Annotated in this window: 61 protein-coding genes, 13 tRNA genes and 1 other annotated feature (1 of these 75 only partly in view); of the genes, 62 read left to right on the top strand and 12 right to left on the bottom strand. The window is 30.9% G+C overall.

Annotation, left to right across the window (positions count from 1 at the left end; genetic code table 11):
- On the top strand, positions 1-2,381 hold the 3' portion of the coding sequence (locus tag Q0K54_RS05075; protein WP_294578764.1) for a pectinesterase family protein. 397 nt of this gene lie to the left of the window's left edge; the window shows 2,381 of its 2,778 coding nt (coding positions 398-2,778); the start codon falls outside the window, past its left edge; the stop codon is at positions 2,379-2,381.
- 1,008 nt (positions 2,382-3,389) lie between these two features.
- Here the strand turns inward: Q0K54_RS05075 and Q0K54_RS05070 are convergent.
- Together Q0K54_RS05070 and Q0K54_RS05065 are read right to left on the bottom strand one after the other, a co-directional pair.
- The gene (locus Q0K54_RS05070; RefSeq protein WP_294578763.1) at positions 3,390-3,593 is read right to left on the bottom strand and encodes an HAD hydrolase family protein; all 204 of its coding nucleotides are present in this window, start codon (positions 3,591-3,593) and stop codon (positions 3,390-3,392) included.
- On the bottom strand, positions 3,590-4,192 hold the full coding sequence (locus Q0K54_RS05065) for an HAD hydrolase family protein (protein ID WP_294578762.1): 603 nt from the start codon (positions 4,190-4,192) through the stop codon (positions 3,590-3,592). The genes Q0K54_RS05070 and Q0K54_RS05065 overlap by 4 nt, the downstream gene beginning before the upstream one ends.
- Positions 4,193-4,345: 153 nt before the next feature.
- On the opposite strand from Q0K54_RS05065, the gene recG reads away from it, so the two are divergent.
- From recG to Q0K54_RS05030, 7 genes are all read left to right on the top strand, one after another.
- Positions 4,346-6,364: an ATP-dependent DNA helicase RecG gene (recG, locus tag Q0K54_RS05060; protein WP_294578761.1), complete on the top strand. Its 2,019-nt coding sequence runs from the start codon at positions 4,346-4,348 to the stop codon at positions 6,362-6,364.
- A 95-nt stretch (positions 6,365-6,459) separates the two neighbouring features.
- A complete protein-coding gene (plsX, locus tag Q0K54_RS05055) occupies positions 6,460-7,434 on the top strand; it encodes a phosphate acyltransferase PlsX (RefSeq protein ID WP_294578760.1) in 975 nt (324 codons plus the stop codon).
- A gap of 1 nt (position 7,435) precedes the next feature.
- On the top strand, positions 7,436-8,116 hold the full coding sequence (gene rnc, locus Q0K54_RS05050; protein ID WP_294578759.1) for a ribonuclease III: 681 nt from the start codon (positions 7,436-7,438) through the stop codon (positions 8,114-8,116).
- Positions 8,117-8,188: 72 nt separating this feature from the next.
- A complete protein-coding gene (locus Q0K54_RS05045; RefSeq protein ID WP_294578758.1) occupies positions 8,189-8,479 on the top strand; it encodes a LysM domain-containing protein in 291 nt (96 codons plus the stop codon).
- A 63-nt stretch (positions 8,480-8,542) separates the two neighbouring features.
- Positions 8,543-10,027 (top strand): nicotinate phosphoribosyltransferase, encoded by a 1,485-nt coding sequence (locus Q0K54_RS05040; RefSeq protein ID WP_294578757.1) that lies wholly within the window; start codon positions 8,543-8,545, stop codon positions 10,025-10,027.
- Positions 10,020-10,400: a hypothetical protein gene (locus Q0K54_RS05035; protein WP_294578756.1), complete on the top strand. Its 381-nt coding sequence runs from the start codon at positions 10,020-10,022 to the stop codon at positions 10,398-10,400. Before Q0K54_RS05040 ends, Q0K54_RS05035 begins: the two co-directional genes overlap by 8 nt.
- A gap of 10 nt (positions 10,401-10,410) precedes the next feature.
- On the top strand, positions 10,411-11,241 hold the full coding sequence (locus Q0K54_RS05030) for a prephenate dehydrogenase (RefSeq protein ID WP_294578755.1): 831 nt from the start codon (positions 10,411-10,413) through the stop codon (positions 11,239-11,241).
- A 27-nt stretch (positions 11,242-11,268) separates the two neighbouring features.
- Here the strand turns inward: Q0K54_RS05030 and Q0K54_RS05025 are convergent, their stop codons facing one another.
- On the bottom strand, positions 11,269-11,790 hold the full coding sequence (locus Q0K54_RS05025; RefSeq protein ID WP_294578754.1) for a putative immunity protein: 522 nt from the start codon (positions 11,788-11,790) through the stop codon (positions 11,269-11,271).
- A 196-nt stretch (positions 11,791-11,986) separates the two neighbouring features.
- Here Q0K54_RS05025 and Q0K54_RS05020 point away from each other — a divergent pair, with 196 nt between their 5' ends.
- From Q0K54_RS05020 to Q0K54_RS04940, 17 genes are all read left to right on the top strand, one after another.
- The gene (locus tag Q0K54_RS05020) at positions 11,987-12,520 is read left to right on the top strand and encodes a helix-turn-helix domain-containing protein (RefSeq protein ID WP_294578753.1); all 534 of its coding nucleotides are present in this window, start codon (positions 11,987-11,989) and stop codon (positions 12,518-12,520) included.
- An 11-nt stretch (positions 12,521-12,531) separates the two neighbouring features.
- Positions 12,532-13,575 (top strand): spermidine/putrescine ABC transporter ATP-binding protein, encoded by a 1,044-nt coding sequence (gene potA, locus Q0K54_RS05015; RefSeq protein WP_294578752.1) that lies wholly within the window; start codon positions 12,532-12,534, stop codon positions 13,573-13,575.
- On the top strand, positions 13,575-14,432 hold the full coding sequence (locus Q0K54_RS05010) for an ABC transporter permease (RefSeq protein WP_294578751.1): 858 nt from the start codon (positions 13,575-13,577) through the stop codon (positions 14,430-14,432). Before potA ends, Q0K54_RS05010 begins: the two co-directional genes overlap by 1 nt.
- A complete protein-coding gene (locus Q0K54_RS05005; RefSeq protein WP_294578750.1) occupies positions 14,410-16,248 on the top strand; it encodes an extracellular solute-binding protein in 1,839 nt (612 codons plus the stop codon). Before Q0K54_RS05010 ends, Q0K54_RS05005 begins: the two co-directional genes overlap by 23 nt.
- Positions 16,249-16,464: 216 nt before the next feature.
- Positions 16,465-16,539, top strand: a tRNA-Cys gene (locus Q0K54_RS05000).
- Positions 16,540-16,548: 9 nt separating this feature from the next.
- Positions 16,549-16,638: transfer RNA gene (locus Q0K54_RS04995), tRNA-Leu, on the top strand.
- Positions 16,639-16,653: 15 nt separating this feature from the next.
- Positions 16,654-16,730: transfer RNA gene (locus tag Q0K54_RS04990), tRNA-Arg, on the top strand.
- Positions 16,731-16,734: 4 nt separating this feature from the next.
- A tRNA-Pro gene (locus Q0K54_RS04985) sits at positions 16,735-16,811 on the top strand.
- Positions 16,812-16,819: 8 nt separating this feature from the next.
- Positions 16,820-16,895 (top strand) — tRNA-Ala (locus tag Q0K54_RS04980).
- 39 nt (positions 16,896-16,934) lie between these two features.
- Positions 16,935-17,011, top strand: a tRNA-Met gene (locus Q0K54_RS04975).
- 34 nt (positions 17,012-17,045) lie between these two features.
- A tRNA-Ile gene (locus Q0K54_RS04970) sits at positions 17,046-17,122 on the top strand.
- A 10-nt stretch (positions 17,123-17,132) separates the two neighbouring features.
- Positions 17,133-17,225: transfer RNA gene (locus Q0K54_RS04965), tRNA-Ser, on the top strand.
- 18 nt (positions 17,226-17,243) lie between these two features.
- Positions 17,244-17,320: transfer RNA gene (locus Q0K54_RS04960), tRNA-Met, on the top strand.
- A gap of 4 nt (positions 17,321-17,324) precedes the next feature.
- Positions 17,325-17,401, top strand: a tRNA-Asp gene (locus Q0K54_RS04955).
- Between the two features lie 3 nt (positions 17,402-17,404).
- Positions 17,405-17,480 (top strand) — tRNA-Phe (locus Q0K54_RS04950).
- 141 nt (positions 17,481-17,621) lie between these two features.
- The gene (locus Q0K54_RS04945; RefSeq protein ID WP_294578749.1) at positions 17,622-18,221 is read left to right on the top strand and encodes a helix-turn-helix transcriptional regulator; all 600 of its coding nucleotides are present in this window, start codon (positions 17,622-17,624) and stop codon (positions 18,219-18,221) included.
- A gap of 215 nt (positions 18,222-18,436) precedes the next feature.
- Positions 18,437-18,826, top strand: coding sequence for a hypothetical protein (locus Q0K54_RS04940; protein ID WP_294578748.1), 390 nt, complete (start codon positions 18,437-18,439; stop codon positions 18,824-18,826).
- Positions 18,827-18,848: 22 nt separating this feature from the next.
- On the opposite strand, the gene gdhA is transcribed toward Q0K54_RS04940, so the two are convergent.
- Entirely contained in the window at positions 18,849-20,216 is a 1,368-nt protein-coding gene (gdhA, locus tag Q0K54_RS04935; RefSeq protein ID WP_294578747.1) for an NADP-specific glutamate dehydrogenase, read from the bottom strand.
- A 436-nt stretch (positions 20,217-20,652) separates the two neighbouring features.
- On the opposite strand from gdhA, the gene Q0K54_RS04930 reads away from it, so the two are divergent.
- The 10 genes from Q0K54_RS04930 (at position 20,653) to Q0K54_RS04885 (ending at position 28,539) form a co-directional block, all read left to right on the top strand.
- Positions 20,653-21,630, top strand: coding sequence for an ATP phosphoribosyltransferase regulatory subunit (locus Q0K54_RS04930; RefSeq protein ID WP_294578746.1), 978 nt, complete (start codon positions 20,653-20,655; stop codon positions 21,628-21,630).
- The gene (gene hisG / locus Q0K54_RS04925) at positions 21,623-22,258 is read left to right on the top strand and encodes an ATP phosphoribosyltransferase (protein ID WP_294578745.1); all 636 of its coding nucleotides are present in this window, start codon (positions 21,623-21,625) and stop codon (positions 22,256-22,258) included. The genes Q0K54_RS04930 and hisG overlap by 8 nt, the downstream gene beginning before the upstream one ends.
- Entirely contained in the window at positions 22,252-23,562 is a 1,311-nt protein-coding gene (gene hisD, locus Q0K54_RS04920; RefSeq protein ID WP_294578744.1) for a histidinol dehydrogenase, read from the top strand. The genes hisG and hisD overlap by 7 nt, the downstream gene beginning before the upstream one ends.
- Positions 23,552-24,139: an imidazoleglycerol-phosphate dehydratase HisB gene (gene hisB / locus Q0K54_RS04915; protein ID WP_294578743.1), complete on the top strand. Its 588-nt coding sequence runs from the start codon at positions 23,552-23,554 to the stop codon at positions 24,137-24,139. Before hisD ends, hisB begins: the two co-directional genes overlap by 11 nt.
- Positions 24,140-24,151: 12 nt before the next feature.
- A complete protein-coding gene (gene hisH / locus Q0K54_RS04910) occupies positions 24,152-24,760 on the top strand; it encodes an imidazole glycerol phosphate synthase subunit HisH (RefSeq protein WP_294578742.1) in 609 nt (202 codons plus the stop codon).
- Positions 24,754-25,479 carry a 1-(5-phosphoribosyl)-5-[(5-phosphoribosylamino)methylideneamino]imidazole-4-carboxamide isomerase gene (gene hisA, locus Q0K54_RS04905; RefSeq protein ID WP_294578741.1) on the top strand — a complete coding sequence of 242 codons (726 nt, stop codon included), beginning with the start codon at positions 24,754-24,756 and terminating at the stop codon, positions 25,477-25,479. Before hisH ends, hisA begins: the two co-directional genes overlap by 7 nt.
- Positions 25,461-26,225 (top strand): imidazole glycerol phosphate synthase subunit HisF, encoded by a 765-nt coding sequence (gene hisF, locus Q0K54_RS04900; protein WP_294578740.1) that lies wholly within the window; start codon positions 25,461-25,463, stop codon positions 26,223-26,225. The genes hisA and hisF overlap by 19 nt, the downstream gene beginning before the upstream one ends.
- Positions 26,225-26,863 (top strand): bifunctional phosphoribosyl-AMP cyclohydrolase/phosphoribosyl-ATP diphosphatase HisIE, encoded by a 639-nt coding sequence (gene hisIE, locus Q0K54_RS04895; RefSeq protein ID WP_294578739.1) that lies wholly within the window; start codon positions 26,225-26,227, stop codon positions 26,861-26,863. The genes hisF and hisIE overlap by 1 nt, the downstream gene beginning before the upstream one ends.
- 160 nt (positions 26,864-27,023) lie before the next feature.
- Positions 27,024-27,371, top strand: coding sequence for a hypothetical protein (locus tag Q0K54_RS04890; RefSeq protein ID WP_294578738.1), 348 nt, complete (start codon positions 27,024-27,026; stop codon positions 27,369-27,371).
- Between the two features lies 1 nt (position 27,372).
- Positions 27,373-28,539: a cation diffusion facilitator family transporter gene (locus Q0K54_RS04885; RefSeq protein WP_294578737.1), complete on the top strand. Its 1,167-nt coding sequence runs from the start codon at positions 27,373-27,375 to the stop codon at positions 28,537-28,539.
- A 22-nt stretch (positions 28,540-28,561) separates the two neighbouring features.
- Here the strand turns inward: Q0K54_RS04885 and Q0K54_RS04880 are convergent, their stop codons facing one another.
- From Q0K54_RS04880 to Q0K54_RS04865, 4 genes are all read right to left on the bottom strand, one after another.
- Complete coding sequence (locus tag Q0K54_RS04880; RefSeq protein WP_294578736.1) at positions 28,562-29,734, bottom strand: ABC transporter permease; 1,173 nt, start codon at positions 29,732-29,734, stop codon at positions 28,562-28,564.
- Positions 29,727-30,458, bottom strand: a complete 732-nt coding sequence (locus tag Q0K54_RS04875; RefSeq protein ID WP_294578735.1) for an ATP-binding cassette domain-containing protein — start codon at positions 30,456-30,458, stop codon at positions 29,727-29,729. Before Q0K54_RS04875 ends, Q0K54_RS04880 begins: the two co-directional genes overlap by 8 nt.
- Positions 30,459-30,564: 106 nt before the next feature.
- Complete coding sequence (locus tag Q0K54_RS04870; protein ID WP_294578734.1) at positions 30,565-30,771, bottom strand: helix-turn-helix transcriptional regulator; 207 nt, start codon at positions 30,769-30,771, stop codon at positions 30,565-30,567.
- An 87-nt stretch (positions 30,772-30,858) separates the two neighbouring features.
- Entirely contained in the window at positions 30,859-31,140 is a 282-nt protein-coding gene (locus Q0K54_RS04865; protein WP_294578733.1) for a nucleotide pyrophosphohydrolase, read from the bottom strand.
- 96 nt (positions 31,141-31,236) lie between these two features.
- Positions 31,237-31,466: a binding site (T-box leader), on the top strand.
- 36 nt (positions 31,467-31,502) lie between these two features.
- Here Q0K54_RS04865 and Q0K54_RS04860 point away from each other — a divergent pair.
- The 7 genes from Q0K54_RS04860 to Q0K54_RS04830 all read left to right on the top strand — a co-directional run bounded on the left by Q0K54_RS04860 (position 31,503) and on the right by Q0K54_RS04830 (position 37,665).
- The gene (locus Q0K54_RS04860; protein WP_294578732.1) at positions 31,503-32,507 is read left to right on the top strand and encodes a methionine ABC transporter ATP-binding protein; all 1,005 of its coding nucleotides are present in this window, start codon (positions 31,503-31,505) and stop codon (positions 32,505-32,507) included.
- Positions 32,507-33,172 carry a methionine ABC transporter permease gene (locus tag Q0K54_RS04855; RefSeq protein WP_294578731.1) on the top strand — a complete coding sequence of 222 codons (666 nt, stop codon included), beginning with the start codon at positions 32,507-32,509 and terminating at the stop codon, positions 33,170-33,172. The genes Q0K54_RS04860 and Q0K54_RS04855 overlap by 1 nt, the downstream gene beginning before the upstream one ends.
- 21 nt (positions 33,173-33,193) lie before the next feature.
- Entirely contained in the window at positions 33,194-34,012 is an 819-nt protein-coding gene (locus tag Q0K54_RS04850; protein WP_294578730.1) for a MetQ/NlpA family ABC transporter substrate-binding protein, read from the top strand.
- Between the two features lie 181 nt (positions 34,013-34,193).
- Positions 34,194-34,970, top strand: coding sequence for an HAD-IIB family hydrolase (locus tag Q0K54_RS04845; protein WP_294578729.1), 777 nt, complete (start codon positions 34,194-34,196; stop codon positions 34,968-34,970).
- A gap of 51 nt (positions 34,971-35,021) precedes the next feature.
- Positions 35,022-35,930 (top strand): YafY family protein, encoded by a 909-nt coding sequence (locus Q0K54_RS04840; RefSeq protein ID WP_294578728.1) that lies wholly within the window; start codon positions 35,022-35,024, stop codon positions 35,928-35,930.
- Between the two features lie 52 nt (positions 35,931-35,982).
- Positions 35,983-36,618 carry a GyrI-like domain-containing protein gene (locus tag Q0K54_RS04835; RefSeq protein ID WP_294578727.1) on the top strand — a complete coding sequence of 212 codons (636 nt, stop codon included), beginning with the start codon at positions 35,983-35,985 and terminating at the stop codon, positions 36,616-36,618.
- A gap of 63 nt (positions 36,619-36,681) precedes the next feature.
- Positions 36,682-37,665, top strand: a complete 984-nt coding sequence (locus tag Q0K54_RS04830; RefSeq protein ID WP_294578726.1) for a D-isomer specific 2-hydroxyacid dehydrogenase family protein — start codon at positions 36,682-36,684, stop codon at positions 37,663-37,665.
- A gap of 242 nt (positions 37,666-37,907) precedes the next feature.
- Here the strand turns inward: Q0K54_RS04830 and Q0K54_RS04825 are convergent.
- Positions 37,908-37,983, bottom strand: a tRNA-Gln gene (locus Q0K54_RS04825).
- A gap of 61 nt (positions 37,984-38,044) precedes the next feature.
- On the opposite strand from Q0K54_RS04825, the gene gltX reads away from it, so the two are divergent.
- The 3 genes from gltX (at position 38,045) to Q0K54_RS04810 (ending at position 40,263) form a co-directional block, all read left to right on the top strand.
- A complete protein-coding gene (gene gltX, locus Q0K54_RS04820) occupies positions 38,045-39,451 on the top strand; it encodes a glutamate--tRNA ligase (protein ID WP_294578725.1) in 1,407 nt (468 codons plus the stop codon).
- Positions 39,452-39,629: 178 nt separating this feature from the next.
- Complete coding sequence (locus tag Q0K54_RS04815; RefSeq protein ID WP_294578724.1) at positions 39,630-39,860, top strand: hypothetical protein; 231 nt, start codon at positions 39,630-39,632, stop codon at positions 39,858-39,860.
- Between the two features lie 49 nt (positions 39,861-39,909).
- Entirely contained in the window at positions 39,910-40,263 is a 354-nt protein-coding gene (locus Q0K54_RS04810; protein ID WP_294578723.1) for a hypothetical protein, read from the top strand.
- Between the two features lie 34 nt (positions 40,264-40,297).
- On the opposite strand, the gene Q0K54_RS04805 is transcribed toward Q0K54_RS04810, so the two are convergent.
- Positions 40,298-41,416 (bottom strand): metallophosphoesterase, encoded by a 1,119-nt coding sequence (locus Q0K54_RS04805; RefSeq protein WP_294578722.1) that lies wholly within the window; start codon positions 41,414-41,416, stop codon positions 40,298-40,300.
- A gap of 138 nt (positions 41,417-41,554) precedes the next feature.
- Between Q0K54_RS04805 and Q0K54_RS04800 the strand changes: the two genes are divergently transcribed.
- The 15 genes from Q0K54_RS04800 to Q0K54_RS04730 all read left to right on the top strand — a co-directional run bounded on the left by Q0K54_RS04800 (position 41,555) and on the right by Q0K54_RS04730 (position 53,721).
- Entirely contained in the window at positions 41,555-42,055 is a 501-nt protein-coding gene (locus tag Q0K54_RS04800) for a nitroreductase family protein (RefSeq protein ID WP_294578721.1), read from the top strand.
- Positions 42,056-42,094: 39 nt separating this feature from the next.
- Entirely contained in the window at positions 42,095-42,970 is an 876-nt protein-coding gene (locus Q0K54_RS04795; protein ID WP_294578720.1) for a MurR/RpiR family transcriptional regulator, read from the top strand.
- A gap of 74 nt (positions 42,971-43,044) precedes the next feature.
- Positions 43,045-43,120: transfer RNA gene (locus Q0K54_RS04790), tRNA-Glu, on the top strand.
- Between the two features lie 108 nt (positions 43,121-43,228).
- Positions 43,229-43,735 carry a GNAT family N-acetyltransferase gene (locus tag Q0K54_RS04785; protein WP_294578719.1) on the top strand — a complete coding sequence of 169 codons (507 nt, stop codon included), beginning with the start codon at positions 43,229-43,231 and terminating at the stop codon, positions 43,733-43,735.
- 198 nt (positions 43,736-43,933) lie between these two features.
- Complete coding sequence (locus Q0K54_RS04780) at positions 43,934-44,734, top strand: MBL fold metallo-hydrolase (RefSeq protein WP_294578718.1); 801 nt, start codon at positions 43,934-43,936, stop codon at positions 44,732-44,734.
- A gap of 351 nt (positions 44,735-45,085) precedes the next feature.
- Positions 45,086-45,499, top strand: a complete 414-nt coding sequence (locus Q0K54_RS04775; protein WP_374011450.1) for a helix-turn-helix domain-containing protein — start codon at positions 45,086-45,088, stop codon at positions 45,497-45,499.
- A gap of 45 nt (positions 45,500-45,544) precedes the next feature.
- The gene (locus tag Q0K54_RS04770) at positions 45,545-46,432 is read left to right on the top strand and encodes a MurR/RpiR family transcriptional regulator (protein WP_294578717.1); all 888 of its coding nucleotides are present in this window, start codon (positions 45,545-45,547) and stop codon (positions 46,430-46,432) included.
- Between the two features lie 124 nt (positions 46,433-46,556).
- Positions 46,557-47,969, top strand: a complete 1,413-nt coding sequence (locus tag Q0K54_RS04765; RefSeq protein WP_294578716.1) for a family 1 glycosylhydrolase — start codon at positions 46,557-46,559, stop codon at positions 47,967-47,969.
- Positions 47,962-49,044: a (Fe-S)-binding protein gene (locus Q0K54_RS04760; RefSeq protein ID WP_294578715.1), complete on the top strand. Its 1,083-nt coding sequence runs from the start codon at positions 47,962-47,964 to the stop codon at positions 49,042-49,044. The genes Q0K54_RS04765 and Q0K54_RS04760 overlap by 8 nt, the downstream gene beginning before the upstream one ends.
- Positions 49,045-49,215: 171 nt before the next feature.
- Positions 49,216-49,797, top strand: a complete 582-nt coding sequence (locus tag Q0K54_RS04755; RefSeq protein WP_294578714.1) for a TVP38/TMEM64 family protein — start codon at positions 49,216-49,218, stop codon at positions 49,795-49,797.
- Positions 49,798-49,982: 185 nt separating this feature from the next.
- Positions 49,983-50,861, top strand: coding sequence for a LysR family transcriptional regulator (locus Q0K54_RS04750; RefSeq protein WP_294578713.1), 879 nt, complete (start codon positions 49,983-49,985; stop codon positions 50,859-50,861).
- 258 nt (positions 50,862-51,119) lie between these two features.
- A complete protein-coding gene (locus Q0K54_RS04745; RefSeq protein ID WP_294578712.1) occupies positions 51,120-51,443 on the top strand; it encodes a MerR family transcriptional regulator in 324 nt (107 codons plus the stop codon).
- 11 nt (positions 51,444-51,454) lie between these two features.
- Positions 51,455-52,192 (top strand): carboxymuconolactone decarboxylase family protein, encoded by a 738-nt coding sequence (locus tag Q0K54_RS04740; protein ID WP_294578711.1) that lies wholly within the window; start codon positions 51,455-51,457, stop codon positions 52,190-52,192.
- A 12-nt stretch (positions 52,193-52,204) separates the two neighbouring features.
- Positions 52,205-52,603 (top strand): cupin domain-containing protein, encoded by a 399-nt coding sequence (locus Q0K54_RS04735; RefSeq protein WP_294578710.1) that lies wholly within the window; start codon positions 52,205-52,207, stop codon positions 52,601-52,603.
- A 293-nt stretch (positions 52,604-52,896) separates the two neighbouring features.
- Positions 52,897-53,721 carry a histidinol-phosphatase HisJ family protein gene (locus tag Q0K54_RS04730; protein ID WP_294578709.1) on the top strand — a complete coding sequence of 275 codons (825 nt, stop codon included), beginning with the start codon at positions 52,897-52,899 and terminating at the stop codon, positions 53,719-53,721.
- Positions 53,722-53,741: 20 nt separating this feature from the next.
- Here the strand turns inward: Q0K54_RS04730 and Q0K54_RS04725 are convergent, their stop codons facing one another.
- Entirely contained in the window at positions 53,742-54,578 is an 837-nt protein-coding gene (locus tag Q0K54_RS04725; RefSeq protein WP_294578708.1) for a MurR/RpiR family transcriptional regulator, read from the bottom strand.
- Between the two features lie 171 nt (positions 54,579-54,749).
- Here Q0K54_RS04725 and Q0K54_RS04720 point away from each other — a divergent pair, with 171 nt between their 5' ends.
- Together Q0K54_RS04720 and Q0K54_RS04715 are read left to right on the top strand one after the other, a co-directional pair.
- On the top strand, positions 54,750-55,502 hold the full coding sequence (locus Q0K54_RS04720) for a MurR/RpiR family transcriptional regulator (protein ID WP_294578707.1): 753 nt from the start codon (positions 54,750-54,752) through the stop codon (positions 55,500-55,502).
- A gap of 532 nt (positions 55,503-56,034) precedes the next feature.
- Positions 56,035-56,460, top strand: a complete 426-nt coding sequence (locus Q0K54_RS04715; RefSeq protein ID WP_294578706.1) for a hypothetical protein — start codon at positions 56,035-56,037, stop codon at positions 56,458-56,460.
- On the opposite strand, the gene Q0K54_RS04710 is transcribed toward Q0K54_RS04715, so the two are convergent.
- The gene (locus tag Q0K54_RS04710; protein ID WP_294578705.1) at positions 56,457-56,924 is read right to left on the bottom strand and encodes a GNAT family N-acetyltransferase; all 468 of its coding nucleotides are present in this window, start codon (positions 56,922-56,924) and stop codon (positions 56,457-56,459) included. The genes Q0K54_RS04715 and Q0K54_RS04710 overlap by 4 nt on opposite strands.
- Between the last annotated feature and the right edge of the window lie 382 nt (positions 56,925-57,306).

The following is a 57,306-nucleotide window of genomic DNA, read 5'->3' as shown; positions in this document are numbered from 1 at the left end:
TTGAAAGTAACGCCTATTTAGAATCGATTGAAATAGTTTACAATGAACAACCTGTTGTATTCCCTGGGGATCCAGCACCAGTTGATTTGGAGGATAAAACATATACTTTAAATCAAACGACAGAATTGCTTGATGAAAATGGCATCTTAGTAACTGATCCTAATGGACTGCAACAAAGCATAGGTACGTTTGATGACATTAAAGTCGATGCTACAAATGGTAAATTTGCTCCTCGAACTAGTGATATTCAGGTAAATGCAGGAACAATTTTGTATGTTCCAGTTACTGTTGATGAGGCAGGAGTTTCATTAGTGATTTCAGGAACTGTTGATGGTAGTACTCCATTAAGTATTACTGTAGATGGTCAGGAAACTTTAGCTAATTCATCGATTGATCTTGCAGTTGATGGATTAAGATATGTTACGATTGAAATCAACCAAAATGGATATTTAAATGCATTAAATATCGATTATGCCAGTGATACTGGTTTAGAAACACCTGAAGTGAATGTTCAGGATAAAACATGGTATTTTACTGATGACAATGCAGTAGCCAGACCTAATTTACAGGGAAATACTGGAGATTATGATGGTATTCATGTTGACGCTACTTTAGGTAAATTTGGTCCCCGTGAAGGTGATACTCAAATCAACGGTGGAACTACTTTATATATTCCAGTAGCTGCTGATAGCAGTTCAATCAATATTACAGTTAATGCCAATAACAATGGTGATTTAGATATCACTTTTGATGGAAATCCAATTTCTGTTAACTTTGAAACATCTTTTACTAATGATGAGACAAGATATATCCCTTTAACTTTTGAAGGAGATGGAAGTTGCTATCTTTACAACATTGTTATTGATTACACTAGCTATGATGATTCAATCAGTCATACAGTTGTTGTAGGATCAAGTGTAGATGCTGATTATGCAACTATTAATGAAGCTTTGACAAATGAAACATCTTCTTCTCAAACACCATTAATTATTGCTTTAGAAAATGGGGTTTATGAAGAAAAAGTAACGATTGATATGCCAAATGTAACTTTGACATCTTTAAGTGGTGATCCAAGTAAGGTTATTATTAAAGATCGATATTATTCATCTAACACTTTTGATGCTGAGGGTAATTTCATTCCTCAAGATGGATATGATGTTGGAACTAATGATTGCGCCACGGTTTTGGTTACTGCTAACGGAAGAAATTTTACAGCTACAAATATTACGATTGAAAATAGTTACAATATTGAATTTGTAACTGAAGTAGGTGGACAAACCCCGGCAGTCGCTTTATATACTGGTGCTGATCGAGTAGCTTTAAGCAATTGTCGTATTATCGGTCGCCAAGATACATTGTATGTTAATGGATCAGGAAATCGAGTATATTTTGATGATTGTTATATTGAAGGTACAGTAGATTTTGTTTTTGGTAAAGCTGATGCGTTCTTTAATGATTGTACATTACATATGGCAAGTTATCCAGGACGTGATAGTGGTTATTATACAGCACCAAACACTGAAGATGGAGAGGGATTAGTATTCTATAACTGTACTTTGACAGCTGATGAAAGTTTAAAAGAAATCAGCTTAGGTCGTCCTTGGCAAAACGAAATTGATAACAAAACAGAAATTATTAATGGAAGTTCGGTTGTTGTAGATTATGACAGCACTAAAAAACATCCTAATTATGAAAATATTTCTTCGAAATCTACATATATAAATTGTACAATGAATGATAAAATCATTGACGAAAGATGGTCATTGTGGCGTCGAAGAGATGTAAATGGAAATATGATTGATGTTACTTATCATGATTCAGTATTCTTTAAAGAAATTAACAGTAAGGATGCTAGTGGACAATTATTAAATCCTAGTGATTATCCTGATATTCCATATATTCGAACTGGATTTGAACCAATGGTAGTCGTTGATGATGTTCAAAGTGAATTAAATACATATTTAAACAATATGCGAATTGGTGCTAACTTATGGCTTCCAGATTTTACAGTTGAATTACCAGGAGAAGTAACTGATCCAGATAACCCAGGAGGAGAAGTAACTGATCCAGATAATCCAGGAGGAGAAGTAACTGATCCAGACAATCCAGGAGGAGAAGTGACTGATCCAGATAATCCAGGAGAGGAGACTACTCCTAATCAACCAGATGATCCTACTGGAGAAGTGACTCCTAGTGGTAGTGATGATACTGCTAATAAAGAAAATAGTAGTACCCAAGTAAGCGAAACTAACAAAGCTGATGTTTCAGTAGCTACTGGGGATAATAATGATCTTGCATTATACACTATGGCTCTGTTTATAACTGGTGCTAGTATCGTTATTACTTATGAAAGTAAAAAAAGATTATCTAGTAAAAAATAAAAATAATACTAATATGTGATTAAGACAAATTGATATGATGGCCTTCTAGCAGATAGTCCTTTAAAGTACTATTTGCCAGGAGGCTTTTTATTTAAAAAAAGTGAAAATTAGCATATTCGCTATCTAAATGACATCTTGATCTTGTAATACGAAAAAAATATCATGATGGGATTTCAGTATTATCTTGAACATGATCATAGATGGTAAAAGCGCATATGAGTTTTTATTCTTGAATGAGTGAATTGTCATGAAGTATTAGTATGAAGCGTTTTTGAGGTGAAACAGCAGTTATTAATATTATTTTAATATAATTTAAAACATCTTTTAATAAATTATCGATATATTGTTTTTGTCAAAGATGACATAGGAAAATGAAGTCACAAATTTTTCCTTTCAATAATTTATCCTATTTTAAACCAATTTTATTAAGTGACTTCATTTTTTTATTTAGAGCTCGATGAGCTCTTTTTTTAATTAAAGATCGATATTGATTATAGAGAGGATTGTTTTTGTTAGTGTTACGCCGAATTTCATAAGCAATCATTTTTAACTCTGGGTTTTGATTGGCAAACTAATTGAATAAGCGTTGGTAGTACTTACTAATTTACCATGCATTGAATGATGGTCGACAAAGGCAATAAAAGATAGTTCTATAATTGATCTTTAGAATAATTAGCATTAGCATTAAAATTAATCTTACAGAACATCTTTTTAAATTGGTGAGTAATAAATGGTGCGTTAATGCATATTCTTCTATTTGACCAACCATTTCAGAAGGAATGATAAAATAAATTAGATCGATATCTTGATGATAAGTTTTTTTTATCATCAGTAGATATTTAAAAACCTTCAGTTTCACTTTAATCATCTATTCAATCATAATTATAAAAAATGATTTTGATTAAAATAAGTCAGGTATTTAATTATCGTACTAATTTCTACAAATACTGATTCATGGTAAGAAAATGAAACTAAAAAAAGTCTGATTTAAAGGAAGCTAATGTCCTTTTAAATCAGTTTAAAATGTTGTAAAGCTTTAAAAATCCCATCATTTAAGACATCATCAGTAACATAATCTGCTGCTTCTTTAGCTAATTGACGACCACTGTTAACACAAATACTAGTACCAGCAATATTAAACATGGGAATATCCACTTCAGCATCACCAAAAGCATAAATATTTCTTTTATCGATTTTTAGATAATCGATCAACTGGCAAATTGCTTGTCGATTCCTGGTAAACCACAATCACCAAATAAAGCTTCTTCTCCTTGGCCACCCCAAGTTAAACATTGATAATTAGAAAATTTTTGTTTAAAATCAAGATAGTCTTGATAGGAATTTAAAACATAATTAACTTTAGTAATATGCTCCTGGTACATACTGTCAGGAAAAGTCATCATTGGATACAGTTCACGAATATTAGGGTTTTCGATTCCATATTTTTTATAAGCTGGGATCGCTCTAGTTTCAAAATCATGGGATCCATATAATCCATCATTACCTTCGAGAAAGTAACAAAGATTGTGTTGCTCTAAATAATCAGTAATCTCTTTGATTTGTGACAATGATAAGCTTTTATCTTGTAATACTTTGCCATCAATTTCTATATAAGCCCCATTACCACAAATCATGCCACTAACATCAATATTGCCAACGGTAGCCCGGTTTTTGGTCCTTCCAGTAACAACAAAAACATAATGGCCATTAGCTTTTGCCTGTTTTAAAGCTTTAACACAGCTATCAGGAACAATTCCATCATAACTTATTAAAGTTCCATCAACATCAAATAATAATAATTTTGGCTCCATAGTTTTCTCCTTATATGATATTATTTACTACCAGTATAGCATGGTATTAATAAAAAGATGATGATTTTCTTATGTGGTATCGTAAATATTAAATGGAAATTATTATCCTAGATATTTTAGTAGAAATAATATACAATTATTTGTGGTGATAATATGTCTAAAGAAATACTGTTGAAACAAATTAAAATAGCAGAAAATCGGGTTCGTTTATTAAATGAAATGGAAATATATTCAGTTAGAGATTTGGTTTTACATTATCCTTATCGTTATGAAATTATTGAAGAGACACCATTAGTTGATAATGAAAAAGTTATTATTGAAGGTGTTTTAATTGATGAACCTAAATTATTTTATAAAGGACGTTTTTCACGACTGACATTTATGGTATTATATCATGATGAAAACTATCGGGTAACGATTTTTAATCGTCATTTTTTAAAAAAAAACATGTATCAGGGAATGAAATTGACGATCATTGGTAAATACACTAAGAAAAATAAAAGTATTACCGCTAGTGATGTTAAGCTAAAACCACTTAATGGAGTAACTGGAATTAGCCCGGTTTATTCTTTGAAAGAGGGAATTACCCAAAAATCATTTCAAGGTTACGTAAAAAAGGCCTTAAAGTTTTATCAAGGGCATATCCAAGATGAAGTACCGATTAGTTTAATGATCAAACATCACTTGATTCATAAGGAATTAGCCTTGAACTTGGTTCATTTTCCTAGTTGTAAACAAGATGTTAAGGAAGCATTGCGGTATTTAAAATATGAAGAATTTTTGAGATTTCAATTAACGATGCAATATATCAAATTGTCTCGAAATAAAAATATTGGTATCAAAAAGATTTTTGATCAGCAAAAATTAAATGAATTTGTTCAGAATTTACCGTTTAAATTAACTGCAGATCAAATTAAAGCTAGTCATGATATTTTACATGATTTACAAAAAGAAACCGTGATGTATCGCTTTGTCCAAGGCGATGTTGGTAGTGGTAAAACGGTAGTTGGTGCCATTGGTTTATATGCCAATTATTTAAGTGGATATCAGGGTGCTTTGATGGCACCGACAGAAATTCTGGCTACCCAGCATTTTCAATCACTGACAAAACTATTTGACAAAACCAATATTAAAATGGCATTATTAACAGGCCATTTGTCGGCAGGTAAAAAGCAGGAAATCTATCAGGAATTAGAATCAGGTAAAATTGATATTGTCATTGGTACTCATGCGTTGTTTCAAGAAAAAGTTAATTACAATAAATTAGGATTAGTTATTACTGATGAACAGCATCGTTTTGGAGTGAAACAGCGAAAAGCTCTAAAGGATAAAGGTAAACAAGTTGACTTTATGATCATGTCGGCAACTCCGATTCCTCGAACTCTGGCAATCAGTTTATATGGTGATATGGATGTATCGACGATCAAAACGATGCCAGCCGGGCGTAAACCGGTAATTACCAGACTGGTGAAATCATTAAGTATGAAACCAATCTTAAAAGATTTGTTGGATTATTTAGCTAGTGGTGGTCAATGTTATGTAGTTTGCCCTTTAGTTAGTGAAAGTGAAGCTATATCCAGCCGTGATGCCACGAGCATTTATCAGGGCATGAAAAAATATTTTAAAGATAAATATCAAATTGGTTTATTACATGGTCAAATGGACGATGAAACTAAAGATCAGGTAATGATGCAATTTAAAAATAACGAAATTCAAATTTTAGTTTCGACAACCGTTATTGAAGTTGGGGTCGATGTCAGCAATGCTAATTGGATGGTTATTTATAATGCGGAACGATTTGGATTGAGTCAGATTCATCAGTTACGGGGTCGCATTGGTCGTGGTAATCAGCAAGGATACTGTTTTCTGTTAAGCAATTCAACTGCTGATGAGGCAATTGAACGATTAGAATTTTTAACTAAATGTAATGATGGCTTTGAAGTTTCTTTATATGATTTAAAGATGCGAGGCCCTGGCGATGTTTTAGGGAGCCAGCAAAGTGGTTTGCCAGTTTTTCAAATTGGAAATATTTTTCAAGATGCCAATATTCTAGAAGTATCGCGTGATGACGCAATTGAATTATTGCAAAGTCCCTGCAATGATCCTGTTTATTTAAAACTAATTGAACAGATAGAAGAACAATTACGCAATAATAATAAATATATTGATTAAAAATATGGTCATAAACTTCACTGATAATGATGATTGTTTAGGTGGTGAGGTTTATTAAATTATGTTATAATGTTAGCTAGTATGAGGTGAAAGAAATGAAATTAGGAATAGATGCGATGAGCGGTGATTTAGGCAGTGAAATTGTGGTTAATGCCTGCTTATCGTTTTTAAAAAAAAATAAAACCGATCAATTATATGTAGTTGGAAAAATTGAAGAGCTACAGGCGCTTAAAGATCATCCTCAAGTAGTTTTGATTGATGCTCGTGAGATACTTGAAATGACGGAAAATATTTTGGCGATTCGTCGTAAAAAAGAATCCAGCATGGTTAAAACCATGATGCTTGCACGGAAAAATGAAGTTGACGCTGTTTTATCATGCGGTAACACAGGTGCATATTATGCTTGTGCTATGTTATTTTTAAAACGAATTGAAGGAATTGAAAAATCTTGTTTAATGGCGATGCTGCCTACATATAATGATCATGGAGTGGCCATGTTGGATGTGGGAGCGAATGCTGAAAACACGCCTGAGCAATTAGTTTCATTTGCAATCATGGGAAATGTGTATGCGAAAAATGTTCGTAAGATTGCTGATCCTAAAATTGGTTTATTAAATATTGGAAGTGAGCATCATAAAGGTGACGAAGTTCATCAAACAACTTATCAAATGTTAGAAAAAATGTCTGACATTAATTTTGTGGGTAATATTGAAGGTAAAGAAGTCTTAGATGGTAATGTTGATGTTATTGTTACTGATGGTTTTACTGGTAACGTAGCATTAAAAACATTAGAAGGTGTGGCCAAAGTACTGATGAAAAGTTTAAAAGATGGTTTTATGTCTTCATCACGTACTAAAGTTGGTGCATTATTGGCTAAACCGGCATTAAAACAATTAATGGTAAAATTTGATACCAAAGCCGCTGGTGGTGCTTTGATGATGGGATTTGAAAAGCCGGTCATTAAAGCTCATGGGGCTAGTGATGCTATTGCTTTTGAAAATGCGATTCATTTAGCTTTTGAAATGGTATCGAGCAATGTGGTGGAAAAAATGAAAGAAGGATTGAAATAAAGTGGAATTAATAGATTTTTTAAATAAACTTGAAGTTCCCTATCAGCATTTAGAGTTATTTAAAGAGGCATTTACCCATCCCTCATATGCCAATGAAAATAAAACTAAAAAGCACGATTATGAACGATTAGAGTTTTTAGGAGATGCTGTTTTGCAGTATCATGTTTCGCGTCATTTATTTGATTTATATCCTGATATGCCTGAGGGTCGCTTGACAAAGTTAAGAGCAAAGCTGGTTCGTGAAGAATCATTAGCTCGTTTTGCTCGAGAGTTAAATTTAGGACCTTTAATTTATCTAGGAGCTGGAGAAATCAATAATGGTGGCCGCGACCGTGACAGTGTTCTAGCTGATATCTTTGAGGCATTTGTTGGGGCAGTGTGTCATGATTGTGGACCAGATGTAGTTGAAAAGATTCTAGATATTACGATTTATAAACATGTTGATGATGTAAATTATGATAATATTACTGATTTTAAAACTAAACTTCAGGAATTGATCCAAGCTGATCAGCGTAAAACAGTTACATATGATTTAATTTCCGCTAGTGGACCATCAAACAACCCTGTTTTTGAAATGGCGGTTAAGATGGATGATATGGTTTTAGGAACTGGTGTCGGTTCTTCAAAGAAACGGGCGGAACAACAGGCGGCAAAAGATGCTTTAAATAAGTTAGCTAGATAAACAGACTTCGGTCTGTTTTTTTGCCTAGTTATTTTTTGGGTGATTGAATAGGTTAAAGTAGGAGGGATGAACATGTACGAAGATTACATGGATAATTTATTTGATCGTCGGCCAGCACCTATCGTGGCCCCAAAAGTAGGTGATATCTTTTTATATACGGTAAATCGTGGTGATAATGTATATGCTATTGCCAGACGTTTTAATACCAGAGTTGACTATATCAAAGACATCAATAATCTAAATGATAAATTGATGATCTATCCGGGACAACAATTATTAATTCCGGTTTTATTTGAAAAGATACCACCGGTAAAACCACCAATGCCACCACAACCACGGCAATCATATGAACTATATTTCTAAAATAACTGGATTTTTACCTAGAAAGAGTTTATTATTAGAATAAATATTGGAGGAATTATAAAGATGGATTATTGTGCAGGTAGTGAACGTAATTTAACGTTAGTAATGGACTTGTATGAATTAACAATGTCATATAATTATTTTAAACAAGGAACTAAAGACGAATATGTTTATTTTGATATGTATTATCGTAAAAATCCGGATAATGGCGGTTTTTCAATTTTTGCTGGTTTGCAACAATTGATAGAATGCGTTAAAAATTTACATTTCAGTGAAGGAGATATTGCTTATCTCCGTTCACTGAATAAGTTTGATGAAGATTTCTTTGATTATTTAAGAAATTTTAAATTTACTGGTTCAATTTATGCTGTCAAAGAAGGAACACCTGTATTTCCTAATGAACCATTAATTACAATTAGAGCTAAATTTATTGAAGCTCAATTGATTGAAACCTTACTATTAGTAACGATCAATCATCAATCTTTAATTGCAACTAAAGCTCATCGAATTGTTAGAGAAGCTAAAGGTAGACCGGTAATGGAATTTGGGGCTCGTCGGGCTCAAGGTTATGATAGTGCTACTTATGGTGCCCGGGCAGCTTATATTGGTGGTGTAGCTGGTAGCGCTACAGTATCAGCTGGTTTGATGTTTGGGATTCCCGTTTTAGGAACGATGGCGCATTCGTTTGTTCAATCATTTGATAGTGAGTTTGAAGCTTTTAAAACCTATGCCTTAACATATCCTGATGATTGTGTTTTATTAGTTGATACATATGATACTTTAAAAAGTGGGGTTCCTAATGCTATCAGAGTTGCTGAAGAAGTCTTGGCACCAATGGGTAAAAAATTAAAAGGAATTCGGTTAGATAGTGGTGATATTGCCTATCTTTCTAAACGGGCTCGTATGATGTTGGATGTTGCTGGTTTAAAAGATACAACGATTACGGCATCTAATGCTTTAGATGAATATCTAATTCGTTCTTTATTAGATCAAGGAGCGCAAATAGATGCTTTTGGCGTAGGTGAAAATCTAATTGTTTCTCAAAGTTCACCAGTTTTTGGTGGTGTTTATAAATTAGTTGCATTAGAAAAAGATAATCAGATTATTCCTAAAATTAAAATTTCAGAAAATACTGAAAAAATTACTAATCCTGGTTACAAACGGGTTTATCGTTTATTTGAAAATGAGACTGGAAAAGCAATTGCCGATGTTATTGCTTTCCATGATGAAGTGATTGATAATAATAAAGATCTAACAATTTATCATCAATCTAATATTTGGAAATTTAAAACAATTACAGCTAATACATATACTGTTGAAGAATTACAAGTACCAATTTTTATCGATGGTAAGTGCGTCTATCCCGAATATACTGTTGATGAAATTCGTGAATATGCTAAAAAAGAAAGACATCGTTTATGGGATGAAATTTTTAGATTAGAATATCCACATGATTATTATGTTGATTTAACAAAATCATTATTAGATTATAAATTAAAAATGTTAGAAGAACACAATAGAAAAATACAAGAGGGTAAAAATGGCTAGATATAAACGACAAATAGAACGGCAAAAAAATGAATTTCAGTTTTCAAAAAAACAGCCGGTTAAGAAAACTAAATTCCAGGAATTTAAAGAAAATTTTAATTTCAAATGGATCCAGACAGATTGGAAATCAATTTTAATTTTAGTGGTTGATTTTTTAGTACCGAGTTTATTAGTTATTCCACTTTTTATGAATTTCTTTTCACAGCAAATTGCTTTCATTATCGGACATGGATTAATTACTAGTTTATTGATTGTCTTATCTTTCTACATATTTTACAAAGATAAACCATCGTTATGGGGATTGTTTGCTCGTTATTGTTTTGCAGTTTTAATCATTGGTCTAGTTTCTTTTGTAATTCTATGGTTTGTTTAGGAGAAGATAAATGAAAATTGCAATTGTAGGTTTAGGAGTTGTTGGTGGTAGTTTTGCTAAAGCATTAAAAGGACAAAATCATCAGGTGTATGGAATTGATATTAGTCATACAACGCTCCAGATGGCTAAAGATGATGGAACAATAATTGAAGGGTATACGGATGGTCATGAAATTATTCCAGAATGTGATCTGACGATTATTTGCTTATATCCTTCATTGGTATTAGATTTTATTAAGGAAAATCAGTTTAAAAAGGGTAGTATTATTACTGATGCTACTGGAATTAAATCATATTTTTTAGAAGAAGCTTTTAAATTAATTGATGATGATGTTGAATTAGTTAGTGGACATCCAATGGCTGGTAGAGAGAAAAAAGGGTATGAATATGCCAGCAAGGAAGTATTTAAAAATGCTAATTATATTTTGATTGAACATCCATTAAATAAAAAAGAGTCAATTAAGTTTATGGAAGATTTTGTTGGAACTTTAGGATTCAAGAGTGTAAAAATTGTTTCTCCTAAAGCTCATGATGAAATTATTTCTTTTACTTCGCAATTGCCTCATGCAATTGCAGTGGCTTTGATCAATAGTGATCAGCAAAAATACGATACTGGTAAGTATATTGGTGATTCTTTTCGCGATTTAACTAGAATTGCCAATATTAATGAGGATTTATGGTCAGAGTTATTTTTTAAAAATAAACAGTATTTATTGGAATCGATTGATTATTTTGAACAACAACTTGATTTAATTAAGCAAGCTTTACAGACAGATGATGAAAAGCGGTTAAAAGAGTTATTTATTGAATCTTCAAAAAGAAGAGAAAAATTAGAAAAATAATGCACCAGCAAAGAGCTGGTGCTTTTTTTAACAGTTCCATTTTATTTTTACTGGATTCTTTTCGTTTTGAATTGCAATCTTTTTTAATAAATCTAAAGCTTTTTGCAGCTGTTGTTGACTAAAAATGGCATATTCTTCATCAGTAGCTTTTAATCCTAAAGTATCGTAGGCCAAAGCGGCGTTTCCATAAAATAAAAATCCTAAAGCATTGCTTGGGGTTACAATAGTAGCACAAGCAGTAGCTATAGCTTTAATTGATGCTTCGATTTCTGGTTGACTGGTAAATTCTTTAGCCAGGTTTCTAATTTGTTTAATGGCTTCTTTGGCTGGCTTTAGCTGATTTTTATCATTAATAGCCTTTTTACAGATTAAACATTGATTCATTATAGCTTCGTTATAAGATTTTTGATAAATTGGCAGGTAATTATTAGTAGCATAATCAATTGCCCAATTTGCCAGCGTTATTTGATTTTGACTTTCAATCAAATGCATCAGTTTTTGACATTGAGGACTATTGATATCACCAAGAGTCTTTTTTATTTTAGCCATTGTTCCACTCCTTTTTTCTTTTATTATAATGACTATGAGGTATTTTGTATATGTTTTGTGATAATAATATTAAATAATTAATTTAGTATTATAAACAAGTTTTTGTATGATATATTAAACAAATTGTTAAATATTGTTGAATTATTGACAATATTCATTATAATAGGGTAGGTATGAAATCTAATGGAGGTGTTTTATGGATATTGGCAGTAAAGTAAAAAGATTAAGGCAGGCTAATGGATTGACATTAGAAGATCTGGCAAATCGCAGTGAGCTGACAAAAGGTTTTTTGTCACAGCTAGAACGTGATTTGACATCACCTTCGGTTGCAACATTAGAAGATATTTTAGAAGCATTAGGAACTAATCTCCAAGAGTTTTTCAGTGAGAAAGAAGAAGAACAAATTGTTTTTAAAAAGAACGATTTTTTTGAAAATATTCAAGATGAATATAAGATCAGCTATATTATTCCTAATGCTCAAAAGAATGAGATGGAACCAATCTTAATTGAACTTGAAAAAGGGGGACACTCGATGACGATTGATCCTCATGAGGGTGAAGAATTTGGTTTTGTAGTACAAGGAAGAATTAAATTAGTATGTGGTGAAAAAGAATTTGCAATAAAAAAGGGAGAAACTTTTTATTTAAGAGGGCAAGTAGCTCATTATTTAGTTAATCCTGGTGAAGCAAAAGCTAAAGTTATTTGGGTAACAACACCACCATTATTTTAAAAGGAGAGAATATGGGAAAGTTAATTGAGTTAGATAACTTGACAAAAGAGTATAATGGTCAAGTGGTGTTAAAGGGAATTCACTTAGACATCAATGAGAAAGAATTTGTAACTTTGTTAGGTCCTAGTGGTTGTGGTAAAACAACAACTTTGCGAATTATGGGTGGTTTCGAAGAGGCTAACGGTGGTCGTGTTTTATTTGATGGACAAGATATCAGCACTTTACCACCTTATAAACGAGAATTAAATACAGTATTTCAAAAATATGCATTATTTCCACATATGAATGTTTTTGATAATATTGCTTTTGGTTTAAAAATCAAAAAAATGGATAAAGATACGATTAAACATAAAGTAGAAAGAATGCTAAAGCTGGTAGGGCTTGAAGGCTTTGGGACTCGTAATATTAATCAGTTGTCAGGTGGTCAACAACAACGGGTTGCTATTGCACGAGCTCTTGTTAATGAACCTAAGGTTTTACTTTTAGATGAGCCATTAGGAGCGTTGGATTTAAAGCTTCGAAAAGCCATGCAGATTGAACTTAAAAATATTCAACAAGAAGTAGGAATTACCTTTGTTTATGTTACTCATGATCAAGAAGAAGCATTGACAATGTCAGATACGATCGTCGTTATGAATGAGGGACAGATTCAACAGATAGGGACTCCAATTGATATTTATAATGAACCTGAAAACCGGTTTGTTGCGCAATTTATTGGTGATTCGAATATTATTGAGGGGACTTTTGTCAAAGATTATTTAGTTTCATTTGATAATCAAGAGTTTGAATGTGTTGATAAAGGATTTGATGAAGGACAAGATGTTGATATTGTTTTACGTCCTGAAGATTTAGATATCGTTGAAGTAGGGAAAGGTAAAATAGCTGGAATTGTTAGGTCAATTGTCTTCAAAGGGGTACATTATGAAATAATTGTAGAAACAAAAGATCGTAATTATATGGTACATACAACCGATTTATCTGAAGTGGGAAAAGAAGTTAATTTAGATTTCTGGCCTGAAGATATTCATGTCATGGAAAAAATGGGTACTTATTAATGAAACATTTTCGTAAATTAGTTGGTCCATATTGTTTTTGGCTGTTTGTTTTAACAGTTGTACCAATGTTTTTAATTATGATCTACGCTTTTATGGCTAAAGGTAATAATATTGTTACTTTTAAATTTACTTTGGATAATTTTATTAAATTTTTCGATCCAATTTTTATTTCAGTATTAATTAAATCATTTATTTTAGGACTGATAACTACAGTTTTATGTTTATTGATTGGTTATCCAGTGGCTTATGCAATTTCTAAGTGTCGTGAAAAGACCCAGACAATTTTAATTTTGTTAATAACTTTTCCGACCTGGATCAATATGTTGATGCGTACATATGCCTGGATAAACATATTAAGCAGTAAAGGAGTTATTAGTAATTTTGTACAGTTATTTGGTTTTGGTGAAGTTAGTTTGTTATATACTGATTTTGCAGTTGTATTAGGAATGGTGTATGATTTTCTACCATTTATGATTTTACCAATCCATACATCATTAACTAAAATGGATAAATCGTTAATCGAAGCCAGTAATGATTTGGGAGCTAATCCGGTAACTACCTTTTGGAAAATTACTTTCCGTCTATCTTTAGGTGGTGTCTTAACGGGAATTACGATGGTCTTTTTACCATCAATTTCATCATTTGTTATTCCTAAATTATTAGGTGGTGGTCAGTATTCATTGATCGGTAATTTTATTGAACAACAATTTATAAATGTTGGTGATTGGCATTTTGGTAGTGCTGTGTCTTTGATTTTAGCTGTTTTAGTTATTGTTTCGATGGGATTAATCAATCGTTTTGAAAAATATGCTGGATATCAGGAGGAAACTAAACGTGAAAAGACTAAAAAGGATTAAAGGATCGCTTGGTATCGGCTTAACGTTAGCATTTTTATATTTACCATTAGTAATAATGGCTATCTTTTCGTTTAATGATTCTAAGTCATTATCTAGCTGGAGCGGTTTTTCGATTAGATGGTATGTTGAATTGATCAATAATCAGCAAATGATCGATGCGATTATTATTTCAGTTAGTATTGCTGTTTTATCAACAGTGATTTCGACGATTTTGGGAACTATTACAGCAATTGGTATTTCTAATTCACGTCCATTTTTAAGAAAACTGATTTTACAGATTAATAATTTACCAATTATGAATCCGGATATTGTTACGGGAATTTCATTAATGTTATTATTTTCATTTATTAAAATTGAAAAAGGTTATTTAACGTTGTTATTAGCACATATAGCATTTTGTGCACCGTTTGTTATTACTAACGTTTTACCTAAAGTACGCCAGCTGGATGTTAATTTAGCTGATGCAGCTATGGATTTAGGAGCTACTCCTTTTCAAGCTTTAATGAAAGTAATATTACCGCAAATTAAACCTGGAATAATCTCTGGAGCACTGTTAGCTTTTACCATGTCATTTGATGACTTTATTATTTCATATTTTGTCAGTGGAAATGGAATTGAAAATATTTCAATTGTAATTTACAACATGTCAAAACGAACTAATCCAAGTATTTATGCACTGGCAACGATTATTTTAGTTTTTGTTTTGATGTTTGTGGTGGTTGGAACTGTAATTCCTAAAATATTTCCAAATTTTACTAAGAAGATCACTCGCAGTAAAGCTGTTAAGGTAATCGTGGCTTGCTGTCTAATTTTTGCAGTTGGCTGGTCAATTTCAGCAGGAAATACTAAAAGAACCCTAAAAGTTTATAATTGGGGTGAGTATATTGATAAAACGGTTTTAGATGAATTTGAAGAAGAATATGATTGTCGAATTGTCTATGAAACTTTCGATTCAAATGAAATTATGTATACAAAATATATGAGCGGAAATTCCTATGATATTATGGTTCCATCAGAATATATGATTGAACGTTTGATTCGTGAAGATCAGTTACAAAAGATTGATAAAGATATTATTACTAATATGGATAATATTAATCAAGGAATTTTAGGACAATCATTTGACCCTAATAATGATTATTGGGTTCCATATTTTTGTGGTAATGTAGGTATCTTATATGATAAGACAGTTATCGATGAAGCCGATTTACAGCAGGGATGGGATATTTTACGCAATACTAAATATAAAGGTCAATTATATATGTATGATTCAGAGCGTGATAGTTTTATGGTGGCTTTGAAGGCTTTAGGCTATTCAATGAATAGTACTGATGAAAAAGAGATTGATGAAGCATATCAATGGCTGATCGATCAAAGAAATGAAATGGATCCTGTCTATGTTGGTGATGAAATGATCGATACGATGATCAGTGGGGTCAAAGCAATGGCAATCATGTATTCAGGTGACGCGGCCTCAGTAATGCTGGAAAATGAAAATATGGCTTTCTATATGCCTGATGAAGGAACTAATGTCTGGTTTGATGGTTTTGTCATCTCTAAATACTGTACGCAAGTAGAATTAGCTAATCAATTTATTAATTTTATGATATCAGATGAAATATCTTATCGTAATACTGTTGAGGTTGGGTATCTAACGGCTAATGTCAATGCAGCTGATAAAGCTAGACAAGAAGATTTTGCCGGAATTAGTGCGTATGCTATTAGAACTGATACTAATGATGAGATTTTTTCTTATCAAGATAATGCGGTAAAAGAGATGTATAATTCAAGATGGACTAAAGTTAAGGCTAAATAATTAAGTTTGAGGATAAAAACTCAAACTTTTTTTAATTTTTTATAATTAAAAAAATGTAGTAATAATAAGGAAAAATTGCAATTTTGTTAATTTTCAATAAAAAGATAATAATTTTTTTGTAAAAAAGGCTTGCAATTTTCGCAAGGATAACATATAATAAAAAAGCAGTCCGACGAGGAAGCAAAAACAAAAAAAACAAAAAGAAATAAAAAATTCGGTTCCATGGCCAAGTTGGTAAGGCAACAGACTGCAACTCTGTTATCATCGGTTCGAGTCCGGTTGGAACCTCCAAGGAATGTTGCCCAGGTGGCGAAACTGGTAGACGCACAGGACTTAAAATCCTGCGGACCTTTAAAATCCGTGCCGGTTCGATTCCGGCCCTGGGCACCATTTAAAAATTAAATTGCGCTAGTAGCTCAACTGGATAGAGTGCTTGACTACGGATCAAGAGGTTGTGGGTTCGATTCCTGCCTAGCGCGCCATTTTCGGGAAGTAGCACAGCTTGGTAGTGCACCTGGTTTGGGACCAGGGGGTCGCAGGTTCAAATCCTGTCTTCCCGACCATTTAAAAAGGGGCCTTAGCTCAGCTGGGAGAGCACCTGCTTTGCACGCAGGGGGTCAGCGGTTCGATCCCGCTAGGCTCCACCAATAAAAAGAAATAATTATAGCGTTGCTGTAGTTGATTACGGCGGGGTAGCTCAGTTGGCTAGAGCAATCGGTTCATACCCGGTGGGTCGGGGGTTCGAATCCCTTCCCCGCTACCAATTAAATAGAGGAACCCTAATAAAGAAAGAACAAGGACCCTTAGCTCAGCTGGTTAGAGCTATCGGCTCATAACCGATCGGTCGTTGGTTCGAGTCCAACAGGGTCCACCAAAAATAATGCGAGGGATTACCCAAGTCCGGCTGAAGGGATCGGTCTTGAAAACCGACAGGGGATTAACGTCCCGCGGGGGTTCGAATCCCTCATCCCTCGCCATTTATTAAAAAAGAATATCGCGGGATGGAGCAGTCTGGTAGCTCGTCGGGCTCATAACCCGAAGGTCGTAGGTTCAAATCCTTCTCCCGCAACCAAAAAGGTCTGGTAGTTCAGTTGGTTAGAATGCCGCCCTGTCACGGCGGAGGTCGCGGGTTCGAGTCCCGTCCAGACCGCCATATGGTTCCGTAGCTCAGTCGGTAGAGCAGAGGACTGAAAATCCTCGTGTCGCTGGTTCGATTCCGGCCGGAACCACCATGAAACTAAACATAAATTCATGACATCTATCGTTTGATAGATGTCTTTTTTTATATGTTTTTTGTAAATTAAATTCTTTACATGTGTATATTAAAATGATATACTTTATGTAAAGAAAATAATTTACATGGAGGCATCAAAATGGAATTTAAATATAATAATAATCAAGATATTCAAGAAAATTTAAGAATGTTAATTAAAAAAAGTGACTACAGTATGAATGATTTGGCTAAAAGACTAAACATGACTAGACAAAATTTATATAATTTACTTAATTTAAAGAAAAATATTAATAATGATGACATAAAAAAATTACTTGATTGTTTGGATTATGATTTATATCTTAAATTTAAATCTAAAAAAGAAGAAAGCTATTTCACAGAAACTTTAGCGATTGATAATGGTGATCTTAATACAATACAATCATTAGAAAATTTTAAAAATGATCTTAATGATTATATTGATAAAGTTATTGATCGAAAAATTCAAGAGTCTGAAAATAGCAATTTCACTGAGAAGATGAATGAATTGCAAGAAGATGATGAACTTGTGTTGACGGATGATGAAATTGTTTTAATTTTAGATGATTTAGAAAAGAACAGTCATATTTCCTTAGAAAAATATCAAAAAGAGGAAAAAGGTATACGGGAGAAAACAATTGATAAGTTAAAAAATATTTTGAAAAAAGATAAATCATCTAATGAACAGATGTATAAGTGTCTTAAAAAAATAAGAAGATAACTAAATACTTTATTAGCTGTTTGCATTGGGCGTAAAAAACGTTTATAGGGCCAATAACTGAAAATAGAATATTTTATACTAAATTTAAATTATTAATCGTATAGGCGTTATAAAGCCTAATTAATGCATATATTAATGATATTTATATTTGGTTGTTTGCTTTGTTTTTTTGATTGATTATGTTATACTGTTTCTTGTGTTTAAGGGGTGATATGATGAAATATAAAGAGTATAGAATGTTTATCTTTACTATTGTTTTTTTCATTGCAATCGTCATTGCTTGCCTTTATTTTGCAATGAACAACAATATGACAAAAGTAATTATTGGCGTGATTTTATCATTAACGATCATAATAATTTTATCAGCTCGTTATAATATGAAAATTGATAAAGACTTTGTTTTGGTTTATGAATTTAAAGGAATTGGAATTTTACCAGCTATTGTTGATTTTAAAGATATTAAAGAAATTGAATTAGTTAGTAAGCATCGGCTTAAGTTACAACATAAAAATAAATCGATGCTATATTTAAAAGATGCCAATTCTTTTTATCAAGAGTTAAATCAGGCAATTGAAGAGTATAAAAAAAGCGTTGTTCTTAAATAGAATAACGCTTTTTTGATAATGATTAATAAATTCCTTGAGAAATCATTGCTGCAACAACTTTTTCAAATCCAGCGATATTAGCACCTTTAACTAAATCATATCCTAAACCGTATTTTTCAGCTGCAGCTTTTGAATTATCATGGATGTTTTTCATGATTTCTTTTAATTTAGCATCAACTTCTTCAGCAGTCCAGCTATAACGCATAGAGTTTTGAGACATTTCTAAGGCAGAAACGGCTACCCCACCAGCGTTAGCAGCTTTTGCAGGACCTAAAGTACCACCGTTGTTGATGAAATATTCCATAGCTTCTGGAGTAGTTGGCATATTAGCACCTTCAATAATGTACTTAACACCATTAGCGATTAATTGTTTTGCTTCTTCTAATCCGATTTCGTTTTGAGTAGCACATGGGAAAGCCATATCTACTTTTAATCCCCAAGGTTTTTCACCTGGATGGAATTCACATCCGAATTTTTCAGCATAATCTTTTAATTTAACATCATTAGATTCACGGATTTTTAATAAGAAATCAATTTTTTCATCAGTAGTGATTCCTTCAGGATCATATACATATCCATCACGTCCAGAAATAGAAACAACTTTAGCTCCTAAGTCACGGGCTTTGATACATACACCCCAAGCAACGTTTCCGTATCCAGAACATGCAATAGTTTTTCCTTCATAAGTGTCATTGAAGTGTTTTAATACTTCGTTTCCGTAGTAGCAAGCACCAAATCCAGTAGCTTCAGGTCTAATCAAACTTCCACCATATGGTAATGGTTTACCAGTTAAGACACCATTTTCAAAAGCCCCACGAATTCGACGATATTGACCGTACATATATCCGATTTCACGAGCACCAGTTCCGATATCTCCAGCAGGTACGTCAACATCTGGTCCGATATGACGATATAATTCAGTCATAAAGCTTTGACAGAAACGCATGATTTCGTTATCTGATTTACCTTGTGGATCAAAGTCAGAACCACCTTTACCACCACCGATTGGTAAAGTTGTTAATGAGTTTTTGAAGATTTGTTCAAATCCTAAGAATTTTATAATTCCTAAGTTAACACTTGGATGTAATCTTAAACCACCTTTGTAAGGTCCAATAGCACTTGAGAATTGAACACGGTATCCACGATTAACGTGAACTTGACCGTTATCATCCATCCATGGTACTTTAAACATAATAGTTCTTTCTGGTTCAACTAATCTTTCTAAGATAGCTTGTTTTTCATACTCTGGATGAGCTTCAATTACTGGTCTTAAACTTTCTAATACTTCTTCAACCGCTTGAATGAATTCTGGTTGATCAGCATTTTTTTCTTTAACCTGATTTAATACTCTAGTAATATAATCTGTTTTAACTTCAGCAGGTTTAGTCATTTAAATTGTCCTCCTTTATTTATATTCAATATAATACTCTTAATTTGATAATAAATAAATCTTTTAAGAAAAACATATTATAAATATAAAAAATTATTAACATAAATTAAAAACCACCGTATTTATCGATTATTATTGCAATAACCCATGTTACAGATAACTAGATAATAAAATTAAATAAGAAAATATTATCATTTTTTCTTTTAATTTTAACTTATCTATGATATATTGTATACATTAAGAGGTGATAGTTATGACAAGTTTAAATATGAAACAATTACATCACCATCATTGGATAGCCTAGGGTTTTATCATCAAATGATACAACCCATTTTGTGTTAGTATTTATATTAATTGGGTGTATCTAATGACAATTTGAAGTAAGACGAGTCATTAGTAAATGACTCGTTTTTTTATAACTAAAGGGGGAACTAAAATGGAGAAATTTAAGTATCTGATACCTGAAGAAAGTATCGATGCGATTATTACAAATGTCGCCAAGTTAAGAGAAATTGAAAATAGTTTGAGAACCATTTTTTCAAAAAATAATTATCAGGAAGTGTTGATGCCATCGTTTGAATACGTAGATTTATATACGCAGCTTGATTGTGGCTTTGATCAAGAAAAAATGTTTCAATACATTAATCATGAAGGAAAAAATGTTGCTATGCGATGCGATTTTACGATTCCATTAGCGCGATTTTATTCGACGAATAATTTCGATAATGAAGAAGCTCGTTATTGTTATTTTGGTAAAGTCTATCGTAAGGAAATCATGCATAAAGGTCGTTCCAGCGAGTTTTTCCAAGGTGGGGTCGAATTGATCAACAAACCAGGTTTAGCTGGTGATCAGGAATGTTTAATGATGATTCAAGAGTCATTACCACATTTAGGATTAAAAAATATTTTAATTGAAATAGGTTCAGCTCAGTTTTTTAACCGAATTTGTTATCTGGTAAAGGATAAAGCTGAAGAATTAACGGAAATATTAAAATATCGTAATATTAGTGGTATGAAAAGATTTGTTGCTCAAAATAATTTTAGTGATAGTTTAAATAGTCTATTATTAAAACTTCCAGTTGCTTTTGGTGATATAAGGTTATTAAATGAGGCTATTGAAAATATCAGTGATCCAATTTTAATTGAAGCAATGCAAAATTTAAAAGAAGTCTATAACACCCTAGATAGTAAAGATAAAATTATTTTTGATTTAGGCATGGTGCCAAGTATGAAATATTATACGGGATTAATGATCAAAGGTTATTGTGATACTAGCGCGCAGCCAATTATTTCTGGAGGACGCTATGATGATTTATTACCTCGTTTTAATAAAAATGTCAGTGCTATTGGTTTTTGTTATCACATGAATCATATTTTAAAAGCATTAGATAAGGAGGACGAGAATAATGATTAAAATTGCCATTACTAAAGGTCGAATAGAAAAACAAGTATGTAAATTACTCCATCAGGCTGGATTTGACATGGAACCAATTTTTAATAAAGACCGGGAATTATTGATTACTACTAAAGATGGGATTCAGATGATTTTCGGAAAAGCTAATGATGTAGTTACGTTTTTGGAACATGGAATCGTTGATATTGGTTTTGTGGGTAAAGATACATTAGATGATAGTGATTTTGAGGATTATTATGAATTATTAGATTTAAATATAGGTAAGTGTTATTTTGCGGTTGCCGCATATCCTGAATATCGAAATAAAAAGTTTGTTCGTCGTAAAAGAATTGCCAGCAAGTATCCAAAGGTTGCTAAAAGTTATTTTGAAAGTAAACAAGAAGATGTTGAAATTATTAAGTTAGAGGGATCAGTTGAATTAGGTCCGATCGTTGGAATTAGTGATGCTATTGTTGATATTGTAGAAACGGGATCAACTTTAAGGGCTAATGGTCTGGAAGTAATTGAAAAAGTTAGTGATGTTTCAACTAGATTAATTGCTAATAAAGTAAGCTTTAAGTTTAAAAAAGATGAAATAATTGATTTGATTAATAAATTAGAAGCAGTTACGGAGGAGAAAGAATGTTAAAAATAATTGATTATAAGGGTAATTTAGAAAATGTTGCCGCTAAATTAGATAACCGTAAGGAAAGTGTCAGTAAAGAAGTTAATGAAGCAGTATTAAAAATCATTGAGGATATTAATAGTCGCGGTAATGAAGCTTTATTTGAATATTGTTTAAAATTTGATGGTTATCAAATAAATGATGAAAGTGACTTAATCGTTAGTGAAGCTGAAAAAGAAGCAGCTTTACAAGAAGTAGATGCTGATTATTTACGGATCTTACAGCGAACTAAAGACCAAATCATCGAGTTTCATAAAAATCAAATTGATAAATCATGGTCGTTATTTAAAGATAATGGGGTTATTATGGGGCAGATGGTTCGTCCAATTGAAAGAGTTGCTCTTTATGTTCCTGGTGGGACTGCCAGCTATCCTTCAACGGTATTAATGAATGCCGTTCCTGCAAAATTAGCTGGTGTTAAAGATTTAGTAATTATTACACCAGTAAAAGCCGATGGAAAAGTTAATCCGGTTATTATAGCTGCGGCTAAAATTAGCGGTGTTGATACCATCTATAAGTTTGGTGGAGCTCAAGGGGTAGCAGTGATGGCCCATGGTACTAAAACAATAAAAAAAGCAGATAAAATTGTTGGACCAGGTAATATTTATGTAGCCACAGCTAAAAAGTTTAGTTATGGTTTAGTGGATATTGATATGGTAGCGGGACCAAGTGAAGTTTTAATTATTGCAGATAAAAAAGCTAACAGTAAATATATTGCAGCTGATTTAATTTCTCAGGCTGAACATGATAAATTAGCTAGTGCGATGTTGGTAACTACCAGCCAAGAATTAGTTGAAGAAGTTAATAAAGAATTAGTTAGACAAATGGGATATTTATCTCGAAAAGAAATTATTGAAAGTTCTTTAACTAATTATGGTGGGGCGATTATTGTTGATAATCTAGATCAGGCTTTTGAAGTTTCTAACTACTTGGCACCTGAGCATTTAGAAGTATTAGTTGATAATCCAATTAATTATCTTCCAAAAATCAAAAATGCCGGATCAATCTTTTTAGGTGAATATTCACCAGAACCATTAGGTGATTATATGAGTGGAACTAACCATGTTTTACCAACTGGAGGAACGGCGAAGTTTTATTCATCTTTAGGAGTTTATGATTTTGTTAAGTACTCATCTTATAGTTATTATCCTAAAAATATTTTGGCTGAATTTAAGGATGATGTCATGACTTTTGCTAAAAGTGAAGGATTAGATGGACATGCCAATTCGATTGCTGTGCGCTTTGAGGAGGATGGAGATGAGAACTAGTCATATTGAACGATCTACTTTAGAAACTAAGATTTTAGTGGATCTAAATCTTGATGGAAATGGTCAAAGTGAAATTGATACTGGGATTGGTTTTTTAGATCACATGTTAACGCTATTAGCTTTTCATAGTAATTTTGATTTAGTAGTAAAATGTCAAGGTGATTTAAATGTTGATACTCATCATACAATTGAAGATTTAGGAATCGTTTTAGGTACTTGTTTAAAAGAAGCTTTAGGTGATAAAAAAGGAATAAAACGTTACGGGGCTTTTACTATTCCGATGGATGAAACTTTAGTTTCTACAAATTTAGACTTGTCTAATCGTCCTTATCTAGTTTTTAATGTTAATTTAACCTGCGAACGAATCGGGACGTTTGAAACTGAAATGGCAGTTGAATTTTTTAGAGCTTTTGCTTTTAATTCCATGATGACATTACATATAAATCAACATTATGGTTTAAATAATCATCATATTGTTGAGGCCATTTTTAAAAGTCTAGGACGAGCTTTAAAAGAGGCCGTAAGTATTGATGAAACTAATCCTGATAAAATTGTTTCTTCAAAAGGAGTATTATAAGGAGGAATTTAAATGGTAGTAATCATTGATTATAATATCGGAAATTTAAGCAGTGTTACTTCAGCGTTAAAACGAATTGGACTAGAGGCAATCGTATCTCGTGATCATGAAATTATTAAACAGGCTGATGCGATTGTTTTACCAGGGGTTGGAGCTTTTCCAGTAGCGATGAATAATTTAAAAAAATATGATTTAATTGGCATTTTAACTGCAAGAAAAGAAGCTGGAGTCCCAATTTTAGGTATTTGTTTAGGAATGCAGATTTTATTTCAAAAAGGTTATGAAGTTCAAGAAACTGCTGGATTAGGTTTTTTAGATGGTGAAGTTGTGTTCATGGATATTGACGAAAAAGTGCCCCATATGGGCTGGAATCAGTTGCATTTCAACCACGACCATCCAATTTTAAAAAATATTCATGAAAATGATGATGTTTATTTTGTTCATTCATATATGGCCAAATGTCCTGATAAACAGCTGATTGCTTATACTGACTATGGTAAAGCCAACATTACGGCTATTGCGGCTAAGGATAACGTGATTGGCTGTCAGTTCCACCCTGAAAAAAGTGGGGCCGTGGGACAACAAATATTATTAGCTTTTAAGGAGATGATCAAATGTTAGTTATTCCAGCAATCGATTTAAAAGATGGTCAAGCAGTTCGATTGTATAAAGGTGACTATCAGCAAAAAACAGTATATAGTCAACAGCCCGAGCTATTAGCAAAACAATTTGAATCAATGGGAGCTAAGTTATTACATGTAGTTGATTTAGATGGGGCGAAAGATGGTAAATGTGTTAATTTAGAGACGATAAAAAAGATCAAAGAAAATACTAAGATGCAAATTGAACTTGGTGGCGGTATTCGAACAATGGCGACAGTTTCTTTATATTTAGATGAAGTTAAAATTGATCGAGTTATTTTAGGAACTGCAGCAATTAATGATCCAGAATTTTTAAAAGCAGCGTTAAATAAATATGGTCCTGAAAAAATAGTTGTTGGAGTCGATGTCAAAGATGGTTTTGTTTCGACATCAGGCTGGCTGGAAACCAGTAATGTTCCTTATTTGGAATTTATTAAATATTTAGAGGATCTAGGTATTAAATATATAGTGGCGACTGATATTAGTAAAGATGGCACTTTACAAGGCCCTAATTTTGAAATGTATGAAAAAATAGCGCAAACTTCTAAAATCAATTTTGTAGTTTCTGGGGGCATCAAAAATCAACAGAATATCATCGATGCAGCTAATAAAAATTATTATGCTTGTATTGTCGGGAAAGCTTACTATGAAGGTAAGGTTGATTTAAAGGAGGTCATTTCATGCTTACAAAACGGATAATTCCATGTTTGGATATTAAAAATGGTAAAGTTGTTAAGGGAATAAACTTTGTTGGGTTAAAAGATGTTGGAGATCCGATTGAATTAGCTAAACGCTATGATCAACAATGTGCCGATGAAGTAGTATTTTTGGATATTACTGCCAGTTATGAAGAAAGAGATATTATTAAAGATTTAATCGAACGTGGTGCCAAAGAATTATCAATTCCATTAGCTGTCGGTGGTGGGATTCGAACTTTAGATGATTTTAGAACGATTCTAGCTTGTGGCGCTGATAAAGTTTCGATTAATTCCGCGGCTATTGCTAATCCATCTTTGATTAAAGAAGCTGCCGATGAATTTGGAGTGCAATGTGTCGTGGTGGCCATCGATGCAAAAAAGAGAGCTGATGGCGGTTATGATGTCTATGTTAAAGGAGGCCGTGAAAATACTGGGATTGATCTAATTGAATGGGTAAAAAAATGCCGACAATTAGGAGCCGGAGAAATTTTATTAACTTCGATGGATGCTGATGGAACTAAAGCCGGTTATGATATCGATATGATCAATGCTGTTTGTGATGTCGTCGATATTCCAGTAATTGCCAGTGGGGGCTGTGGCAGTATTCAAGATATTGTCGATGTTTTTAAACAAACCAATTGTGATGCGGCTTTGGTCGCTTCATTATTTCATTTTGGTGAAGCAACAGTAGAAGATGTTAGAAATGAATTAAGAAAACAGGGAATTAATGTAAGGAGGGCAATGTAATGCAACCAGATTTTAAAAAAATGGAATTAATTCCAGCAATTGTTCAAGATTATCAAACTAATCAGGTTTTGATGCTGGCATATGTTAATGAAGAGTCTTATCAAAAAATGTTAGAAACAAAACAAACTTGTTTCTATTCTCGGTCTCGAAAACAGTTATGGCATAAAGGAGAAACATCAGGTCATTACCAAAATATCAAAGGAATGTATCTTGACTGTGATTATGACACTTTATTAATTCTTGTTGAACAAATTGGGGCTGCCTGTCATACGGGGGCATATTCATGTTTTTTCAATGAAGTAATGCCTTATGATAATACTAATATTTTTTATAGCTTAGAAAAATTGATAGCTGATCGAAAAGTTCATCCAATTGAAAAATCTTATACAAATTATCTATTAGATCAAGGAGTTGATAAGATCTGTAAAAAAGTTGGTGAAGAAGCTAGTGAAACGATCATTGCTGCTAAAAATGATGATAAACAAGAGCTAATTGGGGAAATCAGCGACTTATTTTATCATGTCTTTGTTTTAATGAATAATCAAGGTATTAGTTTATCTGATATTGAAAATAAATTAAAAGAGCGTCATAAAATTAATGGAAATAAAAAAGAATTTCATACTAGGGGACAGTATTAATTTAAGTAATTACTAGTAGATAGAATAAAATCTGTCTACTAGTTTTTTAATATTTGGTCAGGTCATTGAAACCGTTTTGGTTGATTTCGATAATTTTAACTTAATCTTTATTTTATTTGTGGTATAATAAATAAGATAGTTTTTACAAGGAGGAATTCTAATGGAATTATATGATAAAGGAAGTTTAAAATCGTTAAAAGAAAGTATCAGTGGACATGAATATTATATGCCTAAAGTACTATTTAACGGTGGTGAATTTGCTAATATTCGTTTAGAAACTAAATTAGCATATGTAGCTATTTTGGATACTTTATTGAATAAACCTAATTTTAACAATGATAATCTAGCTTTTTTAAAGCGTGATAATCCAATGATTGCTAATACTTTAGCCAAATTAGCTAATAAAGAAGTTGATAATGCTAAAATGGATAAATATTTATTAGAATTATATGAAGCTAAATTAATTTTAATTAATAAACAGGATATTTTTGTTTATAATTTAGATTAAGATGGTTAATTTATTAGCTAAAAAGTTTATTAAAAATTATCAGGACTATCAAAATAATAATGTTCGAGAACAATATGGAACTCTTTGTTCCATCTTTTCAATTGTTTGTAATATTATTTTAGTCTTGTTTAAATTAACAATGGGTAGCATTACTCATAGTGTTGCTATTATTGCCGATGGATTAAACAATTTATCGGATGTTGGTAGTAATTTAGCTTCGTTATTTGGATTCAAGTTAGCTAATCGTCATCCAGATGCTGAACATCCTTATGGTCATGGACGTATTGAATATGTAGCTGGATTGATTATTGCTTTTTTAATCCTGTTAGTTGGATTTCAGGCATTAAGAGATTCGATAGTAAAAATCTTTAATCCTGAAAAAGTAATCTTTACTTATGTAGCAGCAATTATTTTAGTTGTCTCTATTTTAATTAAACTGTATATGGCGCGTTTTAATCGGGTAGTCGCTGTTAAAATTAATTCAACGACATTACAGGCAGCCAGCCAAGATAGTTTAAATGACTGTTTAAGTACCGGTGCTTCATTGGTTGCTTTAATTGCTTCTATTTATACTGATTTACCTGTTGATGGTATTATTGGAGCTTTAGTTTCTATTATCGTATTAAAATCAGGAATTGAAATATTTAAAGATACTGTTGATCCTCTGCTTGGTAAAGCACCAGATAAAGCTTTGATCAAAGAAATTGAAAAGTATATTTTATCATATCCTGAAGTTTTAGGAATTCATGATCTAATGATGCATGATTATGGTCCTGGTCGCCGTTTCATGACTTTACATGCTGAAGTAGATTGCAATGAAGATATCATGGAAGTTCATGATGCTATTGATGTTATTGAAAGAGCTATTTTAGATAAATATCAAATCTTAACAACGATTCATATGGATCCAATCGATAGTAATGATGAATTAACTAATGAATTAAAAGAGATGGTAATTAAAATTGTCAAAGAAATCAATCCTGATTATAGTATTCATGATTTTCGGGTAGTTACTGGACCAACGCATACAAATTTGATTTTTGATGTCTTATTGCCGGTCACTGATGAAATCGATCATAAAGTATTACGTAAGATGATCAATGATAAAATTAAAGCTGTTAATCCTAGCTGTTTTACCGTTATGCAAATTGAACATAGTTATATTTAAAAAAGCCACTAATGTGGCTTTTTTAGGCTCTAAAGACTACTTCTTCTTTTTCATACATTAATTTAGCTAAAAATAAAGCAATAATTACATAAGCTATTGACCAGGCTAACGTAATGTAGAAGTGAGTATAATTTAATTGATTGAAAATTATTTCTTTAATTACAATGACAACATTTAAAATTGGAATATTCATCATTGAAGTAGCAACAGTGCTTGGTTCCATGTACATAGTAATAACCGATAATAAAACTGGTATCAAAGTAACTGGAGTCAAGTATGTATTAGCTTCTTTAAGCGATCTGGCATAAGTAGAAACTAATAGCATAATGGCCGAAATAAATAATACATACAAAATTGCTAAAACTAAGATTAATAGCATACTTTGGATTGATAAATTAATGGTTATTGGCATGGCATCACCAAGACCAAATTTAATGGCTAATAGCAATCCAATTCCTGAAAAGATCGATGTAATTGTGCCAAAAGTAGCTGTAACAATGAGTTTGGCAATGATAATTGAGCTTCTAGATACTCCAGTAGAAAGTAATGGTTCTAAAGTTCCCCGTTCTTTTTCTCCGGCTCCTAAATCAGTTGCAATAGGAGTGATGCCAGAGCCAGCATATCCAATTAACATCATTGGAATCAACATACCTAACATCATCATTGATAATCCATCACTTTCACTATCTTTAGCGTGTTCCTGATAATTAAAAGGCTGTAAGATGTTACTTGATAAATTATTTGCTTCTAAATAGCTAGCTAAATAGGTATTTTGATAGCTATTAAAAATAGTTTGAACAGTGCTGATAGCTGTCAAAGCTCGTTGTGAAGTGGTATCATAATATAAATCAATCGTTGGAATCTGATTTTCTAATAATGATTCTTGGATATCATTAGCAACGATATATGCAGTAATCTCACCATCATAAGCGGCATTGACAGGATCATTATTAGTAACCAGTTCATAAATTCCAGATTGTTCAAATAATGCTTTAATTTGCTCATCATTGGTTTCTAGAACGATTTGATATCGATTATCTTCACTAGGAGCGGCCATATCAGCTACTGATGAAAAAATAAAAGTAAATAACAGTGGCATAATGACAATTGGAATAACAAAAGTCATTAATAAAGTCTTCCGATCCCTTAAAATATCTTTGAATTCTTTTTTTACAATCGTAATTATATTATTCATCATTATTTCCCCCAATACACTCAATAAATAAATCCTCTAAATTATCTTTACGATAATCTTGTTTTAATTGGTCGATAGTGCCGCTGGCAACGACATTACCTTTATGAATAATGACAATACGATCACAGAGTTTTTCTGTTTCATACATATTATGACTAGAAAAAACAATTGCTTTATTTTCCTGTTTACAGTTTAAAATAAAATCATGAATCAATTTACTGGACATAACATCAAGCCCGGTAGTTGGTTCATCGAATAACATGACATCAGGACTATGAATAATACTACGAGCAAGCGAAACTTTTTGCTTCATCCCACGGCTATATTTACCTACGGGACGATCAATATAGTCAAGCATATCTAAATCAGAAGAAATTTTTTCAACTGCTTCTTTAGCCATCTCGTCACTCATGCCATTAAGTTTAGCAAAATAAGTCATGTTTTCGCGTCCGGTTAATCGATCATATAGTGCCACATCCCCACCGAATAAAATTCCAATATGGCTTCGGATTTTAGCCGGGTGATCGATGATATTGAATTCATCAATATAGGCATTACCACTTGTAGGCTTTAGCATTGTGGCAATCATCCTAAGGGTTGTGGTTTTACCAGCGCCGTTTTCTCCTAGTAAACCAACGATTTCACCAGGTTTGACCTCAAAAGACACGTTATTAACAGCCGTGATCTTTTTAAATTTTTTGGTCAAGTTTTCAACTTTTAACATAAATACCTCCCTATATCATTAGATGAATTAATTATAAACTTATTACTCTTGATAAGATATCTTATTTTGATAAAAAAATATCTATTAAGAATTATTAAGAATTTAATCAATCATCCAACTGATCATCGAATATGAAAACTTCTTCAATTGTAAGGTGGAAATATTGGGCAATCTTATGGGCTAAAAGTAAAGATGCCGTATATTTGCCTACCTCAATTGAGGTAATAGTCTGTCGGGATACCCCGACAGACTTAGCTAGACCCTCTTGAGTAATATGATATTGTTTTCTTAATTCTTTTATTCTATTTTTCATTAGTATCACCTGATAATCTATCTTAATTTAAGTATAGTAAACTTGTCTTTTTGTGTCAAGTTAACTTTGCGTTAAGATTTGATAAAGTTACTTTTCAACTGGGTATTTTAGACGATTTTTAGCCAGTTTAGCTTCAATAATTGTTTTAATGTCCAAATCTAATGAATAAGCTAATTGAAAACAATAAATCAATACATCAGCTAGTTCTTCACTGACTTGATTGATATCATAGTTAATATCCCATTGAATACATTCTAGCAATTCACCAGCTTCAACAACAATGCTTTTAATTAAACTGTCGGGATGTTCTAATTGATCCCAATGACGTTCTTTGACAAAGGTAATAATTTCCTCACTAATTTCTTTCATAACGACCTCCTATTATCATTATAATAATTATGTTAAAAGAATTAAACAATTTATATCTATTTCTTGACTTTTAAGATTATTTTCGGTAAGATAACCCCAACGACAGTGAAAAGAAGAGTAGTTTACAAGATTACGATAGAGAGTCCTTGGGTGGTGGAAAAGGATGTATGAGGGTAAATGAAGATGGTCTTGGAGTCTTATAGGCGATATTTAGTCTATAACGGGGGCGCCCGTTATTGCGCTAGAGTATGATGGTACTCGATGAGGTTATTATTGTAAGATAATAGCGAATTAAGGTGGTAACACGGGTAATGCTCGTCCTTATATAGGACGAGTTTTTTTATTTTTACAGGAGGAATAATATGATTGAAATAAGACATGTAAATAAAACATTTCATCTAAAACATAAAGATGTTAAAGCTGTTGATGACGTTTCATTAACGATTGAAGATGGAAGTATTTTTGGAATCATTGGTTATAGCGGGGCTGGAAAATCAACATTGGTTAGAATGATTAATCAATTAGAAATTCAAGATAGTGGTCAAATTATAATTAATGGACAAGATGTAAAAAGTTTATCTAATCATCAATTACGTCAGCTGCGAACCAAAATTGGGATGATCTTTCAACATTTTAATTTATTGTGGTCACGGACAGTTAGCCAAAACGTTGAATTGGCTTTAGAAATTGCTGGTCATAAAGATAAGGCAAAACGAAGAGCAAAAGTTCAGGAATTAATCGATTTAGTAGGATTAAAAGGACGAGAAAATGCTTATCCTAGTGAACTATCTGGTGGACAAAAACAGCGAGTAGGAATTGCCAGGGCTTTAGCTAATGATCCTAAAATTCTATTATGTGATGAAGCAACCAGTGCTTTAGATCCAGAAACGACGAAAGCAATTTTAGATTTATTAAAAGAAATAAATCTAAAATTAAACATTACAATAGTTATGATTACTCATCAAATGGAAGTAGTTCAAAAAATATGTACCAAAATTGCTATTATGTCGCAAGGTAAAATAATTGAACAAGGTAAAGTAAAAGATGTTTTCATGAATCCAAAACATTCAGTAACTAAAAAATTTGTATCTGAAGTCGCCACTCATAATGAGTTTGATGAAGCGATGTTAAAACAGATTTATCCTGAAGGAATATTAATCAAAGTAATTTTTGATGAAAATATTAGTCGTTTACCAATTTTAACTAAAGTAATTCGTCAAAGTCAGGGTGATGTTAATGTTATTGCTGCTAATTTGTCGAATACGCTTGATAGTTCAATTGGAGTAATGGTTATTCAAATTGTCAATGATGATCAAAAAGTAATCGAGTTGTTTAGTCAATATGGTGCTAGAGTGGAGGTGATATAATGCAGAGTATTTTAGAGAATATTAATATTGAACAAATGATTGAGGCTTTAAAAGAAACGCTATTTATGACAGTTGTTTCTTTGATCTTTGCGGTTGTGATTGGGATGATTATAGGGATTTTAATTTATTTGACTCAAAGAGATGGTTTATATCCTAACGTAGTGATTAATAAGATCCTAAATTGGATCGTAAATTTATTAAGGGCGATTCCTTATATTATCTTGTTGATTTTATTAATTCCCTTAACTTCAGCCATGATGGGATCGATGTTAGGAGCCAAGGCAGCGCTACCGTCACTGATTTTATCTAGTGCCCCATTTTATGGACGGATGGTCATGATTGCATTAAATGAAGTAGATAAAGGAACGATTGAAGCCAGTAAAGCCATGGGAGCTAGTAATTTTCAAATTATTACTAAAATATTGATTCCGGAAGCTAAACCAGCCTTGATTTCATCTATTGCGGTCATGGGGATTTCGTTAATTGGTTATACTGCTATGGCTGGGGCTATTGGTGCTGGTGGTTTAGGAAATCTGGCATATTTATACGGATTTGTTCGGCGTAATAATTATGTTATGTATACTGCAACGATCTTAATTTTAATTATTGTTTTTATTATCCAATTTATTGGAGATTATGCCGTTAAAAAAATTGATAAAAGATAGAAATGAAAAGGAGAAAGTAGAATGAAAAAAATATTGACGATTTTAACTTGTTTATTATTAGTATTAGGATTAACCGCTTGTAAAAGCAGTGATGATGAAAATACTTTAACTGTTGCAGCTACTTCAAAGCCACATGGAGATATTTTAGAAGAAGCTAAATCAATTTTAAAAGATGAATATGATATTGATTTAAAAATTGAGATTTTAGATGATTATTATATTTTCAATAAGTCTTTAGATAATGGTGATGTTGATGCTAATTATTTTCAGCATTTACCATTCTTTGAAGAAGATGTAGCTACTAATGGTTATGATTTAGTCAATGCTGGTGGGATCCATATTGAGCCATTTGGTTTTTATTCAAAAACTATTAGTGATGTTAGTGAACTGAAAGAAAATGATACGATTGTTATCTCTAATTCGGTTGCTGATCATGGACGTATTTTAGCAATTTTAGCTAATGCGGGAGTGATTGAATTAAGCAGTGATGTTAAAATTCAAGATGCGACTATTGAAGATATTACATCTAATCCTTTAAATTTACAATTTGAAGAAATCAAACCAGAAATCTTAACAACAGCTTATGAAAATAATGAAGGAGCTTTGGTCGCCATTAACGGTAATTATGCAATTGATGCTGGATTGAATCCTACAAAAGATGCGGTAATTATTGAATCGGCTGATGAAAATAACCCTTATGTAAATATTGTTGCTTGTCGCAGTGAAGATCAAGATGATGAAAGAATCAAGGCTTTAGTATCAGTTTTACAATCTGATCAAATTAAAGAATTTATCACCACTACATACAGTGATGGATCAGTAATTCCAGTATCTAATTAGATTACAATTTTTGCTATTAAAATAGCTAAAAAATATTTATATTTTATAGCCATCGCCGTTATAATGATGAGATGGCTTTTAATATTTCTTTTAATAACTTTCTAAAACTGAAAAAGTAAGAAAACTATTTTGTTTTATTATACTATTTAACTAACAAATATTTAAATAATGGGAGGTAACGATGAAACGGAAATTTTTCTTTTTTGATATTGATGGAACAATTGCTGTAGGAACACCGGGAGACCAATATGTTCCTGAATCAACAAAAGTTGCAATTGAAAAGTTAAAAGAAGCTGGTCATTTTGTGGCCATTGCAACTGGTCGCAGCTATGCGATGGCTTATAATCATATGAAAGAACTGGGATTTGAAAACATGGTCAGTGATGGTGGTAATGGAATTACCATTAATGGCAAATTAATTGAAATCAAACCACTTGATTATCAAAAATGCCTGAATTTAATTGATGAGTGTATTGAAAAAGATTTTATCTGGGCTTTGTCACCAGACAATGCTACTAGAAGACTGGCACCTGATGATCGTTTTTATGAATTTACACATGATATTTATATGGATACCGTAGTAAAATCGGGTTTAAATCCGCGAGATTATGATCAGATTTTTAAAGTATATGTTGCCTGTTTTGCACCAGATGAACAAAAATTAGTTTCACTAAAGGAATTACCATGGTGTCGTTTTCATAAAGAATATATCTTTGTTGAGCCGGGGGATAAATCGGTAGGAATTAAAGCGATGGTTGACTATTTCAATGGAGATTATCGTGATGTTGTAGTTTTTGGTGATGAAAAAAATGATTTAAGTATGTTTAAAGATGAATGGACTAGTATTGCAATGGGAAATGCAATTGATGAGTTAAAAGCTAAAGCTACATATGTTACAGATGCCTGTGATCAAGATGGTATTTATAATGCCTGTAAACATTTTAATTGGATCGATTAGTTATTTATTTCTAAGATGTTGTAAGGCTTGATAGTAATTAAGGAGATTATAATGGCCGGTAAGCGATTATTTGAATTATTATATTATCTATTAGAACATCGACAAACCACAGCTAAGCAGCTTGCTGAGGTCTTTGAAGTATCGTTAAGAACAATTTATCGTGATTTGCAGCAGCTAATTTTAGCTGGGGTACCAATTATCAATAAACCGGGTTATGAAGGTGGTGTTTATTTGGATGAAAACTTTGTCATGGATCGTACGTTGTTAAATCATCAGGAACAATTAGAAATATTAACATCATTGCAGGCATTGGATATGCTTAAAGATCAAGACAATCAGTTATCTAAAAAGATATCTTCTTTATTTAATCTTAGTGATTATGATTGGATTGCAGTTGATTTTAATTCCTGGCATCATAAAAATGATTTAAATGCTCGCTTCGAACATTTAAAATATGCTATCATTAATAATTTGCAAGTGTCATTTAATTACCTTGATTTAAAAGGCAATGATTCTTGGCGCCAGGTTTATCCGTTAAAATTAATTTTTAAAGCAGCAACCTGGTATTTGCAAGCATATTGTTTAAAGCGTCAAAAGTTAAGAGTTTTTCGTCTTTCAAGAATTCAGAATTTAAAAATTGATGCGAAAACCTTTGATAAAGATGTGATCATAATCGATGAAAATAATAATGATTATGGTTTAAAAGAGTCAATGATAGATATTGTCTTGTACTTTGATTCCAGTATTGCCAGCGTGGCATATGATGAATTTGAAAGTGCCGCAATTAGCAAAGATAACATGGGCAATGTTATCGTTAAAGCCAAAGTTGCTGATGGTACGTGGTTGTTAAGTTTTATTTTATCATTTGGTTCTAAGATTAAGGTACTGGCGCCAAAGTCGCTGCAAAAACAAATATTATTAGAATATGAAAAAATAAATAATTTATATAGAGGAAACTGACAGAGGATGTCAGGTTCGTTTTGTTATAATGAAAGTGTCAGGAGGCGATAGAATGGGTAAAATAGATTATAAAAAAGAATATCGTGACTTATATTTACCAAAAACAAAACCAATGATAATTGAAGTACCACCAATAACATATGTTACAGTTGTGGGGAAAGGAAATCCCAATACTAGTCATGAATATCAAGAAGCTTTGGAATTGTTATATGGGTTATCATTTACTATTAAAATGTCTAAAATGACTGATGAACAAATTCCTGGTTATTTTGATTATGTAGTACCACCACTAGAAGGATTGTGGTGGAGTGATGATAGTTATAGTGAGTTACCTGCTAATAAAGATCAGTATTTGTGGAAGTCAATGATTCGATTACCAGAGTTTGTAACTGTTACAATTTTTAATCAGGCTAAAGCAAAGCTGTTATTAAAAAAGCCTTATTTAAATGTTGATAAAGCTAAATATGAAATAATTGATGAAGGCAAATGTGTCCAAATGATGCATATTGGCAGCTATGATAATGAAAGCGTTACTTTAGATATTATCAAGCAATATTTAAAAGCTAATCATTTAGAAACTGATTTTAATGAAAATCGAAAACATCATGAAATCTATTTAAGTGATCCTAGGCGATGCAAAACTGAAAATTTAAAAACTGTAATACGTTTGCCGATTAAGCAGCTTTAAAAACATGATATTATTTACATCATTATTTTTCAGTGGTAAACTATATTCGTTTGGAGGTATAGCATGAAAATAGCAGTTTATAATTATCGTGAGTTTGATGAAGGAATTTATTTTGAAAAATACGCTAAACAATATAATGTTGAAATTGTCAGAATTGATGAGACACCAGATGTAAATAATGCCAGTTTAGCTAAAGGTTGTGTTGGGGTTAGTGTTATTACAACGCCAATTACCAAAGATATTTTAAAAATATGGCATGAATTAAAGGTTGAACATGTATCAACTAGAACGATTGGTTATGATCATATTGATTTACAGGCAGCTAAAGAATTTAAAATGACTGTCAGCAACGTTACTTATTCAACGGCTAGTGTTGCTAATTATACAGTTATGATAATGCTAATGGCACTAAGAAAAATGAAAATGGTTATGCGAAGAGCAGTTGGCTTTGATTATTCTTTACCTGGCAGTATGGGAATGGAATTGGAAAATAAAACGGTAGGAGTAGTGGGAACTGGAGCAATTGGCCAAAAAGTAATTCAGAATCTAAGTGGTTTTGGCTGCAAAATTTTAGCCAATGATCCTTATGTTAAAGAAGAAGTAAAAAAATATGCTACATATGTAACCATGGATGAATTATTTCAAAAAAGTGATATCATTACTTTTCATGTTCCAGCCTTACAAGATACATACCATTTAGTATCCCAAAAAACAATTGATCAAATGAAAGATGGAGTCATTATTGTTAATACGGCTCGTGGTAGTGTAATAAATACTCAAGATTTAATTAAAAACTTAGAAAATGGAAAAATTGGAGCTTGTGCATTAGATGTAATCGAAAATGAATTAGGATTATATTATAATGATTATAAATATCAGGTAATTGGTAATCATGAGTTATCAATTTTAAGAGATATGCCAAATGTTTTATTAACACCACATTTAGCTTTTTATACGGAACAGGCGGTAAGTGATATGGTTGAACATTCAATTGCCAGTATTTGTGCTAAACGTGACGGGAAGGAAAATAAATTTAAAATTTGTTAGGGTATAGAAAATTTAATTTTGGTTAAACTAAATTGGGTGATAAAATGAAACAACAAAATAAGCAAAAGCAAGAAAAAAAATCAGCTTATGATAACCAATGGGTTAGTAACCAAAAACATTATTCTAACGAAGACAAACAACATAATCAATAAATGTTAAAAAGAAACTGAATTTTCAGTTTCTTTTTATGTTAAGTTGGAATATAATAAAAAAGCAGGAAAAATCCTGCTAACTAGTTATTTTGGCTGGGGTACTTGGATTCGAACCAAGGAAATGTCAGATTCAGAGTCTGATGCCTTACCGCTTGGCTATACCCCAACGACAAATACTATTCTATAACTTTTTGAAATAAAATACAAGGGATAAGAGGAATATTTTTATGGAAATTAGAACACGATTTGCACCAAGTCCAACCGGATTTATGCATATAGGAAATTTAAGAACTGCTTTATATGAATATTTGATTGCTAAAAAAAATAATGGGAAATTTGTTTTAAGAATCGAAGATACTGATAAAGCTAGACAGGTAGAAGGCGCTATTGATGTAATTTACCAAACGTTAAAAAACACGGGATTGAACTATGATGAAGGTCCCGATATTTCAGGACCGTATGGTCCCTATATTCAATCACAACGCTTAGATATTTATCAAAAATATGCCCACCAGTTAGTAGAACTAGGTGGAGCACATTATTGTTTTTGTGATAGTAATGATGAAAATGAAGTTGATCCTTGTCACCAGATCTCATTAGAAATGGCCAAAAAGATGATTGCAGAGGGGAAAAGCTATGTTATTAGACAGACGATTCCTCAAGGTACTACGACTTTTAATGATGAAGTCTATGGTGAAATTACTGTCGATAATGATACTTTAGATGAAGGAGTCTTATTAAAAAGCGATGGATATCCTACCTATAATTTTGCCAATATTGTTGATGATCATTTGATGCATATTACTCATGTAGCTCGTGGAAATGAATATTTAGCTAGTACGCCAAAATATAATTTGATTTATCAGGCTTTTAATTGGGAAATTCCGACATATATTCATGTTCCACCAGTTATGAAAGATGAACAACATAAGTTGTCAAAACGTAATGGTGATGCCTCATATCAAGATTTAGTAAACCAAGGTTATTTAAATGAAGCAATTATTAATTACCTGGCTTTACTGGGATGGGCTCCTGAAGGAGAGGAAGAAATCTTTTCTTTAGATGAACTAGTTAAACAATTTGATGTTAAAAGAATTTCTAAAGCTCCAGCTATTTTTGATTTAGAAAAATTAAAATGGTTAAATGGAATTTATCTTCGTAAATTAAGTTTGGATGATTTTCATCAATTAGTATTGCCTTATTATCAACGTCTGATTCATCGTGATGTTGATTTAATGGAATTAAGTAAAGTTTTACAATTAAGAATTTCTTATTTAGCAGAGATTGATACGATGATTGATTTTATTGACGAACCATGTTCATTTGATGCTTCATTATTTAAAAATAAAAAAATGAAAACAACACCAGAAAACTCACTAGAAGCTTTATTGTGGTTAAAAGAAGCTTTAATTGATTTCAATGATTTTGATAATGATGAAAAACTACATCAATTATTTGTTGATCTGGCTAAAGAAAAAGAAGTTAAAAATGGAAGAATCATGTTTCCACTTCGGGTGGCTTTAACATTTAAAGCTTTTACACCAGGTGGTGCGGTAGAAATTGCCCATATTTTAGGTAAAGATGAAACGTTAAGACGGTTAAATCTGGCAATTGAACAATTACAGAATTTATAAGCCATCATTTTGATGGCTTTTAATATTTAAAGTCGAATTTTGTTAATATTATTAACAAATTTTATTTTTACAATAATAGATTTTTGTTAATAACATTAAAACTGATTACTAAGCTGTAGCAAAATAATTAAGATTGGATTACTATAATCTCGTAATCGATAGAAAGAAGGTAATTAAGATGAATTTAAATCAAATCAATGATAAAGCTGTTAATTCATTACATCAGTACTTTGAAGACGATTATACTAGAGATATCAATGAGATTGATGCTAAGCAAATGAATCAAGAAGAAATCACTAACTTAGTAAAAAATCAAGCTGATCAACATCGTGAGAAAATTGCTTCATTAGAAGTTTTAAGAAAAAATATTAATGTTAAAGCAAAATCATCGATGGCTAGATATTATTAATAAATAAATTGTTTAATGTAAAGATAAATTAAGAAAGAAGGAAAATATTATGGATAAAAAATCAATTAATCAACGTGCTATTGAATCTTTAAAAAAATATTTTAGTGAAAACAAAGAAGATTTAGTTAATCAAGATTTAGAACCCTTATCAAAGGAACAAGTTACTAAAATTGTTGATGATGAAATTTCTAGATATGAATCTAAAATTAATGAATTAAATGAATTAAAACATAAGATTGCTTTAGAAGCTGAAGAATCATTTGAAAAAGTTTTTGGAAAAGCTAAAGAAGAACCAAAACATGAACGGTTAAATACTGATGAAATGGAACAAAAACTTAATGAAGAAAAAGAACATCAAATGGAAATGATGAGCAAATTAAAAGCAGAAAAAACTAGTAAATAAATAGTATAAAATGGAGATAATTAGTCTCCATTTTTTATTTCTTTTTTAATCTTTTTAAATAGCGATAACGTACCCAGCCAATTTCATTATCTTTAATAACATAGGCATAGGGACCAAAGATACCGATTAATTTTACAATTTGTCCTTTTGAAAGAGTAAGCATTAAATCAACATAGTCATCTAAACAATAGATTTTATCATTTTTTGAATATAGAAATTCATTTTTTATTTTAATCTTTTGGTTAGTATTTAATTGTTGACATAATGTAAAATTTTTCCCTTGCTTAATTATCTTTACTTCAAAATTTGGCCAGGCAATCTTGTGGGGTTCTTGTTCACTGGCTTTAATGTCAACTATGACTTGGTATAATGGTAAAGGCTGAACATAATCGGTAGTAAGATTAAAATGATTGCCATTACCTTCGATAATCAAAGCATTTAACTGACTGATTGATTTAACACCGGTTCCTCCATCAATGCAAATGATTCTTTTAGCGTCATCGATAATAATATTATTATCAATTCGATTTTGGAATTGATTTGAAGTTGGCAGATGACCAACAACAACATAATCGTCTAAACAATGACCATCTTGATAAAACGTCCGCATTTCAATAAAAGAATGCCAGTTTGAATTTTGCCAGTCAGGTCGATTTTCAATTCCGGCATGAACAAAGATAAAGTTATTTAAATGTAAAGTAGTTGGTAAAGTACGAAAATAATTAAAGCATGGCTCTAAATAATCAGCAACTAACTGCTGTAATTGTAAAGCATTAGCTTGATGATAATCAATTTTAAGATTTGCAAGAGCTTGACGAATCAATCCACCTTTACCAACATGATTTAAATAATGCGTAACATGGCTGGCATATTCTTTATTCGTAACGATTTTTTCAATAGCGTATTCACAATTTCCAAGTAAAACAAAAACCCGGTCACTTTTAGCCTGGAGTTCTTGTAAGAAAGCTACTATTTCTAATGCTTGGGTTCCTTTTTCAATAAAATCACCAAGGATTACTAAATAATCTTCATGACAATAATTAACTTTATTTAACAAGTCAATAAAACGATCTAAATGACTATGGATATCACTAATAACGATACAACGATATTTACCACTAATTTTTTTGGTAACATGTCTGACTTCTATCATTGTTATCACCTCAGATTACATCTTAACACAATTCTTTTACTTTTACTTATATTATTACCGACATTTTTTCTATAAGTTATGTTAATTTGTAATTTTTCTTAAGAATCTGTATAATAAAGATAAAGTGAGGTAATTAAAATGTTAGAAGCTATAAAATGTCGACAAAGTATTAGAAAATATCAAAATACACCGGTGGAACCAGAAAAAATTAATACTATTTTAGAAGCGGCGATGAATGCACCATCAGCAAGAAATACTCAGGAATGGAAATTTATCGTAATTACAAATCGTCAAGCTTTAGATGATTTATGTACTCTTTCACCATATACAACGATGATGAAAGAAGCCCCATGTGCTATATTAGTACTAGCAGATCTTGATAAAGCTATTAATGTTGAATATGGTTTAGTTAATTGTTCCGCAGCAATTGAAAATATGATCATCGAAGCAACTCATATTGGATTAGGTACTTGCTGGTGCGGGATTGCTCCAGTCAGTGAAAGAATTGAAAACTTTAAAAAATATTATCATTTAGCTGATAATGAATATCCGGTGGGAGTTGTAGCAGTTGGCTATAGCAATGAAAAAAGGCCGTTAATTAATACTTATGATGTAAGTAAAGTAAGGTATATTAAATAAAGCAGTTCAAGCTGCTTTTTTGTTAATTAAGGAGGGAATATGTTACTAATCCATAGAATCGAACAAACTCATTTTTCTGCTAGTGAAGCTACCATAATTGATTATATCTTGGAACAAGGGTTGAATATTAAAAATATGTCTGCCAATAGTATTGCCAAAGCAACATATACTTCACCACCACTATTAGTCAGGATTGCCAAAAAATTAGGGTATCATGGTTGGAATGATTTTAAAGAGGCATACCTGGAAGAATTGGAATATTTATTTAAAGAGCAAAATATCGATGCTAGTATTCCTTTTGTTGTAAGTGATGATATCATGACTATCGCTCATAATATTGGACAGTTAGAAATAGAAACGATTCAAGATACGATATCTTTAATTAACCATGATGATTTGCAGCAGGCTTTACGTTATTTACGTGATTGTAAAGAATTAGATATTTATGGTGTTGCTAATAATTTATTAATTGCTGAAGAATTTAAAGCTAAATTATTTTATTTGCATAAAAATGTTAACATCTGTCATTTACCAGGTAATGCTAAACTGCAGGCGGCAATGAGCGATGAAAAGCATTGTGCTATTATGATTTCGTATTCTGGTGAAACTAATTATATTATTGATGTTGCTAAGTTATTAAAAAAGATGAATACACCAATAATAGCAATTACCAGTATTGCAGATAATAATTTGTCAAAATTAGCAGATGTTACCTTAAGAATATCTTCTCGAGAGATGTTATTGACCAAAATTGGTGATTTTGCTACTACGACATCAATTAAATATCTTTTAGATACTTTATATTCAGGTATCTTTGCTTTCGATTACCAAAAGAATCTTGATTATAAAATACAGATTGCAAAAATGGTTGATGATCGTCATTCAGGTTATGAGTATATTGATGAAGATGAATAGAAATATGAGAAAAATGATCATATTTCTATTTTTTACTTTATAAAATTTGAAAAAGTGTTATTATATATGTATACGGTCCGTTGGTGAAGTGGTCAACACACTAGGTTCTCATCCTAGCATTCAGGGGTTCGAACCCCCTACGGACTACCAATAATAAAGTAAAGTCCTGATTTATCAGAACTTTTTTTATTTATTTATGATATAACTGTTTATTATAGATAAATGATGGAAACATTTATTATTAAGGAGTGCGTTAGTATGGAATTTCGGTTAGGAACATTAAGTGATTTACCGCAAATTAAACAAACATATAAACAAATTATTAGAAAAATGAAAAGTCAAGGTCTCAATATTTGGGATGATATTTATCCCCTGGAATTTTTTAAAGAAGATCTTGTTAATCAAAGATTATATGTTTTGGTTGATAAACAAGTAATTGTGGCAGCTTTTTCTTTAAATAATAAACATCATGGTCAAAATAAAGTTGTCTGGAATGAAAATACTAAGCGAGTTTTGTATTTAGATCGTTTAGGGGTAAATATTAATTATGCAAATATGGGTATTGGAAGTTTGATGTTGGAAAAGGCTAAAGAGCTAGCTGAAGAAAATAAGATGGAATATCTAAGGTTATTTGTTGTGACAGATAATTATCCTGCAATCAAGTTATATCAAAAAAATGGGTTTATTAAAGCTATAGGAATCTATCATGAAAAAATCGATGATATGATGATTTTAAATGAGTATGGATATGAAATTAAACTCTAAATATTAAATATGCTTTTTTAATATGATATTCTAAGTTACTAGTATTTTTTATATTAATTGAATTAAAAACCGGTCATATTATTAATTATAGATAATAAAAATTAGTTGCTTAATGTTGCAAGATTGACGATTAGAATTCTAATAGTTATAATTCTAATTGTTGTTATTGGATAGAAAGGAGTAATTTAAAATGTCAAGTTGGAGAAAAAACGCTTTGCTAAGCCTGATTTTAATAAAAAGGAAATAAAGCCTTTTCCAGCAACAAAATTTTTTGATCAGTTATCATTTATTGGAAATGAGATTGTTGGATGTTTTGTTTTAGAAACAACTGCGGGGTATGTTTTAATTGATTGTATGAATCCTGATGAAGATTCTAAAAAAACGATTGAAGAAGATTTTAAAAGTCTAGGATATGATATTAATAATTTGTCTGCTATAGTCATATCTCATGGTCATGGTGATCATTTTGGTAATGCCGGTTATTTTAAAGAAAAATATGGTGCCAAGATATTTATGTCAAAGCTCGATTGTGAATTTGCGAAAAATATGTCGAAAACTTTTCCATGGGAACCGATAAAATTTGAGGTAGATCATTATCTAACTGATGGTGAAACATTAGAATTTGGTCAAATTAAGTGTGTTTTTACTCCAGGTCATTCAGTTGGTTGCTTTTCATTTATTATTCCAGTTACTGATGAAGGACGCAAACATAAAATGGCTTTATGGGGTGGTTTTGGGATTTTACTGGATACTAGTATTGAAGATTATGAAAATTCTTGGTATGAATTCAGTAAAATTTGTGATAAAGAGGATGTTGATAGTGAAATAGATACCCATTCATGCTTAGATATGGGACTTGAAAGATTATCAATTATTAGAAATATTACAAATAGCGTTTATAATCCTTTCATCATTGGTAAAGATGGTTATAAATATTATGAAAAACAATTCTATAATTTGCTTAAAATGCATAAACATAAAAAGAAAGTAAATTCATAGTTATATTATATCGATATACTTAATTTTTATTTGATCAATATCTTGGGATTAAATTTGCTTGATTAAAGTTATCAATCTAAAATTAGAAAATAGCCTTTATGGCTGTTTTCTTTTTATTTAACTAAATTTTACAGAAATCTATGATATTTAAAATAGCGATAATAAATAAGTTTAATGATCGAATTAAATTGTAAACTTTAGATAAAAAATGATAAATTCTATCGAAGTTCTCTGGTTCAGGAATATTATCTAAAGAAGGAATGTGTTAGAAGGAGGGAGTATTATGAATCAACAGGCAATTGGCAAATTTATAGCTAAAAAGGAAAAGAGAAAAACTTAACTCAAGAACAGTTGGCCAGTAAATTAGGTCTTTCCAATAAGACGATTTCTAAATATGAAACCGGTAGAAGTATGCCAGATTATGCCATAATAACCAATTTATGCCAAGTACTAGATATTACGATTGGTGAATTGATAAATGGTCAAGAAGATGGAGATAATACTAAAGACCAGCTGATGGATTTATTAAAACGGATTCAAGAACTAGAAAAACAAAAAGATATGTTATTAGGAATAGTTATTTTAGTTATGGCAATGTTTTTGATGACATTATCATATAGTTTTAGTGATTCTAATTTTAGTGATTTTATATCTGGTGCTCTATTAGGAATAGCGGTGGTTTCGATATTTGTGAGTGTTTTGATTATTATAAAAAATATAATACAAAACAACCTTTTTGATTGTTTTGATTTGTTATCTAGATAATTGCTGATTATCTGTTTATAATGATGCTAGAGGAGAAATGAAAAGATGCTTATTAGTCAAAAAATAGAAAAAGTTAAATTGTCTTCAGGTCAAAAAGCTGTGATTGACTATTTATATGATCAAGGAAGTAAAATAAAAAATCAAACAATTAAAGAAGTTGCGGAGGCCTCATATACTTCAACAGGAACGATCATGCGGTTGATAAAAAAGCTGGATTTTCAGGGCTTTAATGAGTTTAAAGAAGCATTTATCAAAGAACTTAATTATTTAGAATCGCATTTTAATCATATTGATCCCAATTATCCTTTCAATCAAAATGATAATATTCAAAAGATTGCCAGTAAAATCACTATTTTAGCTAAAGAAACTCTTAATGATACATTATCATTAATTGAACACGACAGTTTACAAAAAGCGGTTTTATTGTTGCACAAAGCAAAAAATATCCATTTGGCAGCTATTTCATATAGTCTTTTATTAGGACAAATATTTCAATTGGATATGTTAAGAATCGGGGTTAATGTTAATGTCTGCCACATAAATGGTGAAGAACTTTTTTCAACGGCTATCATTAATCAGGGCGATTGTTTATTAGTTGTTTCTTATTCGGGAAGTATTGATAATTTAGTTCAAATAGCTAAAAAAGCCAGAGAAAAACAGGCCAGTGTAATTGTTATTACTAGTCTAGGCGACAATCGATTAGTTGATTATGCTGATGTGATTTTACGAGTGTCAACTCGAGAAAAATTGTATTCTAAAATTGGTGGTTTTAGTAATGAGTATAGTATTAAATTAATTTTAGATATCTTATACTCTTGTTATTATGCTTTAGATTATCAAAAAAACAGTAATCGAAGAATCAATATTTCAAAAGAAGCTGAAATAAATCGTCAAGCGACATTGGAAATTATGAAAGAAGAAACCGAGTCGTAATAAATTGTCGGTTTTATTTAGATTTAAAGTTTAATAATCGTAACAAGATTTCTTTTTCAATGGAATAACTACCAATAAAAGTCTTTATTTATATAATGAAAGTTATAAAAAACGGAGGTATTATATGAATAAAGATTTTTTATGGGGCGGCGCCACTGCTGCCAATCAATATGAAGGCGGTTATGATCTTGGAGGTCGTGGTTTAAGTACCAGTGATGTGGAAATGGCTGCCAGTCACGGTCATGAAAGAATTATTCATGATCACATTCACAATGACACATATTATCCCAGCCACCAGGCAACTGATTTTTATCATCATTATCAAGAAGACATTGCATTAATGAAAGAAATGGGTTTTAAATGTTTTCGAATGTCGATTTCCTGGGCACGCATTTTTCCTAATGGTGATGATGAAGAACCTAACGAAGCAGGATTAGTATTTTATGATTGTGTTTTTGATGAATTATTAAAAAATGGGATTGAACCAATTGTTACTTTACATCATTTTGAACTGCCATTAGCTTTAATCAAAAAATATGGTGGTTGGCGTAATCGTAGATTAATTGATTTATTTGTTAAATATGCAATTTGTGTAATGAAAAGATATCAAAATAAAGTGAAATATTGGATTGCTTTTAATGAAATTAATTCATTGTTTATTGCTAAAACACCATGGCACCAAGCAGGAATTATTTATCAAGAAACCGAAAATAAAACTAATACCATGTTTCAAGTAGCTCATTATCAATTAGTTGCTGGAGCTTTAGTAGTAATTGAAGGAAAAAAGATCAATCCGGATTTTAAATTTGGTAACATGATATTATATAACTGTTGTTATCCGCATACTTGTCGACCAGAGGATCAGATAATTGTTCATGATAATTTTTTACCGATTTATTATTTTTCAGATGTTCAAATTAGAGGTAGATATACTAATACGTGTCTGGCTTATCAAAAGAAAATGCAGGCCACTTTTAACATTGACCAAGATGATTTGGAAATATTGAAAAAGGGAACGATTGATTTTTACAGTTTCAGTTATTATGCATCAATGGTTGCTGGAGTCGATGTTAAACAAAGTACTAATGGAAATTTGTTAGATGGCGGTAAAAATCCATATTTGAAAACAACCGATTGGGGTTGGCAAATTGATCCTTTAGGATTGAGAACTTCATTAAACCAAATTTATGATCGTTATCAGATTCCAATCTTTATTTCAGAAAATGGAATTGGAGCTATTGATAAAATGGAAAAGAATAATTCAATTAGGGATAGCTATCGAATTGATTATTTAAAGAGTCATTTAAAAGCATTAAAAGAGGCGTTAGAAATAGATTTAGTAGATTGTTTTGGTTATGCAATGTGGGGACCAATTGATATTATTAGTGCTGGTACTGGTGAAATGAAAAAAAGATATGGTTTTGTTTATGTTGATTTAGATGATCAAGGTCATGGTTCTTTTAAAAGATTTAAAAAAGATTCATTTTACTGGTACCAAAAAGTTATTAAAACTAATGGAGCCTGTTTAGATGATTAGTGATTTAAAATATTTGCAGACTATTTATCAACGATGCCTTAGTTGCCATCAATGTACTAATACTATTGCTTGTGGAAAACCATTAGGTTTGGTAGCTAAATTCTTATTAGAAGATGATTCAAAAATCAAAGATTATGTATTTAGTTGTCATCAATGTGGTTATTGTTTAAAAAATTGCCCTAATCATTTTGATATTAAAGAATTTATATTTCACGCTCGGAGTTATTTACATTCATCAAGTTGCTATCATAAAGCTCAATATAATTCAATCAGGGTTGATCAAGAAGATAACCTTTTCAATAAGCTTAAAGCTATTTGGCAAGTTACATATGATGATTGTTTAAAAAAACCAGGGACTTGTCAGCGATTATTTTTACCTAGCTGTCATTTGGTAGCTAAATTTCCTGATTTAGCGAAGAAAACAACAATATATTTACAGCAATTAGATCTCATAGATGGTATGACGGCAACATGTTGTGGTAATCCGTTATATATGGCTGGTTTAAAAGAAGAATTTCAAAATTACATCATTAAATTAGATCGTAGTCTAAAAGATCATAGTGTTCAAGAAATTATAACACCATGTCCTAATTGTTATAACTTTTGCTTAAGAATGCAGATTTTAGGATATTTAAAAAATATCGAAATTAAATCATTACCGGAGCAATTAGCTAAATTAAAAATTAAAATTGATTACAAACAGTTTTCTCAAATCAAGACCGTTTCCTTTCATGACTCTTGTCCAGATCGTTATAGTCAAAAATTTGGTTTACCACTGCGCCAATTATTTAGAGATTTTGATATTATTGAATTACCACATAGTCTTGAAAATACACTTTGTTGTGGCGGTGGTGGCTTAGCTTCGATGTATCATAATAATTATACTAAGACGACCATTCAAGTTAAAGTTAATGATTATAATCAAGTCAAAAGCGATTTAGTTATTACGAGCTGTTTTAATTGTTTGGATACGTTGCATGATTATTTACCGATTAAACATTTTTTAGAATTACTAGTTATTGATGCTGATTTTAATTTGTATAATGATATTAAAATGAAACTAACTGAGAAATAATCCAGTTAGTTTTATTGGTATTTATTACAATATTATAATGATTAAAACCTTACTTTAAGTAAATAACTAATAATAATTAATAAATGATAATAAATTGTTTAGGAAAAATTAAGAATATTTACCATTTTTATTATATTTTAATCGTTATACTTATAGTTGAGGTGAAAAATAATGACACTTAAAACGACAAAATGGCTTACAATAGCCGGTACTTTAGGACTTTGTTGGTTGGTAATATATTTAGCGCAACATAATTATCTTACTAATCCTGAAAATTTACAGATACTATTAGAGGGAATTGGACCCTTAGCTCCAATATTATTTATAGTAATTCAAATAGTTCAAGTGATTATACCGATTATCCCTGGAGGTGTCAGTAGTGGTATTGGTGTAATTGTTTTTGGAGCATTTTGGGGTTTTGTATATAATTACATCGGTTTATTGATAGGTTCCTATTTAGTTTTTATTTTGGTACGAAAATATGGTCAGGCGTTTATTTTAAAAGTAGCAAATAAAAAAACTTATGATAAATATATTGGCTGGTTAGATAAAGGAAAGAAATTTGAAATCTTTTTTGCGCTGGCAATCTTATTACCAGGTATGCCGGATGATTTATTATGTATGTTATCGGCACTGACAAATATGTCAACTAAAAAATATATGCTGATTAATATTTTATGTAAACCAGCTGGATTAATATTATATTCTTATGGAATCAAAGAATTATTATTTTTTGTAGGAAATATGATCTAATTTGATTGAAGGGTATAAATATCCAAAAAATAATTTTTAATAAATATTCTTGTTTAAAAGCGATTGATGAAAACATTGATTGCTTTTTTGTTTGAAAACAAAGATTAGTTTGCTGGTAGTTAAATCTAGCTATCGTATTTTAATAAAATTTGATAAAATGATAAGCATACAAGGTAGGTGTCATTATGGAAATTAGAACTTTAAAATATTTTTTAGCAGTAGCTCGTGAAGAAAATATTACACGTGCTGCTAAATTTTTACATATAACGCAACCAACTTTATCTAGACAGCTGATGCAATTGGAAGATGAATTGGACGCTAAGCTTTTCATTCGCGGAAAAAATCGGATTGTTTTAACTGATGAAGGGATGTTGCTTAGAAGAAGAGCTGAGGAAATAGTTGATTTAGCTGATAAAACTGAAAAAGAATTTTTGGAACATGACAATTTATTATCTGGTGAAATATTTATTGGTAGTGGTGAAACAAATGCGATGCATCTTTTAGGTCGAGTAATTAAAGAATTTACCCAAGAGTATCCCCAAATTAAATATCATTTGTATAGTGGTAGTGCAGATGACATTAAAGAAAGAATTGATAAAGGCTTAGTTGACATTGGATTATTAAGTGAACCAGTTGATATTGAAAAATATGAATTTATTCGGCTTGATTATAAAGAGGTTTGGGGTGTATTAGTACCTAGTGATTGTGATTTGGCTAAACAAGAATATGTAACCCCGGCACAACTTAGAGATTATCCGTTATTATCTACTCATCGTTCCGTTGTTCAAAATGAAATAGCCAACTGGTTTGGTGAAGATTATGAAAAGCTAAATATTATTTGTACTTATAATCTAATATATAATGCTGCTATTATGGTAGAAAATGGCATTGGATATGCCCTTTGTTTTGAAAAATTAATCGATACTTTAGGTAATCCAAAAATTAGTTTCGTCCCTTTTTATCCCAAAATGCAAACAGGAACCGTTCTTGTCTGGAAAAAACATCAAATCTTTTCACCGGCTACAGCTCGCTTTATTGAAAAATTAAAACAGGAATTAAAATAAAAGATTGTTGAAGAAATATCAAGATAATCTACAGTTACCTTGATAAATAAATACTTACATGTTAGTGAAATTCGTTAATTGATGGGTAAAAATGGGTTAATTAGCGTATATTAAACTTTAATAAATTAGCCAAACCTCTTGATACATATAGTTTTTTATCATGCTTTTAAAACATGAAAGACAATACAAAATGAGTATTAGACATATTTGAACTTTCGTCTTACAATTTACTTGTAAAAAATGAAAGCTGGTGATCAAGTGACAATTGATGAAGTTAGTAAAAAGTTTAATGTTGCTAAAACAACATTATTAAGTTTTGAAAAAGATAATCTTTTTGATCGATCACCTGAGATTTCTGTTTATGAATATAGTGATAAAGAAATCGAACGATTAAGTTTAATATTATCACTAAAGAAAATTGGGTTAAAAAAAGAGAAAATAGGTGAGTATTTAAAACAAAATGAAATTGGCCGGCAACAGATTTTAACGAAGCAGCGACAATTGATTTTGGATGATATTCATCTACAACAGAAAAATTTAGATGTCATTGATTATCTTATTTATCAACTAAAAAACAAGTAAAGGAGAAAGTTATGAATATTAAAGAATTAGATGAGTTATTACATGATGAACCAAATGAATCAAAATATGATCAAGAATATAATGAAATTATTAAAAATTATTTATATGGTGATGTATATCAACATGGAACTTTGGATTTAAAATTAAGACAATTAATATTAATTGTTGTTGATACTACCAATCATACTTTAAATACTTTAAAAGAACATGTTATTGGGGCTGTTAATGCTAAATGTGATCCAGTAAGTATTAAAGAAGCTATTTATCAATGTAGCCCTTATGTTGGTATTGGTAAAGTGCAAGATGCTTTAGAAGTTGTTAATACGGTTTTTGAAGCAAAAAATATTAAATTACCATTAGAATCACAAGCTACAGTAACTAAGGAAACTCGTTTTGAAAAGGGTTTTGATGTTCAAAGTGCTGCGTTTGGTCGCGAAAATATTCAGGCTAACCACGATAATGCCGCTCCAGAACTAAAACATATTCAAAATTATTTATCTGAATATTGTTTTGGTGATTTTTATACTCGTAAGGGACTTGATTTACCAACTAGAGAATTAATAACTTTTGTAATGTTAGCTAGTTTAGGTGGTTGTGAAAATCAGCTTAGAGCTCATACTCAGGCTAATTTGACAGTTGGAAATACTCGTGAAATGCTTTTAGAAACAATTACTCAATGTCAACCATATATTGGGTTCCCTAGAACATTAAATGCAATCAATATTATTAATGAAATTACAAATAAATAGGAGGAGTTTAAAATGAACGATTTTGAAAGTATGTTTAAAAAAGGTGAAGAAAATAGTGGATTTGCACAATATTTTATTGGAAAAAGTTATTTGAATATGTTAGCTAAAAGTAATGGCGTTGGGGTAGCAAATGTAACATTTGAACCAGGATGCCGTAATAATTGGCATATTCATCATAAAGGTGGCCAAATCTTATTAGTAACTGATGGAAAAGGTTGGTATCAAGAATGGGGAAAGCCAGCTCAAGAATTAAAACCTGGTGATGTAGTCAATATCGCACCTGAAGTTAAACATTGGCATGGAGCAGCAAAAGATTCTTGGTTTGCTCATATTGCTATTGAAGTTCCTGCTGAAGGTTCTTCAAATGAATGGTGTGAACCAGTTGATGATGAACAATATAATTCATTATAAAAACAAGTAGTCTTTCTACTTGTTTTTTTTGAAAGATAAAAATCATGTATTATTTAATAGAGTGTCTAGTTATGAAAAATTAGTAATAGTTTGACGATTTTTATCAATCAATGCAAGTTTAATTATAGCGTTTATTAAAAATTTCCATATGGTTTTAGGGGAAATGGGAATTTTTTTGCAAAAAATAAATAAGAATTTTAATATTTTTGATAGAATTTTACTAAAATTCAGGAAATTTACGAAACATTTAGCTATTAACTGGTATAATTATATTATCAAAGGAGGATAGTCTAATGTTTTGTGATTATCATGTGCATACAGAATTTAGCGATGATTCTGATTATTTAATGGAAGATGTCATTAAAGATGCTATTAAAAAGGGGATAGAGGAGATTTGTTTTACTGATCATGTTGACTATGGGATTAAGTTAGATTGGGACGATCCAGAATTTGTCGAAGGTGAGTTCATTGCCAATGTTAATTACCCTGCTTATTTTCAAAAAATTGAATATTTATCTAAAAAATATTATGGTCAAATTAAAATTCGTCGTGGAATTGAATTTGGTGTTCAAAAACATACCATAGCTAAATATGAACAATTATTTAATAGATATGATTTTGATTTTGTGATTTTATCAATTCATCAAGTTGAAGATAAAGAGTTTTGGACTGGTGATTTTCAAAAAGGTCGCAGTGAAGCTCAATATTATCAGCGTTATTATCAAGAATTATATGATGTGGTTAGAAACTATCATCATTATAGTGTTTTAGGTCATTTAGATTTGATTAAAAGATATGATGATAAAGATGGTTATCTTGCTTTTGAAAATCATCAGGAAATTATTACTGATATTTTAAAATATATTATTAAAGATGGTAAAGGAATTGAACTTAACACCTCTTCAGTTCGTTATGGTTTAGATGATCTGATGCCTTCACGAAAAATATTAAAACTTTATTATGATTTAGGTGGGCGTATCATTACAATTGGCAGTGATAGTCATGAATCAGCACATCTAGGTGCATATATTGAAGAAATGAAAGATGAATTGAAAAAAATCGGTTTTAAGCAATTTTGTACTTTTAAAAAAATGGAACCAAGATTTCATAATTTATAAAGATGGGAAATTCCCATCTTTTAATCTATGTAATTATCAATTTTAAATTTCAAAAATTGATCAAAATTACGTTCAAAATAACACGAATAGAGACAATCTAAAATATATTGTAATGAAATTCTTGAAGAAAAAGAACCAATTTTTTCTCTAAAATTTTCATAAGAACATAAATATAAGCGATAATTAGCTAGTGGTGATATTTTTTCTTCGTAAGTTGCTGAAATTAATACAATAGTGCAACCTTTTTCTTTTAAAGTAGCTACGGTATCAATAATTTGTGGTGTTTTGCCTAAATATGAAATTACAAAAACCAAATCACCAGGTTTTTTGATTGTAGCCGACCAATGTTGATCAAATCGATTGCTGGCAATTTCTACTGGTTTACCAATCTCTTGCATATTTTGTCGAAAGTTTTCAGCAATGTTTATATTTCCAACTGATGGATAAATAGCGATTGAATGAGCATGATACATTTCTTGAACAATTAGGCGAAGTGTTTCCAAATCTAACAAATTTTTAGTAGCTATGATTGTTTGCTGGTACAGCTCTTCCATGTTATTGATAATTTGGTATTGGGTTTGATGATGATAAAAAGGATAATTAAAATCAGTTGAACTTTTTTCTTTTGAAAAATCATCTTTTTGCATAGCAATTAAAACTTTAAGATCACTGAAATTAGATAACGCTAATTTATTACAGAGACGATAGACAGTTGTTTGAGAAACAAACGTTTTATGGGCTAATTCTTTTGCGTTCATGGTCAATATTTGTTCAGGGTGATTGATAATATATTCAGTTAGGATTCGCTCATTTTCAGTTAATTTGGTTAATGACGATAATTTTGTTAAAATATTCATCTTTGACTCCTTAAATATTCTTAAGCTAATTATAAAAAATAATCATCATCAACACAAGATAATTTATTTTACTTAGTCTATCAGAACTTTATTTTCATTTTCTTTTGATTTGTTATATACTATATGTAGAAATAAATCCTCAAATATATGTTAGAAAGAGAGAAAATAATTATGGAGCTAATGATATCAAGAATTTTAAAATACTTAAACGGCTGTCTTGACGATGATCATATGTATCGTATTGGTAACTTTGTAATTTCTCACTATACTGAAATGGAAAATTATGATTTGGATACTTTTCTACAAGCTGGAAATTTTAAACTGGATGATTTATTGGATTTTACTAGACATTTTGGAATTGATAATTATGATGATTTTAAACAGCGGTTGTTAGCAGATCATCAAAGTCGTTTGGAACAAATTCATGCGCGGATGCTTAATTTGGATATTGAACCATTTTTTGACCATTTAGATACTTGTTATAATAAAGAAGAATTAAAGAAATTAATAGATGAGATTTGTGATTTGATTTTCAAGAAAAATCGGATAATTATTATTGGAGCTTTATATCCTAGTAGCGTTGCAGTTGATTTTCAGACAGATTTAATTACACTAGGGAAAGAAGTCGTAGAATACCATTCATTTGATAATGATTTTGAATTTGGTGATGATGATGTTGTTTTCTTTATTACAGCTACTGGTAGATTGATGGAACAAAATGTCAAAAAACTTAAACCACAAAATATTTGTGAAGCTTATTTGGTCTTGATTACCCAAAATATCAAATATCGTGAATATGAAAATGTTTGCGCTGATTATGCAATTGAGGTTTTAGGTAAATTTGATGGAATTCAATTTAATTATCAAATTATGATGATTTTTGATATCTTAAGAATTAAGTATTATCAAAAATATTATCGCTAAGCTTAAGTTTTAATAACAGCATTATGCTATAAAAATAATATTTTTATAGCAGTAATTTTTTTACATAGAGAAGTGTTTTATAAATAAACAATATCTGAATAAAAGTAAGCTGTTAAAGGATGCCAGATTTATCGAAAATTATATGCTAGATTAACTATTTTAAACTATTTTTAATCATTTAAAGTTTGATTATAGTTATTTATTTTGTATAGATGATTTTCGATGCGATGAATATAACAAGTACTGAAATGAAAATGATGAAAGGACAAAAATTTTGGTTTATTGTGATTTTGGTGATGGTTGGATTTATTTTTTTAAGTATCTAATATTGTTGATAATCAAAATCGAATAAATACGAATAGTCAATCAAAAGGTTCTATTTGGCAATATCGAAAAAATTACTAGGTATTTAATAGTAGTCTATTGACGTAAGTTAATTTTTTTGAAAATAAAGATTGGACCATGTATGAAAATAGTACATGGTTTTTAGATAATATTTAATTTTTAATAATCAAAGTATTGGAGGGGCTCAATGGAAAGTTTTGAAAGTATTGAAAATGAAAGTAATTTGATAGTTGCTTTAAAAGAAGACGAAGCTATGTTACAGATAATCTGTCAGGCCAAAGATCTGTATGATGATATTTTAGAAATAAAAAGATTAGGCATACGGTTTGAACGATTATTTTATTTGATTACTGCTTTTTTGATGCAGATTTTTGCTTTTTGTTTACTAGTTTCCCTTCCATTTATTATTACCGGTTTTTTATTTTTGGTTATGACTGTATCAATTTTAATGAGTCTGATGCTGTATTTCGTTTTGAAAAAAGAACTTAATAACTGGTTGGAAGTGGTAAGTAAACAAGATATAGTCACCATTAATAAATATTTACGAAAAAACCAATCCGATTTAAAGATAATATCAATTGATCATCGACGAGTGATACTTAAAGATTCTTAAGTATCATTTTTATTATTAGTTTTTTCCATTACATAGTTAGTTAAATAAACTCCTTTTCTTAAAACTTGCTGCTTTTTCATGATTTGATAACCTTGCTTTAGAAAAAAAGGTAAAGCTGTAATTGAAGCATGAGTTACAATTTTATTAAAGTTTTTATGTTTTACTAACTGTTCCGTGATTTTAGTGGCAATATGTTGATTTTGATAATCTTTATGAACATATAAATGATCAAGATATCCGGAATCATCTATATCTCCAAATCCAACAATTTTATCATTAATAATTGCAACCAATGCATAATTTTTTGTTAATGATTTTTGCCATCGTTCTATATCAATATCATGGCTGGCCCAGGCATCTAGCTGTTCTTTGGAATAATCTTTTAGATTAATAGTATGAACTGTTTGATAAAATAGATTAAGAATTTCATTTAAATCACTTGCTTGAAATTGACGAATTAGCATAACCGCTCCTTTACATTAATATAGATAATTATTTTACAAGTATTATAACATGATATATAATTAATGATTCATATAAAGTAACAAATAAGTAATAACCCGTCTTTGGCAGTTAGCACCATGTTTCTTTTGTAAACTTTTTTAAAAAATTTAAATTAAGTCCATTTTATGGGCTTTTTTTATTTAAAAATTATTTTATTATTTTTTTCTTTTGTGTTATAATAGTGGTGTAATGGTGTTATATATCGGAGGTGTTCTTATGGCTTACTTTCTTAAGATTACAAAACAGCAGTCTCGTACCTATCTCTCTATATACGAGAGCTTCTATTCCCCTGAAACCAAGGGTACAAAGCATCGCAGCTATCGCTCTTTAGGCAATATTCAG

Origin of the sequence: uncultured Thomasclavelia sp., assembly GCF_944324745.1 — a bacterium.
GTDB lineage: Bacteria > Bacillota_I > Bacilli_A > Erysipelotrichales > Coprobacillaceae > Thomasclavelia.
The sequence above is the reverse complement of the archived record's forward strand: the minus strand, read 5'-3'. Positions and strand labels throughout refer to the sequence as shown.

What these genes read in the sequence shown, in the direction of transcription:
- Q0K54_RS05065 (WP_294578762.1), bottom strand. Translation starts at nt 4,192, where the DNA reads ATGGAGCCAAAATTATTATTATTTGATGTTGATGGAACTTTAATAAGT.
- recG (WP_294578761.1), top strand. Translation starts at nt 4,346, where the DNA reads ATGTCTAAAGAAATACTGTTGAAACAAATTAAAATAGCAGAAAATCGG.
- plsX (WP_294578760.1), top strand. Translation starts at nt 6,460, where the DNA reads ATGAAATTAGGAATAGATGCGATGAGCGGTGATTTAGGCAGTGAAATT.
- Q0K54_RS05045 (WP_294578758.1), top strand. Translation starts at nt 8,189, where the DNA reads ATGTACGAAGATTACATGGATAATTTATTTGATCGTCGGCCAGCACCT.
- Q0K54_RS05040 (WP_294578757.1), top strand. Translation starts at nt 8,543, where the DNA reads ATGGATTATTGTGCAGGTAGTGAACGTAATTTAACGTTAGTAATGGAC.
- Q0K54_RS05035 (WP_294578756.1), top strand. Translation starts at nt 10,020, where the DNA reads ATGGCTAGATATAAACGACAAATAGAACGGCAAAAAAATGAATTTCAG.
- Q0K54_RS05030 (WP_294578755.1), top strand. Translation starts at nt 10,411, where the DNA reads ATGAAAATTGCAATTGTAGGTTTAGGAGTTGTTGGTGGTAGTTTTGCT.
- Q0K54_RS05025 (WP_294578754.1), bottom strand. Translation starts at nt 11,790, where the DNA reads ATGGCTAAAATAAAAAAGACTCTTGGTGATATCAATAGTCCTCAATGT.
- Q0K54_RS05020 (WP_294578753.1), top strand. Translation starts at nt 11,987, where the DNA reads ATGGATATTGGCAGTAAAGTAAAAAGATTAAGGCAGGCTAATGGATTG.
- potA (WP_294578752.1), top strand. Translation starts at nt 12,532, where the DNA reads ATGGGAAAGTTAATTGAGTTAGATAACTTGACAAAAGAGTATAATGGT.
- Q0K54_RS05010 (WP_294578751.1), top strand. Translation starts at nt 13,575, where the DNA reads ATGAAACATTTTCGTAAATTAGTTGGTCCATATTGTTTTTGGCTGTTT.
- Q0K54_RS04945 (WP_294578749.1), top strand. Translation starts at nt 17,622, where the DNA reads ATGGAATTTAAATATAATAATAATCAAGATATTCAAGAAAATTTAAGA.
- Q0K54_RS04940 (WP_294578748.1), top strand. Translation starts at nt 18,437, where the DNA reads ATGAAATATAAAGAGTATAGAATGTTTATCTTTACTATTGTTTTTTTC.
- gdhA (WP_294578747.1), bottom strand. Translation starts at nt 20,216, where the DNA reads ATGACTAAACCTGCTGAAGTTAAAACAGATTATATTACTAGAGTATTA.
- Q0K54_RS04930 (WP_294578746.1), top strand. Translation starts at nt 20,653, where the DNA reads ATGGAGAAATTTAAGTATCTGATACCTGAAGAAAGTATCGATGCGATT.
- hisG (WP_294578745.1), top strand. Translation starts at nt 21,623, where the DNA reads ATGATTAAAATTGCCATTACTAAAGGTCGAATAGAAAAACAAGTATGT.
- hisD (WP_294578744.1), top strand. Translation starts at nt 22,252, where the DNA reads ATGTTAAAAATAATTGATTATAAGGGTAATTTAGAAAATGTTGCCGCT.
- hisB (WP_294578743.1), top strand. Translation starts at nt 23,552, where the DNA reads ATGAGAACTAGTCATATTGAACGATCTACTTTAGAAACTAAGATTTTA.
- hisH (WP_294578742.1), top strand. Translation starts at nt 24,152, where the DNA reads ATGGTAGTAATCATTGATTATAATATCGGAAATTTAAGCAGTGTTACT.
- hisA (WP_294578741.1), top strand. Translation starts at nt 24,754, where the DNA reads ATGTTAGTTATTCCAGCAATCGATTTAAAAGATGGTCAAGCAGTTCGA.
- hisF (WP_294578740.1), top strand. Translation starts at nt 25,461, where the DNA reads ATGCTTACAAAACGGATAATTCCATGTTTGGATATTAAAAATGGTAAA.
- hisIE (WP_294578739.1), top strand. Translation starts at nt 26,225, where the DNA reads ATGCAACCAGATTTTAAAAAAATGGAATTAATTCCAGCAATTGTTCAA.
- Q0K54_RS04890 (WP_294578738.1), top strand. Translation starts at nt 27,024, where the DNA reads ATGGAATTATATGATAAAGGAAGTTTAAAATCGTTAAAAGAAAGTATC.
- Q0K54_RS04885 (WP_294578737.1), top strand. Translation starts at nt 27,373, where the DNA reads ATGGTTAATTTATTAGCTAAAAAGTTTATTAAAAATTATCAGGACTAT.
- Q0K54_RS04880 (WP_294578736.1), bottom strand. Translation starts at nt 29,734, where the DNA reads ATGAATAATATAATTACGATTGTAAAAAAAGAATTCAAAGATATTTTA.
- Q0K54_RS04875 (WP_294578735.1), bottom strand. Translation starts at nt 30,458, where the DNA reads ATGTTAAAAGTTGAAAACTTGACCAAAAAATTTAAAAAGATCACGGCT.
- Q0K54_RS04870 (WP_294578734.1), bottom strand. Translation starts at nt 30,771, where the DNA reads ATGAAAAATAGAATAAAAGAATTAAGAAAACAATATCATATTACTCAA.
- Q0K54_RS04865 (WP_294578733.1), bottom strand. Translation starts at nt 31,140, where the DNA reads ATGAAAGAAATTAGTGAGGAAATTATTACCTTTGTCAAAGAACGTCAT.
- Q0K54_RS04860 (WP_294578732.1), top strand. Translation starts at nt 31,503, where the DNA reads ATGATTGAAATAAGACATGTAAATAAAACATTTCATCTAAAACATAAA.
- Q0K54_RS04855 (WP_294578731.1), top strand. Translation starts at nt 32,507, where the DNA reads ATGCAGAGTATTTTAGAGAATATTAATATTGAACAAATGATTGAGGCT.
- Q0K54_RS04850 (WP_294578730.1), top strand. Translation starts at nt 33,194, where the DNA reads ATGAAAAAAATATTGACGATTTTAACTTGTTTATTATTAGTATTAGGA.
- Q0K54_RS04845 (WP_294578729.1), top strand. Translation starts at nt 34,194, where the DNA reads ATGAAACGGAAATTTTTCTTTTTTGATATTGATGGAACAATTGCTGTA.
- Q0K54_RS04840 (WP_294578728.1), top strand. Translation starts at nt 35,022, where the DNA reads ATGGCCGGTAAGCGATTATTTGAATTATTATATTATCTATTAGAACAT.
- Q0K54_RS04835 (WP_294578727.1), top strand. Translation starts at nt 35,983, where the DNA reads ATGGGTAAAATAGATTATAAAAAAGAATATCGTGACTTATATTTACCA.
- Q0K54_RS04830 (WP_294578726.1), top strand. Translation starts at nt 36,682, where the DNA reads ATGAAAATAGCAGTTTATAATTATCGTGAGTTTGATGAAGGAATTTAT.
- gltX (WP_294578725.1), top strand. Translation starts at nt 38,045, where the DNA reads ATGGAAATTAGAACACGATTTGCACCAAGTCCAACCGGATTTATGCAT.
- Q0K54_RS04815 (WP_294578724.1), top strand. Translation starts at nt 39,630, where the DNA reads ATGAATTTAAATCAAATCAATGATAAAGCTGTTAATTCATTACATCAG.
- Q0K54_RS04810 (WP_294578723.1), top strand. Translation starts at nt 39,910, where the DNA reads ATGGATAAAAAATCAATTAATCAACGTGCTATTGAATCTTTAAAAAAA.
- Q0K54_RS04805 (WP_294578722.1), bottom strand. Translation starts at nt 41,416, where the DNA reads ATGATAGAAGTCAGACATGTTACCAAAAAAATTAGTGGTAAATATCGT.
- Q0K54_RS04800 (WP_294578721.1), top strand. Translation starts at nt 41,555, where the DNA reads ATGTTAGAAGCTATAAAATGTCGACAAAGTATTAGAAAATATCAAAAT.
- Q0K54_RS04795 (WP_294578720.1), top strand. Translation starts at nt 42,095, where the DNA reads ATGTTACTAATCCATAGAATCGAACAAACTCATTTTTCTGCTAGTGAA.
- Q0K54_RS04785 (WP_294578719.1), top strand. Translation starts at nt 43,229, where the DNA reads ATGGAATTTCGGTTAGGAACATTAAGTGATTTACCGCAAATTAAACAA.
- Q0K54_RS04770 (WP_294578717.1), top strand. Translation starts at nt 45,545, where the DNA reads ATGCTTATTAGTCAAAAAATAGAAAAAGTTAAATTGTCTTCAGGTCAA.
- Q0K54_RS04765 (WP_294578716.1), top strand. Translation starts at nt 46,557, where the DNA reads ATGAATAAAGATTTTTTATGGGGCGGCGCCACTGCTGCCAATCAATAT.
- Q0K54_RS04760 (WP_294578715.1), top strand. Translation starts at nt 47,962, where the DNA reads ATGATTAGTGATTTAAAATATTTGCAGACTATTTATCAACGATGCCTT.
- Q0K54_RS04755 (WP_294578714.1), top strand. Translation starts at nt 49,216, where the DNA reads ATGACACTTAAAACGACAAAATGGCTTACAATAGCCGGTACTTTAGGA.
- Q0K54_RS04750 (WP_294578713.1), top strand. Translation starts at nt 49,983, where the DNA reads ATGGAAATTAGAACTTTAAAATATTTTTTAGCAGTAGCTCGTGAAGAA.
- Q0K54_RS04740 (WP_294578711.1), top strand. Translation starts at nt 51,455, where the DNA reads ATGAATATTAAAGAATTAGATGAGTTATTACATGATGAACCAAATGAA.
- Q0K54_RS04735 (WP_294578710.1), top strand. Translation starts at nt 52,205, where the DNA reads ATGAACGATTTTGAAAGTATGTTTAAAAAAGGTGAAGAAAATAGTGGA.
- Q0K54_RS04730 (WP_294578709.1), top strand. Translation starts at nt 52,897, where the DNA reads ATGTTTTGTGATTATCATGTGCATACAGAATTTAGCGATGATTCTGAT.
- Q0K54_RS04725 (WP_294578708.1), bottom strand. Translation starts at nt 54,578, where the DNA reads ATGAATATTTTAACAAAATTATCGTCATTAACCAAATTAACTGAAAAT.
- Q0K54_RS04720 (WP_294578707.1), top strand. Translation starts at nt 54,750, where the DNA reads ATGGAGCTAATGATATCAAGAATTTTAAAATACTTAAACGGCTGTCTT.
- Q0K54_RS04715 (WP_294578706.1), top strand. Translation starts at nt 56,035, where the DNA reads ATGGAAAGTTTTGAAAGTATTGAAAATGAAAGTAATTTGATAGTTGCT.
- Q0K54_RS04710 (WP_294578705.1), bottom strand. Translation starts at nt 56,924, where the DNA reads ATGCTAATTCGTCAATTTCAAGCAAGTGATTTAAATGAAATTCTTAAT.